Origin of the sequence: Microvirga mediterraneensis, assembly GCF_013520865.1 — a bacterium.
Lineage (GTDB): Bacteria > Pseudomonadota > Alphaproteobacteria > Rhizobiales > Beijerinckiaceae > Microvirga > Microvirga mediterraneensis.
Map to the genome: position 1 here is coordinate 113,797 of NZ_JACDXJ010000001.1, position 55,665 is coordinate 169,461.

Sequence of the window (55,665 nt, forward strand, 5' to 3'; positions counted from 1 at the left end):
AATTGTGATCGTAGTCGAAGACCGGATCGATGATCGCGGTTTTCCTGGTCGCCGGATCGGCCACGAGATAGCTCACCGTATAGGTGGGCTCGTCGAAGAACGCCCGGATGATGGGTTGGCCTGACATGATCTGAACCTCCTCGCTGGCTCGCGGCGTTGTTGGCATTGACAATATATAAGAATAATCTAAATAAGCAATATCTAATTTAACGAGCATAAACCCCTTGGAAATCGCTCCTGTCTCCGCCCCTTGGGCAAGGACAGGATGACGGCTCAGGAGAATCCATGACGCTCTCGCTCTTTCAAAGCGCCCTCGGACTGGCCTCGGGCTCTCTCGTCGGCTTCACGCTCGGCCTCGTGGGCGGAGGCGGCTCCATTCTGGCCGTGCCGCTGCTGGTCTATCTGGTGGGTGTCACGAACCCGCATGTGGCGATCGGCACCAGCGCGGTCGCCGTGGCGGCCAATGCGGCCATCAATCTCGGCACCCATGCCCGCGCGAGAAATGTGAAATGGCCCTGCGCCCTGGTGTTCACCATGGCCGGCATTGTCGGCGCCTTCGGCGGATCGACCTTGGGCAAGATGGTCGACGGCCAGAAGCTTCTCGCCCTGTTCGCCGTGCTGATGATGGTCGTCGGCGCCCTGATGCTGCGGAAGCGCTCCGGTGAGGGCGACGAGAGTGTCCGGCTCGGTCGGGAGAACTTTTTCAAGCTGGCAGGCATCGGCCTGGCGACGGGTGCCTTGTCGGGTTTCTTCGGCATCGGCGGCGGCTTCCTGATCGTGCCGGGGCTGATCCTGGCGACCGGCATGCCGATCCTCTACGCGGTCGGTTCCTCGCTGCTGGCGGTGACCGGCTTCGGCCTGACCACCGCGGCGAATTATGCCTTCTCGGGTCTGGTCGACTGGTCTCTGGCCGCCCTGTTCATCGGCGGAGGCATCCTCGGCGGGCTGCTCGGCGCGCGTTTGGCGTCGAAGCTCGCGGTCAGGAAAGGTGCGCTCAACATTGTTTTCGCCGGGCTGATCTTCGCCGTCGCCATCTACATGCTGGTCCGAAGCCTCAATCTGCTGTGAGATTGAAGATGCATCACCGGCTTTCCTCAAACCCAAAGGAGACGATCCATGCCATTCACCACGCTCACCGACAACCTCTCGGTTGCGCCCCAGCTGAGTCCCGAGGATCTGCAGCAGGCCGCCGCCGCGGGCTTCCGGTCCATCATCAACAACCGCCCGGACGGCGAGTCCCCTGACCAGCCCCTGAGCGATACCCTGGCGGCAGCCGCGCACCGCCTGGGCCTCGCCTACCGGCATATCCCGGTCGTTCCCGGCGGGATTTCGCCGGACCACGTCGATGCTTTCCGGGAGGCCCTTACGTCCACCACAGGGCCGACGCTTGCCTTCTGCCGGACCGGCACCCGCTCCACCAGCCTGTGGGCCCTCGCTTCGGCCCGTCGCCTTGCGCCTGATGAAATTCTGCGGATTGCTGCGGACGCCGGATACAATCTGGAGGCCCTGCGCCCTCAGATCGAGGCCGCCTCCCGCGAATGGCAGGCGAGCGCCGGCTAGGGAGAGGCCACGCCTTCCTTTGCATGGAGAAGACCATCTCCATGCCGTAAGAGCGGTCGTCGGCCGGAACTGCCAGGAACCCTGCGTCATGAGGGGCAGACGATCTCGCCACATGCGTCGAGCGAGGCGACGATCCGGCCGATTGTTCTCGCCCCCGGATAGCCAAGTATGCCCGCTCCGCCGGCCACGAAGGACGGTGTGGCGGCGAGACCAAGATTGGCCGCGAGGGAAGCCTGCTCACGCAGCATTCCGCCAACCTTCTCGCTGTCGGCCATGGGTTCGCTCTCGCGTCTCGGAACACCGAGCCCTTCAGCGACATCGAGCGCCCTTCGGCCATCGTTCACGCCCGGCATGGCAAACAGGCGCCGGTGAAGCTCGTAGGCGATGGCCGGCCCCCTCAGCAGGAGCAGCGCCAGCTCCACCTTGGCCGCCTGCATGGAACCGAGCGACAGGATGGCGTTGTTGACCAGCCCCAGGCGCAGTTCGGGCCTTTGCTTCAGAAGCACATGCAAGTCCTTCGCCGCCACGCGGCAATAGGGACAGTTGTAGTCATAGAACTCGTAAAGGGTGACGGCGCTGCTTTTCGAGCCGACCCAGATTACGCCAGGAAGAGCGTCGATCTCATTCGTGAGCTCGACGGGAAGCCGGGTGTTGGGGACGGGTTTGCCGTCATCGCCTTTCAATGCATGCCAACCGTCAGTGCTTTGGGCCCGGGCAATGTTGAAGGAAGGCATCGACAGAAGAGCGAGAGCGGTGCCCTGGATGATCCGGCGTCGGTCGAAGGTCATCATGTCATTCCAATCCAAGCTTGCGTGCGGAGAGATACAGGCGCGATCGTCACAGGACGACGACCTTGCTGCCCGCCGGGACACGGCTGTAGAGGTCGATCACGTCCTGGTTCATCATGCGGATGCAGCCGGACGAGATCGCCTGCCCGATGGTTTCCGGCTCGTTGGTGCCATGGATGCGGTAGAGCGTGTCCTTGCCGTCCTTGAACAGGTACAGGGCCCGCGCGCCGAGCGGATTGTCGGTGCCGCCGTCCATGCCTCCGGCCCATTTTTTGTAGCGCGCCGGCTCGCGCCTGATCATGTCGGGCGTCGGCGTCCAGCGCGGCCACTGCGCCTTATGGTTCACGGTCGCCGTGCCCTTGAACTCCAGCCCTTCCTTGCCGACGCCGACGCCGTAGCGCAGCGCCTTGCCGCCTTCCTGCACGAGGTAGATGAAGCGTGCATTCGTATCGACCACGATGGTCCCCGGCTTCTCCGTGGTCGAGTAGTCCACGAGCTGGCGCACGTTGCGCGGCTTGAGCGTGGCGGGATCGACGCCGGGCACGGGGTGCTTGTCGGTGGTCACCGCGGCATAGCGCTCGGCTGTGACGGGATCGACCGCGGGCGCCGCAGCCACGGCGGGAGGGGGCGCGCTTGCGGTGGTGTTGCAGGCTGCCAGCACGGTCGTCAGGATCAGCGGGACGAGCACTCGAAAAAGGCCGGTCGGCCGTGTGAACTTGAACATGGGATTCCTGTCAGAGAGGGAGAGGCGCAAAGGAGCAGGAGCAGCTCACTGCTTGGCCTGTGCGCGGGCGTCGGCGACCGCCTTGCGGAACTGGTCGTAGCTGAGCGCTCCCGATGCCTTGAACGGGCCGATCAGGTAAACCGGCGTCCCTGTGAGTCCGAGCGCGTCGGCTTGGTCGAGGTTGCGCTGGATCAGCGCCTGGATCTCGCCGCCGTGCTGCTTCAGGTCCGCGTTCAGGCGCTCCGTATCGACACCGGAATTCTGGACTGCCTCGGTCATCGTCTCCTTGCTGCTGCGCCTGCCCGGAAGGCCCATCAGCGCGTGATGCACCTGCTCGTACTTGCCCTGGTGCTTGGCGGCCAACGCCAGCTGCGCTCCATGGATGGAGGCTGGCGAAAGGATGGGCCAATCCTTGTAGACCAGACGGATCTTGCCATCGGCCTTGACAAGCCTCTCCAGATCCGGCGCCGATTTCTTGCAGAAGGGGCAGTTGTAGTCGAAGAATGCCACGATGGTGACGTCGCCCTTGGGGTTGCCGCCGACGGGCGCCTGAGGGTCGTTCAGGATCGCATCGACCGAGATGGCACGGTCCTGCGCTTGAGCCGGAACGGCGAGCATGACCAAAGAGAAGAACAGCGCTGTCAAAACAGCGGCGGACAAAGACGGCGTAAAGCGAGGCATGATCGGCTCCTTAGATGTCTGGTAAAGGCGAATGCGGACCCGACGGATCGCGTCAGTGAAAACCGGGCCCACTTTTCCGCACGGTGCGCTAGAGGCCTGCGAGGTTGATCGTGTCGAGGAAGAGGTTGGCGTCGACGACTCCGGTCAGGCGGGTCCTGGGAATCTCCCGGCCCGTCTTCGGATCGATGACGAACATCGTGGGCGGGCCCGGTACCCGGAGGTGTTCCATGAGCGCCCGGCTGCCCGCATCGGCGGCAGTCACGTCCGCGCGCACCAGGGCGATGCGCTCAAGTCGGCGTTTAATTACAGGATCCGAAAACACGCGGCTGTCGATCCTCTTGCAGATCGGGCACCATTCGGCCGTGACATACGCCAGCACCGGCTTCTTCTGGACTCGGGCACGCCCGACCGCCGCGTCGAACGCCTCCCGTGTGGTGACATGGGCGAAGGCCTGTTCCGCGGCCTGCACCCTCGCCGTCGGCTGCAGGAGTGCCAGCCCCATGGAGGACGCTGCGAAATTCAGGAATGTCCGGCGCGACCATGTGTCGGATCGTGTGGAAGCACGGGAACGAGAAAGGATGACGGCCATCACGCGCCCGCCGCCGTGAGCTTCCGGAGGAAACCGTCTGCGTCGATCGTACCGATGGTTCGGACCGGAGTGAGTTCCTGGCCCGTCTTCGGATCGAGGAACAGGATGGTCGGAGGCCCGACCACGTCGAAGCGTCGCATGAGATCACGGCTGGCATCGTTGTAATCCGTCACGTCGGCGCGGATGAAGGGGATGTCCTTGAGCCTTGCCTGTACGTTGGGATCGGCAAAGACGGTGCGGTCGATCTCCTTGCAGGTCACGCACCACTCGGCGGTGAAGTCGACGAGGATCGGATTGCCCTGCGCCTGGGCCGTCTCGAGCGCGGCATCGAACTCCGCCGGCGTGGTGACGCGGGTAGAGGCGAGCGCGGGCGCCGTATCAGGCGTGGAGCCACGTGCCAGGGTAGCCAGCGGCTGCAGTGGGTCGCTCGCCCCGGACGCAGCACCCACCATCAGAGTTCCGCCGTAGACGACCGCCGCAATCCCTGCTGCCTTAGCAACCCGGCGGACCGCGCAGCCGGACGCCGGATCAAAGGCACCGAGGAATACGCCGGTTCCGATGACCAGCATGGCCCACAGGGCAAGCGACACCTGCGGCGGCACAATACGGGAGACCATCGCGATGGCGACACCAAGGAAAACGACCCCGAAGGCCTGCTTGACGCGCACCAGCCAGAGACCGGATTTCGGCAGGGCCTTGGCCCCGACGGTGCCATACACTATCAGCGGCAAACCCATGCCGAGCCCCAACATGAACAGAGCGGCCGCGCCACGCATCGTGTCACCCGTTTGCGAGACGTAGAGCAGGGCCCCGGCCAGCGGCGGCGTCACGCAGGGGCCGACGATCAGGGCCGAGGTGAAGCCGAGGGCCGCCGCGCCGGGAAGCGAGCCGCCCATTGCGGAAGTCCGGCCCGAGATGAAGCTGGTCCAGGAGCTGGGGAGCTGGAGCTCGAACAGGCCGAACATCGACAGCGCGAGGACCGCGAAAAGCACGCTCATGGCGCCCAATGCCCACGGCGTCTGCAGGGCTGCCTGCAGGTTCTGCCCGGACCAGGCTGCGACAATTCCGAGCAGGCCGTAGGCTGCCGCCATGGCCAGCACGTAGGTGGCCGAGAGCGCGAAGCCCCGGCCCGCCGAAAGTCGGCTCCCGCTGCGGGCGAGCATGCCCGACAGGATCGGGATCATCGGCAGTACGCAGGGGGTGAAGGTCAGCAGCAATCCAAAGCCAAGGAAAGTCGCAAGCACCGACGCCAGACTGCCGCTCATCCAGGCATTGTCCTGGGACGCCGTCTGCGGCGTCCCAGGCGCGGCCGTGGCGCCATCAACCGGCTGAGAGGCGCCGGTCGGCACGGTGCTCCGGGATGAGCCGCCCTTCGAAGCCGGCACAGCTTGGTTCGTCGCCGGAAGCGTTGCGACCTCGATGGCCTTCGTGGTGGGCGGATAGCAGATGCCGAGCTTTTCGGCGCAGCCCTGATAGGCGACGTGGATCGTCTGCGGAGAGCCGGCGGCGGCCAGGGCGCCGGACGACACGGTCGCGCGGGTCGCATCGTGGTAGACCTCGGTCTCGCCGAAGGTGGGATCATCCTTCTTCTGGCCGGGGCTGGTTTCGACCGGAATAGGCCTGCCCCCGTCGGGTGAGGCCGAGACGATCACTTTTTCGCGATACAGATACATATCCGGGGCAATGGCCCAATCGAGGATGATACCTCCATCGGGACTCTTCGCTGCGCTGAGCCTGAACGCCTCATCGGCGCTGGGGATAGCGAACTGCGCCCCTGCCCCGGCGGAGCCGAGAGCCAGTGCGGCAAGCGCGAACACAAATCGGATAAGATTGTGGGACAAGCGAATCCTCGCGACCAGGTCAATGTTCCCCCAAACTCCCGGCCAACCTTAAGGCAGCCTTAAGGGTAGCAGGTCACAGAGCCTGCGGAGGTGCTCGATGCGTATTCTCGTGGTTGAAGACGATGCGGTGCTGCTCGACGGCCTGAAGGTTGGCCTTGGCCTTCACGGCTTCACGGCCGATGCGGTGGCGTCGTGCGGCGATGCCCGGGCGGCTCTCGCCACGACCGAATTCGATGCGGTCATCCTCGACCTGATGCTGCCGGACGGCTCCGGACTCGAGATCCTCCGCGAGCTGCGCCGGCGCCAGGACGTGACGCCTGTTCTGCTGCTGACCGCAAAGGACACCGTGGCCGACCGGATCGGCGGCCTCGACACCGGAGCGGACGATTATCTCGGGAAACCTTTCGATCTCGACGAGGTCGCGGCGCGGCTGCGTGCCATCTCGCGCCGGGCTTCCGGGCGCGCGTCGCCCACCTTGACATGGAACGGCGTCGAACTCGATCCCGGCCGTCGGACCGTCGAGATCGACGGCAAATCAATCGGTCTCTCGCGCCGCGAGTTCTCGATCCTGGAGACGCTCATGAGACACCCTGGCACGGTGCTGTCGAAGGACCAGCTCGCGGACCGGCTCTACGGCTGGGATGAGGACGTCGAGAGCAACGCCGTGGAGGTCCACGTCCATCACCTGCGCGTCAAGATCGGGCGCGACGCCATAGAGACCGTGCGCGGCCTCGGCTATCGTCTCCGGAGCCCCTGACGTGACTTCGCTCCGCACCCGCCTCTTCATCATCCTCATCGCCGCCACGACCCTGATCTGGCTGTTCGCGACGGCCTGGATCTATCTCGACACCAAGCGCCAGCTGCAGCATGTGCTCGACACCCGGATCATGGAGGCTGCCCGCATGGTGGGCTCCCTCGTCACGAGCGGCGAGATCGGGCTGTCGGTCCGCGCCGACGAGGCCCCATCCTCCATCCCCCTGCCCGAGCTGATCCCTGTGGGTTACGAGCGTCAGCTCTCCTGCCAGATCTGGTCGTTCGACGGTCGATTGATCGGTCGCTCCAGCGGCGCGCCCAAGGCCGCCCTGTCGAACGGGACCAGTGGTTTCTCGGAACAGGAGGTCGGCGGCGAGCCGTGGCGAGTCTATGCTTTCGCCGACCAGGAACGCGGCATCCGCGTGCTGGTCGGCGACCGGCTCGGATTGCGCGACCGCCTCGTGGCGGACCTCGTGCGTGGGCTCCTGCTGCCAGCCATCGTCGTGGTCCCGCTCCTCGCCTTCCTGATCTGGGCCAGCGTCGGGCGCGGTCTGCAGCCTCTGCGCCGCCTGACGCAAGGGCTCAAGGCAAGGGGCCCCGAGGACCTGAGCCCGGTCGACGTCGGCACACCACCCTCGGAGATCCGCCCCGTGGTCGAGGCCCTGAACGGCCTGTTCGGCAAGGTAGCGGCGGCCCGCGAGCACGAGCGCAGCTTCACGGCCTTTGCCGCGCATGAGCTGCGCACTCCGCTGGCCGGCCTGCGCACCCAAGTCCAGGTGGCCCTGGCGGCGAAGGATCCGAGCATCCGCGAAGGGGCCCTGAGGCAAACGCTAGTGGCGGTCGATCGCACCAGTCGGCTCGTACGCCAGCTGCTCGCCATGTCCGAGCTCGATGCGACAGTGGACGAGGGCGAGGTGCAGGACATCCTCGTCGGATCGGCCTTGGCGGAAGTCATCGCCAGCCTTGGCACGGGCGCTGTCCAGGTTGAGATCGACCCCGCGCTCCACCACACGACGATCCGGATGAACCGGGAGCTCTTCCATCTTGCTATTCGCAACCTGCACGAGAACGCGGTTCAGCACTCGCCGGAGGGCGGTGTCGTCCGATGGGTGCTCGATGTCCAGACGAGTTCGCCGATGATCGCCGTGGAGGACGAGGGCCCCGGCATCCCCGAGGACGAGATCGGCCAAGTGACCGACCGGTTCTTCCGCGGCCGCCATCGCAGCACCGTCGGCAGCGGTCTCGGCCTCGCCATCGTCGAAGCGGCCCTCAAGCGCGCCAGGGCTTCTTTCATGCTCCGGAACCGGCAGGACCGGTCCGGCCTGCGGGCCGGGTTCGCCTTAGGCCAAATCGGGAGCATCGAGAGAGAGGCTCAGCCACGATAGCCGCATCCGCCCAACACCTGACGATGTTTGACCCACTGTCGCTCCGCCCAAGGAACGCCCACGGGAAGTATCCAGTACCCGCCGATCCTTGACTTACGTCAATGTATGTCCGATATTTCAGTAAATTCTGAAATTTCAGGACACGCCGTGAATCTCCCCCCCCTTGTCCAAACTTTCGTGCTGCATTTCGGCGAGATGGGCTCCCGCTGGGGCATCAACCGCACGGTCGGCCAGATTTACGCCCTGCTGTATCTCTCCAAGGAGCCGCTGAACGCCGAGGACATCGTCGAGCGGCTCGGCGTCTCCCGCTCCAATGTCAGCATGGGGCTGAAGGAATTGCAGGCCTGGAACCTCGTGCGGCTCCAGCACAAGCCCGGCGACCGGCGCGACTATTTCGCCACGCCCGACGACATCTGGCAGATCGTCCGCACGCTGGTCGAAGAACGCAAGAAACGAGAGATCGACCCGACCATGACGCTCCTGCGCGAGGTGCTCATGCAGGAGCCCGCCAGCGCCGAGGAGCGTCATGCCCAGGAGCGCATGCGCGAGATGCACGATCTCTTCGAGCTTCTGACCGGCTGGTACGCCGATGTGCAGCGCCTCGATACGGAGCGCCTCGTCCAGCTCCTGACGCTCGGCTCGAAGGTGCAGAAGATCCTGGAAATGAAGGACCGTCTCTTCGTCGTGCCCGGATCGAGGAAGAGCCGCCGAGACGACCCTAAGGAAAAATAAAAATGTTCGACCAGTTCGACGCGCTTCTCCTGGCGCGGTTTCAATTCGCGTTCACGGTCTCCTTCCATTTCATCTTTCCCGCCTTCTCGATCGGGCTGGCGAGCTATCTCGCCGTGCTGGAGGGGCTGTGGCTCTGGACCGGGCGCGAGGTCTATCTCAACCTGTTCAAGTACTGGCTCAAGATCTTCGCCCTCGCCTTCGCCATGGGCGTGGTGTCGGGCATCGTCATGTCCTACCAATTCGGCACCAACTGGGCCGTGTTCTCCGACAAGGCCGGGCCGGTCATCGGTCCGCTGATGGCCTACGAGGTCATGACTGCGTTCTTCCTGGAGGCGGGCTTCCTCGGCATCATGCTGTTCGGCATGGGACGCGTCGGCCGCAAGCTGCATTTCGCCGCCACGCTCGCGGTCGCAATCGGCACCTTCATCTCGGCCTTCTGGATTCTGTCGGCCAACTCGTGGATGCAGACGCCGGTCGGCTACGGGATCAACGAGGCCGGACAATTCGTGCCGCAGGATTGGTGGGCGATCATCTTCAACCCCTCCTTCCCCTATCGCCTCGTCCACACGGTCTTCGCCGCCTATCTGACCACGGCCCTGGTGGTCGGCGGCGTCGGCGCCTGGCACCTCCTGCGCGAGCGCACCAACAAGGGCGCCCGGGTGATGTTCTCGATGGCCATGGGCATGGTCGCGCTGGTCGCCCCGCTCCAGATCCTGGCCGGGGATATGCACGGCCTCAACACGCTCGAGCACCAGCCCGCCAAGGTCATGGCCATGGAGGGGCATTTCCAGAGCCATCCCGAGGGCGCGCCTCTGATCCTGTTCGGCATTCCCGACCAGGAGGCTGGAACCGTGCGCCATGCCATCGAGATCCCGAAAGCCTCGTCGCTCATCCTCAAGCATGATCCGAACGCACCCTTGAACGGGCTCGACACCATCGACCGTGCCGACTGGCCCTACGTACCGATGGTGTTCTGGTCGTTCCGCATCATGGTGGCCTTGGGGTTCGCGATGCTCGGCCTCGGAGCGCTCAGCCTCTTCGCCCGCTGGCGCGGCTGGCTCTACGAATGGCGGCCTCTGCACCGGCTGGCGCTGGTGATGGGACCTTCAGGCTTCGTGGCCGTCATCGCCGGCTGGGTGACGACCGAGGTCGGCCGCCAACCCTTCACTGTCTATGGTCTGCTCAGAACGGCCCAATCGGCATCGCCGCTCGAGGCCCCGGCCGTGGCCGCCTCGCTGCTCACCTTCATCGTGGTCTACTTCATCGTGTTCGGCGCCGGTACCGGCTACATCCTCAAGCTCATGGCCAAGCCCCCGCATCCGGGCGAGACGGGTCCCGAGGCCGGGCGCGATCCGATCCGGACCGCCGGCATTACCCCGGCTCCGGCGGTCAACCCGGCCCGGACCCTCGGCGCAAAGGCATAAACCATGGCACCCCTTCTCGATCTCCCCACGCTCTGGGCCTTCATCATCGCGTTCGCGGTCTTCGCCTATGTGGTGATGGACGGCTTCGACCTCGGCATCGGCATCCTGTTCCCGTTCTTCAGCCCTGGACCGGAGCGCGACAGCGCCATGAACTCGGTCGCGCCGGTCTGGGACGGCAACGAGACCTGGCTCGTGCTCGGCGGCGGCGGCCTGATGGCAGCCTTCCCGCTGGCCTACGCCATCATCCTGCCGGCCCTCTACGCACCGATCATCGCCATGGTGCTGGCGCTGATCTTCCGCGGCGTCGCCTTCGAGTTCCGCTGGCGCGATCCTGGCCATCGCCGCTACTGGGACTTCGCCTTCACGACAGGTTCGGTGGTGGCGACACTGGCGCAGGGCATCACCCTCGGGGCGCTCCTCCAGGGCATTGCGGTGGAGGGGCGGTCCTATGCCGGCGGCTGGTGGGACTGGCTCACGCCGTTCAGCCTGCTGGTCGGATTCAGCCTCGTGATCGGCTACGCCCTGCTCGGCGCGACTTGGCTCGTCATGAAGACAGAGGGCGCCGTCCAGGGCCACAGCTTCCGTCTTGCCGGCAAGCTCGCGGTCGGCCTGATCGTCTGCATCGGACTCGTGAGCGCGGCGACGCCGTTCCTGAGCGGCGCCTATTACGAGCGCTGGTTCGCCTGGCCGCAGGTCCTGTTCACCGCCCAGGTACCACTGCTCGTCGGCCTCTGCTCCGGAGCGCTGTTGGTAAGCCTGGTGCGACGCTGGGAGTACTGGCCGTTCCTGTTGACGCTGGGGCTGTTCGCCCTCGGCCTCCTGGGCTTGGGCGTCAGCATGTTCCCGCACGTGGTGCCGAATGCCGTCACCATCCACGAGGCGGCGGCGCCGCATGCCAGCCTTCAGTTCATGCTGGTCGGCGCGAGCGTGCTGATCCCGATCATCCTCGCCTATACCGGGTATGCGTATTGGGTGTTCCGCGGTAAGACCGGACACGAGGGATATCACTGATGGGCAACGTTCCCGAACAGGGCTCCGCTCTCAGGCAATGGCTGTGGTTCGCCGGTCTCTGGGCTGCCGGCGTCGGCACGACCGGAGCGGTCAGCCTGATCCTTAGGGCCTGGCTGACCTGATCGTCGGTTGGGATATGCCGGTCGCGAAGGCTCAGCCGTCCACCTGCGAGGCTTCACGACGGAAGGAGACCTGCGGCCAATCGGTGGGCGCGAGGCGGAAGAGCGCCATGCCGACGATCATGGCGGCGACGAAAACGAAGACCTGCCATGGTCCGAAGGTGAGCCCGACCAGGGCCGGACCGGGGCAGAAGCCGACGAGGCCCCAGCCGACGCCGAACAGGGCCGCTCCGCCGATCAGCCGAGGATCGAGGTCGCGGCGGGTCGGGATCTCGAGGCGTGGCGCCAGCACAGGCACATTGCGGCGCCTGGCGACCAGAGTGCCCAGCGCCGACACCGCGACGGCGCCGCCCATGACCAAGGCGAGGCTCGGGTCCCATTGACCGAAGATGTCGAGGAAGCCGAGCACCTTGGCAGGGTTGACCATCTGCGAAACGATCAGTCCAAGGCCGAACAGCAGGCCGGACGCAAAGGCGGACAGGATCAGGGGCATGGCTTACATTCCAATGACGTGACGGGCGAGGAAGACCGTGGCGACGGCAGTGCCCATGAAGACGAGCGTCGCCACGATGGAGCGCGGCGAGCCGCGGCCGATGCCGCAGACGCCGTGGCCGCTGGTGCAGCCTGCCCCCAGGCGTGTGCCGAACCCGACGAGCAACCCAGCCACGATCAGCAGAGGCAGGGATGCGCCGACCTTGACGGGCGGCAGCGTGCCGCCGGCCATGACGTAGACCGGAGCTGAGACGAGCATCCCGGCCAGGAAGGCGAGTCGCCAGCCGACGTGACCGCGCTCGGGAGGGATCAAGCCGCCGAGGATGCCGCTGATGCCCGCGACGCGCCCGTTCAGCACCAGGAACAGGGCGGCCGATGCGCCGATCAGAAGGCCGCCGATCAGAGCCGACAAGGGTGTGAAATTATCCATGACTGTCTCCGATCAGGCCGGCTTACCCGGCTTGGTTTGCTTGCAATACAGCTCGTAGAGCAGGCCGAAGAGCTGCTCGATGCGCGGATCAGCGATGCGATACCAGATCGTCTGGCTCTCGCGCCGCGTGGCGACGATGCCCTCGTCCCGCATCTTGGCCAGATGTTGCGACAGGGCCGACTGCGACAGCCCCACGGCCTCGACCAGCGAGGTGACGTTGGCCTCACCCCATTCCACAAGCTTGCACAGGATCATCAGCCGGCGCTCGTTGGCGAGCGCCCGCAAAATGTCCGCGACCTCGGTGGCCTTCTGTTCGAACGTCTCGAGATCGAGTTCCAATTTGGGCATCCGCTTACCTGGATTAATGAGATTAATCTAATTTAGCATCTCCTTATTAATAAGCAAGGCCCATTCGGATTTGGTTCTTCGCTGGAAGAGATGCGCCATGAAGGTCGCAGTCCAGGCGGAAAGTGGGTTGACGGCAAAGACTGGCGCGCCCAAACCGCCTGCACCCCGCGGACAGGCCGCTCCTCACCCGAACCGCATGATGCTGCTTCGCCCTCGCCTTCCGGCGCTTCCGAATATTCGAAAGCCGAATGGCTCGTTCCGTCTGGTCGGGCTCGCCATCGTGATCGGCATCCTGACCGGCCTGATGGTGGCGGTCGTGCAGCAATTCGTCGTCTTCGCGCAGCGCGCCATGCTGGGCTTCGCCGCCGAGCGGAGGATCGCCCTGCCGGACCACGCCTCCTTCCTGAGGATCGCCCTGGCCCTGGCCTGCAGCGCCTTCCTGGTCACCCTGCTGTCGCATCTGATCGCGCGCTGGAAGACCAAGGACCCCATCGACGCGGTCGAGGCGAATGCCCTCAATGGGGGCAGGATGGGCTGGTCCGACGCCACCGGGGTCGTCATCCCCATCCTCGCGTCGGTCTGCTTCGGCGCCTCGGTCGGCATCGAGGCCGCCGTCACCCAGCTCGGGGCCGTGCTCGCCAGCCGCCTGGGACGCCGGTTGGGCCGGCCGCGCTCCGATCTGCGCCTGCTGGTGGCGGTCGGCGCCGCGGCCGCCATCGCGGCCGCCTACCGGGCGCCGATCGCCGGCATGCTCTATGCCTATGAACTGCTGCTGGGGACCTTCTCCCGGCGGACCCTCGCTCCGATAGGGCTCGGCGCCATCGCGGCCGTGATGACCATCTGGCTGCTCCTGGGACAGGCGCGACCCTTCAGCCTTGAGACGGGGCCCGGCACGTCCTGGTCCGACTATCCGCTGGCCGTCCTGATCGGGGTCGTTGCGGCCTTCGCTGGCATCGCGGTGATGCTGCTGGTCTCGGCCATCGAGCGCCTGCTCAAGCGCTTCATGAAGAACGAGGTCCTGCGCCGGCTTTCGGCCGCTCTTCTCCTCACGGCGCTCGCAACCCGCTTCCCGGCCGTACTGGGAAGCGGTCATGCGGCCATCGAGCATGCGGTGTCCGGCGACATCGCAGGCCGCCACGCCCTCGGCCTGCTCGCCGCGAAGGGACTGGCCTCCGCGGCCAGCCTCGGAGCCGGTTTCCGCGGTGGCCTGTTCGGCGCCTCGCTCATGATCGGCGCCCTCCTTGGGCAGGTGATGGCCTGGATCCTGGCCTTCATCCCGGGCGCTCCGGAATGGAGCCCGGCCCTGTGCGCGGTGATCGGAATGGCCTCGGTCGGAGCGAGCGTGATCGGCAGCCCGCTCGCAATGATCTTTCTGGTTCTCGAGACCACAGGAGACTTCGATGCCACCATCGTGGTGGCGATCGGGGCGCTGACCGCCTCTTTCCTCACGGACCGCCTGTTCGGCTACTCGTTCGCAACCTGGCGCTTCCAGCAGCGCGGGCTCGCCATCGAGGGCGGTCACGATGTTTCGCGACTGGAGGCCACCGCTATCAGCGAAATCATCAAGCCGCCGAAGCGGGCCGTGATGGCCAACGGCAGCCTGGAGGAGGTTCGTCGGGCCCTGTCGACGGCAGGCGCACGGGGCACGGCCGTCTATGCGGTGGACGGAACTTTCCTGGGCCTGATCGACCCGCGCCTGGTCGAAGCGATCGAGGCCGAGAGTGCCGACCTGCCGGTAGTGGCTGCGGAACTGGTCTACGAGTCGGGCCCGATCGTGACGCCCGCCGCATCTCTCGCGGAGGTGCTCGATATCTTTCGCAGCGACGACCGAGCCACACTGGCCGTGGTCGGGTTCGAGGACCGCAACAAGATCGTCGGCTGCATCCGCGCCCGGGATGCCTTTGCGCTGGCATCCTCGCTTCTGGACGCCCAGCGCCGGGAGGATCTCGGCGGCGGAAGCTGGAAGTGACCTGGACCAGGGTACGGTGCCATGAAGAGGCGGGCGCTATGAACGCAGCCATCGGCAGAGGTCGAACGGTCCCTCGAGAGTTGCTGTGCGTCGGCGAGAAGGCGTCATGAGGCGCTGAAGCCGACATGCTCGTCTTCTCGTCATCCAGCCTGAAGTCAATTCCACACCTCTTCGAGTCCCTCAGGCGAGACGGGTTTGAGCAAGGTCAAAGACGAAGGCCGGGACTTCCGTAAAGTTCCGGGGCTTACGGAACATCCTCGCCATGAACACCACATCCAATGCTTCGCCATCGGCACCGACAAGCTCGCGGACGGTTTCGGTTGGCGCCACTGTTGGGTGGGCACTTACGCTCGCACCAGCCGCGCTTGGCGTCTATCTTTTCCTGAATCACGCGGGTCACGGCATCACTGCCCTGTCCTCTTTACTGCTTTTGACCCGTCCACTGAAACACGTGTTCGTGCATGAGAGTTTCGATCACAGGCAAGGCACGTGAGCATCGCTAAGCCGCGCTGCCCTGACATCGGAGCCGGCACGATACCCCTCCAGACCATTGCGCCGGGCTCATAAGGAGAAGCCGCCATGAAGACCTCCATTCTCACCGCCACTCTGATCACCCTCGCGGGCCCTGCCCTGGCCCAGGCTACGGCTCCCGCGCCCCATCAGACGCCCCCAGCGCAGGCCGTAGAGCAATCGCCCATGAATCGGATGCCGATGAGGAAGATGGGCCAGGACATGATGCAAGGTCAGGGGATGATGCCAGGCGGGATGATGGGCGGCCCCGGCCATGGCATGATGGGCCGGTTCTCGGCGGAGGACATGAGCGCCTTCATCGACGCCCACATCGCCGCGATGCATGCCGGACTGAAATTGTCGGCCGACCAGGAAAAGCTGTGGCCTCCTGTCGAAACCGCGCTCCGGAACCTTGCCACCCTCCACGTCAGCCATATGCAGGCCATGCGCCAAGCCCGGGGAATGATGGCAAGCGACCCGGTCGGGCTGCTCCGCGCGATGGCTGACCGGATGAGCCAGGGAGCGGACGCAATGCGAAAGCTCACGGACGCGGCATCGCCGCTCTACGCCACCCTCGACGAGGCCCAGAAGCGGCGACTGCAAGTCCTCATGCACATGGGCGGGCGTGGCATGATGGGACCGGGGATGATGGGCCGGGAAATGATGGGTCCCGGCGGCGCCATGATGCCCGGCGGATCCGACGATGACGATGACTAGGACGGCGACGCCCAGGACAATCGCTGACGTCCGGAGCCGTCTGGCGTCGTTGTGAAGAAAGCAGGCGGACGTTGCCCCGTCCGCCCTACAACGTGACGTCAGAAGGGATTTGGAACACGCGCGATGGTCATTCAGAGAAGCGTGAATCGGCCTTTGCGCCGGGACGATCGAGATGGGCCTGCCGGGCACGCGTGTCGAGCCAAGCCCGCATCAGGCTTGCATCGGCCCGCGGCAGCACCGATCTGAGTTCTATCAAGGCCCTCGCGACCGAGGCCAGCTACACCCGAACCGCAATCTGACGGAGATCCCGATGCTCGACCGCCGCCGCTTCCTGACCGTCCTCGGCACCGTAGGGGCGCTACAAGCCATGGGACCAGCTCTTGCAGAAGCGGGTCTGCCGAAGATCATAGTGACCAAGGATCCGTCGTGTGGATGCTGCTCCGCCTGGGCTGACCACATGAAGTCCGCCGGCTTTCCCGTCGAGGTCCGCGAGACCCCGGAGATCAACCGGGTGAAGGTGCGGCTCGGGGTGCCCGATGATCTCGCCTCCTGTCACACGGCGGAGGTCGGCGGCTATGTCATCGAAGGGCACGTGCCCGCAGACGCCGTGAAGCGATTGCTGGCCGAGAAGCCTCAAGCGAGGGGATTGGCCGTTCCCGGCATGCCTGTCGGCTCGCCCGGAATGGAGGTCAAGGGCGCAGCACCCGACAAGTACGATGTTGTCCTGTTCGGTTCTTCTGGCAGAGCCACCTTTGCCCGCTACGAGGGCGCACGCCTGCTCTGAGCATCCCCGACTTAACCTCTGCGGAGCACCAAGCACGCAGACCCACCTTGGGCCTGCGGCAAACTCTACCTCGATATATATAGGGTAACCCCCTATATATCTTTCGCTGTTAGCCTGGAGGCCGCATGTCGCACACGGTCAAGGAAAAGACGAAGCTTCTCGCGCGAGTCAGACGGATCAAGGGGCAGGTCGAGGCCGTCGAGCGGGCGCTCGAATCCGAGCTCTGTTGCGCCGATGTGCTCATGCTCGTCGCCTCCGTGCGGGGAGCCGTGAATGGCCTGACTGTCGAGTTGTTGGAGGACCACATCCGCAACCACGTGGTCGACCCGGCGCATGAACCTGATCCGGAGCGTGCCAAGGGCGCAGCCGAACTCATCGATGTGGTCCGCACGTATCTAAAGTGACCCGATCCCTCGCGGCTGGGAGAATTGTTGCAGCCGCGAGACATTCCTGGAATACCGATGCCTGATATTGCTCAACTCCTTCAATCTGGAGGCAACGGCTGGATTTATCTGCCGGTTGCCGTTCTGCTCGGCTCCTTGCATGGGTTGGAGCCCGGCCATTCCAAGACCATGATGGCCGCCTACATCGTGGCGATCCGCGGCACGATCGGTCAGGCGATCCTTCTCGGCGTTTGCGCCGCCCTCTCCCACTCGCTGGTCGTCTGGATCGTGGCCATGCTCGGCCTGTCGCTCGGGCGCGATATCCTGAACTCGCATTTCGAGGCCTGGCTGCTGATCGCCTCGGGCGTGATCATCCTCGGCATCGCCGCCTGGATGGTCTGGCGCACGGGCCGGAGCCTCGGCTGGTTCCGGCGGCATTATCATGCTCACGCCCATCATGACGATCATCATCACGGCGAGGCAAGGACTATCGACACCGGACACGGCATCGCGGAGCTGTCGATCTTCGAGGATGGCGTACCGCCGCGCTGGCGCCTGCGGACGCTCAGCGGCAATGCGTGGAGGGCCGAGGACGTGCTGGTCGAGACCGACCGCGGCGACGGATCGGGCGAGCGGTTCCGCTTCGTCGCGCGGGACGGTTATCTGGAATCGGCAGGGGAAATTCCCGAGCCGCACATATTCACGGCCCGGCTACGGCTGTCGCACGGCGACCACGCCCATACCTACACGGTCAGCTTCGCCGAACACGACCATGGGCTTCATCACCACGCCGCGCAGGATGAGGATGCCCATGAGCGGGAGCACGCCCAGCAGATCGCGCGCCAGCTCGCAGCCAGCGGCGGCAACGTCACCACGGCCCAGATCGCACTGTTCGGCATCACCGGCGGCCTGATTCCCTGCCCTGCTTCGATCACCGTGCTGTTGATTTGCCTGCAGCTCGGCCAATTCACGCTCGGTGCAGCCACGGTCGCCGCCTTCAGCCTGGGGCTGGCGATCACGATGGTGTCGATCGGCGTCGCGGCCGCCTGGGGCGTGCGGCACGCCTCCAAACGGATCACCGTCTCCGACCGTCTGCTTCGGCGCCTGCCCCTGGCTTCGGCCGGCCTCGTAGGCGTACTCGGCGCGGTTATGCTGGTCCAGGGATTTGTCGTTCTTGCCGCTCCTGCCACCGCATTGTCGTAAGCAGTCCCCACATCCCTAGATAGGAGCCCCTGCCTAGAGCCGCCAACGTCTCATAATTCCGGAGCGATTGCGGCAGACTTCCCCCGTTGCCTTATCTGATGGTTTCAGTGGCAAGCGCATGTTCGACGCCGCCGGCGACGTGGCGTGTCAGCACCTCGCAGGCGCGCGCCGTGTCTCTGGCGAGGGCACATTCCAGAAGGAGAGCATGCTCTTGCGCTGCGATTTCGCCGCGGTAGCTCAAGGCAATCATCTGATAGCGCAGGTATTTGTCGAAAACTGCGGCGTGGCTGTCGATCAGCATTTTCGATCCGCAGGCAGATATGAGTGCCTGATGGAATTGCCAGTCGTAGCGCTTCCACTCCTCTGTCTGGCTTCTTTCACCTTGCGCCATGCGCTCCTCCATGCGGGCGAGGCGGTGATGCGCGGCGACGACCCGCCCCTCCCATTCCATGTCGCCGGCCAGGAACGACTGCTCCAGAGCGCGACATTCGAGGAGTTGCCGGAGAGCCGCGATCTCCCTCAGGGTCGGAATTGAGACGGGCGCGACCTCGAACCCCCTCTGCCCCTCGGCAACCACAAGCCGTTCGGAGTGAAGACGATTCAGTATTTCGCGAAGTGTGCTGACACTGGCGCCGTAATCGGCCTTCAGGCGTTCGAGCTTCAACTTCTTGCCTGGGGCGAGCCGGCCGAAGATGATGTCGGATCGAATCTTCTGGTAGGCGCTCTCGCCGACCGTCGAGGGCTGGGGGACTGTTCGCACGTCACTCATCATTTGAGCGCCCCGCTCTCGAGGGTATAGGCAACGCATCCGTTCACATGCTGACTGAGCAACCTGCAGGCTTCTTCGGCATCGCGGGCAAGGGCGCAGGTCAGAAGCATTCTATGTTCCTCGGACGCAATCTCTCCACGGAAAACGACCGCTACCATCTGATACCGAAGGTACTGGTCGAAGACACCGCCATAGAGGTCAAGCAAGGTCTGAGAGCCACAGGCCTCTATCAGGCATTGATGGAACTCGCGATCATATCGTTTCCAGAGTTCCGTTCCCGCCTGGTCACCATCCATCATCCGCCGCTCCATGACGGCAAGCTTGTGATGAGCAGCCAGGACGCGGCTTTCCCACTCCAAGTCGCCGGCCGCAAAGGACAAGGGAAGAGCGTAGGTTTCCAGGAGAAGGCGCATGGCCGCGACATCCTTGAACCCTGCCGGCGAAACCGGAGCCACCCGAAACCCGCGCTGTCCCTCGGCGATCACGAGACTTTCCGAAGACAATCGGCTCAGGATTTCCCGCAGAGTGCTGACGCTTGCCCCATACACATCGGCTAGCCGATCCAGCCGGAGGCGCGTCCCGGGTTCCAGACGGCCGAAAACGATGTCTGCCCGGATCCTATTATACGCCCGGTCCGCGATGGATGCCGCCAGCAGTTCGATACTCATCTCATCATCGCTGTCATGTGCCCAGCCGTCAGCCTGCTTCGGGCAAGCTTGAACGGCTCTCGACTTTTTTAAAATTTCTGTCGATATGAAAAATATCAGATGATTCTATGACTGACTATTGATTCTACGAACGTCAAAGCAAATAGTGCCGGTAAAGACGCAGTCCAATGCGCTGAATGATAAGGAGAGGAAATCATGACACTTTGTATCAATCGGCGCCTTCTGATGGCTGCTGGTGCAGCCCTTCTGGCATGGGGCGCAAGCGCACCCGCTAATGCTCAATCAGCCACGAACCTGAGGTTCTCGGCCGTCTTCTCGGAATAGGACATCCGAGCCGAGATGATGAAGCGGTTCGGCGAGGAGATTAAGGCTCAGGGCATTGCCCTTCAGCCCTATTACGGCGGCAATCTGTTCAAGCAGGGCACCGAGCTCGTTGCCATGCAGCGGGGCAATCTGGAGATGGGCAACATAGCGCCACAGGACGTCTCCAATCAAATCCCGTCCTGGTCCATCGTCACCTCCGCCTATCTGTTCCGCGATGCCGACCACCTGAAGAAGGTGTTCGCCAGCGACGTCGGCCAGCAGCTCAAGAAGATGGCTTCAGACCAGCTCGGCATTCACATTCTCGGCCCCACCTATTTCGGCGCCCGCCAAGTCGGGTTGAAGCCGAACAAGAAGATCAACACGCCGGAGGATATGGCCGGCATCAAGCTGCGCATGCCCAGCGGCGATGCCTGGCAGTTCCTGGGCCAAGCCATCGGGGCGAACCCCACGCCGATGGCCTACGCGGAGGTTTACACGGGGCTGCAGACCGGCGCTATCGACGGACAGGACAACCCGCTGCCGAACGTGCAGAACATGAAATTCTACGAAGTGATGTCTCAGATTGCCATGACCTCACATCTCGTCGGCTTTGATCTGCTCGCGGTGCCCAACAAGGTATGGAATGCCATGTCGCCGGAGAAGCAGGCCGCCTTCCAGACGGCGGCCGACAAGGCGATCGAATGGAGCACCCAGGAACATTTGAAGAAAGAGACGGAACTCGTCAGCTTCTTCAAGGAAAAGGGTCTCAACATCTATACGCCTGATCTGAAGGCCTTCCGCGATTTTGCTCAGAAGAAATATCTCGCCTCGGATCTGGCAAAGAGCTGGGCGCCCGGCATGCTCGACAAGATCAACGCCATGTGAAGCCCGATCAGGGGCGCCGGACATCCAAATCTCGGCGCCCCTTTCGCTTCTTGAATGCTCTTCTTGAACCAAGGGACGGATCGTGATGACCGCGCGGTTAAGGACGGCTGGATCCTGGCTTGCCCGACGGGCCGAGAACATTGCGGCCGCCATGCTGGGAGCGATGTTCCTGGCCTTTCTCCTCCAGATCGTATTCCGGTATGTTCTCGGCCTGCCCATTGGCTGGACGCATGAGGCGAGCGTCATCCTCTGGATCTGGCTCGTTCTATGGGGCGCGGCCTTCGTCATCACTGAGCGGGAGGAAATCCGCTTCGACATCGTCTATGGATCGGTTGGCCCCGGCTCCCGCAGAGCAATGTGCGTGATTACTGCCGTAGCGTTGATCGCGCTTTACGCCATCTCGTTTCCTGCGGTTGTGGATTACATCACCTTCATGAAGGTGGAAAAGACCGGCTATCTCAAGATCCGCTTCGATTGGCTGTTCTCGATCTACATCATCTTCGTGGTAGCCAGCATCATCCGCTATATCTGGCTCGGCTGGCAGGCGCTGCGCGGCATAGCCCCGGACGAATTCGATCCCACCAAGGCGAGTTCCGGCGTATGAACCTAGCAAGCCCTTTCTCGCTCGCCATTCTCGCGATCACCCTTCTTGCCTTCCTTGGACTTCCTATCGGCCATGCGATGATCGCAGGCTCGATTCTTTACCTTTACATGGCCGGCCTGGACATGGGCACGGCTGCGGAGCAGCTCCTGAACGGGATGTACTCAAACTACGTCATCCTCTCAGTGCCGCTGTTCATCCTGGCGGCCGAATTCATGAACATCGGCAGCATGACCGACCGCCTTATGGCATTCTGCAACGCCTTGGTCGGCCGGTTCCGCGGGGGGCTGGCGCACGTCAACATTCTGCAGAGCATCATCTTCGCCGGAATGTCCGGTTCGGCGATTGCGGACGCGGCCGGCACCGGGCGCATGATGCAGGTGATGATGACTCGTGATGGCCGGTATACACCGAGCTACGCGGCTGCCCTGACAGCTGCATCATCCGTCATCGGGCCAATCATCCCCCCATCGATCCCGATGGTGCTCTATGCCCTCGTGTCGGATGCCTCGATCGGGTATCTCTTCCTCGGCGGCGTGATCCCCGGCCTCCTGATGGCATTGAGCCAGATGCTCATCGTCTTCATCACCGCGCGTCGTAGAAACTTCCCGGTCGAGAAGGCCATCCCCCTGCGCAAGCTGCCGCGGATCACCTGGGAAGCCGTTCCTTCATTAATGATGCCGGTCGTCCTCCTAGGCGGCATCTACAGCGGCGTGATGACGCCCACCGAGGCGGCAGCGGTGGCAGCCGCCTACGCGCTTATCATCTCAGCAGGTCTTTATCGAAGCGTCAGCTGGCGCGACTTCTACCGATCGCTCGCAGTCAGTGCGCGGACGACCGCTTCCATCGGCATGCTGATCGCTGGTGCGCTCGTGTTCAATTACGTTGTCACTGTTGAGAATATTCCGGAAGGGGTGAAGGCGCTGCTCGCAGGCTGGAACCTCTCGCCTGTCGGTTTTCTCATTCTGGTCAACATTCTTCTGCTTCTCTTGGGGTGCGTGCTGGAAGGAACGGCGATTCTGCTCATCGTCGTACCAGTCTTTGTTCCGACAGCTCAGGCTCTCGGCATCGACCTCGTACATTTTGGCGTCGTGGTGGTCGTTAACATCATGATCGGTTTGATCACCCCGCCTTACGGATTGCTTCTGTTCATCATGGCGAACATCTCGGGAGAGCCGCTGCGCGACATCGTTCGTGATACACTTCCCTTCCTGCTCGCCATGATCGTGGCGCTCGCGATCCTCACGTTCGTGCCTGAAACCGTCCTCTGGCTCCCTCGCCTGTTCGGCTACCAAGGGTGAATGGACCTATTGCAGAAAAGTGCATCCATGAAGAAATCGATCTACATCCTGAACGGCCCCAATCTCAACCGCCTCGGAACCCGCGAGCCGTCGATCTACGGACGCACCACCTTGGCTGAGGTCGAGGCTTCCTGCCGCGAGGTTGCGTCTGGCCATTCCATCGTATTCCGCCAATCCAATCGGGAGTACGAGATCATCGAGTGGGTACATGAAGCGATCGACGACGGCAGCGGCATCATCATCAATCCGGCGGCCTTCACGTTCACATCCATGGCCATCATGGATGCCTTGAAGATGTTTCCGGGTCCCATCATCGAGTTGCACATCTCGAACATTCATCAGCGCGAGCCAATCTATCACAAGTCCTATGTCTCTCCCGTCGCAACGGCTGTCGTCGCTGGCTTGGGCACCAACGGTTACCCCATAGCCGTACGCGCCATGCTCACGATGGCCGGTATGCCGCCGGCAGAGGTGTGACACGCATGACCGGAGAGCGCTTGGAGATCGGATCCCGTTCCGGCACAGCCACGGATGTCTGGGCTTACCCCTCCGTTCTCGTTGGATTGGTCGGCAGCGGCATCCAGGCCTCCCGAACACCGCGTCTCCACGAGCGCGAGGGAGCCGAGCAAGGATTGCGATATGTTTACAAGTTGATCGATCTGGATGCGTTACATATCGATGCGAAGGCCCTGCCCGATATTCTCAAGGCCGCGCAGTATTTCGGCCTTGCCGGCCTCAACATCACGCATCCCTGCAAGCAAGCCATCATCCCGCTTCTCGATGAGCTATCGCCCGAAGCTGCGGTGCTGGGGGCCGTCAACACGGTCGTTCTGAAGGATGGCCGGCGCGTTGGACACAACACTGATTGGTGGGGCTTTGCTGAAAGCTTCCGACGAGAGCTGCCTGATGTGCGTCGCGACCGTGTCGTTCAGTTCGGCGCCGGCGGAGCCGGGGCCGCCGTCGCTCACGCTCTCCTCACCCTGAATACGGGTGAAATTGTCGTCATCGATACCAATGCAGACCGCGCCGATAACCTTGTCGCTGCCCTGCGCGGCCGCTTCGGTCGAAGCTGCGCAACGACCGGCGTTCCCATTGCCGAAGCCATGGCGACGGCGGACGGAATGGTCAACACGACGCCGCTCGGAATGGCAAAATATCCTGGCATGGCTGTCCCCGTCGATCTGTTGCGCCCGGATCTCTGGGTTTCAGACATTGTCTATTTCCCGCTGGAGACGGAGCTGCTGCGCCAAGCCCGCGCACGGGGATGCCGCACGATGTCCGGCGGCGGCATGGCCGTCTTCCAGGCCGTCGGGTCCTTCCGGCTCTTCACGGGCCGCGAGCCCGACCCCGAACGAATGCTTCAACATTTCAGTGAAATGTAACACCCAATGGCCGAGACCGCATCGGGCAGTGGTTAGAGCTGCCTGATCCCTCTGAAGCCGGTCTGGCTCCGACAGAGCCCCACTCGACAGCCAAATCGAGCATGATCGGCGGGTGAGGCTTGCGATTTCCCTCTGGCCGCGGCACCCGATGGCGTCCTCTCCTCTTGCAGGCAGAGCTCACCCTGCCTATCTGAGCTCGTCACTGGGTCCGGGCCCCTCTGGCGAGCGGGTCGCCGCTCGCGATGTCGGACTCCTTCTCTTGCCCTTGCGCCGACGAGCGCGACAGCAACTGGAGGATCCGTTCGTGGATTCATCAACCCTCCCCAACCCAGCTCCAACCGTCCTGGTCGTCGGGCGTGGCAAGGCTGCCCTTTCCAGCACCAGCGAAGGAGCTCTCGACTTGGTCGAGCGACCGATTGCGAGGACCTCTATCGCGCGTGTTCACTCCCCGGCGAAGTTGATGGCTGGGAGGCTGGCACCGTCATGAGCTTCCCTTGCTCCGGCAATCGAGGCAAAAAAAATCTTTGCAACCATGCGGATTAAGCTCTCAAGCAGCTTCGTATACCCCGCATGAACGACATGAAGCGCACGGACGTTGTCGGACTGCTCGAGCCTCTGCGGCGCTATGCGAGATCGTTGACGCGCGATGAAAGCCAGGCCGAGGACCTTGTGCAGGATACTCTTGTCCGGGCCTATGAGCGGCAGGGCTCGTTCCGAGCCGGCGGGAATCTGCGTGGTTGGTTGCTGTCGATCCTGCACAACAGTTTCATCGATCATCGACGCCGCCATCTGGCGGAGTTCCGTCGCTTAGAGCAGAGTCCTGCCGCTGAAACAGCGGCTCCCCCCGAACAGGAAAGCCGAGTGCGGCTTCAACAGGTCCATGCCGCCTTCATGCGCCTGCCCGACGAGCAGCGCGCCTCCCTGCATCTGGTCGCCATAGAGGGGCTGTCCTACCAGGAGGCCGCTGCCGCCCTCGGGATTCCTGTGGGCACCCTTATGTCCCGCCTGGGCCGTGCCCGCGCTGCCTTGCGAGGTTTCGAAGCAGGAGCCCATCTGCCGCAGCCCTCTGAAGCCAAGCGCCCCAGCCTGCGTATCGTCGGAGGATCCGATGTGTGACCCTATCACCGAAGCGGACCTTCTCGCCTATGTGGACGAGCAGCTCGACCCTGCAAGACGCATCGAGGTCGAGGAACATCTCGCCCGTGACCCGGAAGCCGCTGCGCGCGTCATGGCCGACCTTAAGGATCGTGACACTCTACAACTGCTCCATGCGCCCCCCCTTCCCCGCCCGGCAGAACCGATGCTTGCGGCAGCGACCCGGCTCGAACGTGCTCTTGGGTGGCGGGAGTTGGGGCTCAAGCTCCGCCGGATTGCCGCGGTCGTGGCCCTCATCAGCTTCGGCTGGTTTGCCCACTGGCAGGTGGGCCTGGGAATTTCCGACAGCGAGGCTTCGCCCAAGCCACCGGCTTTCGTCGAGGATGCCCTGCATTCACACGAGACGGGCCTTCTCCGGGCCCGCATGGTCTCGCAGCCCCAGGTGGCAGCCTACGATGCTGCCGAGATTCTGTCCGAGACCGGGATCCAACTTCCGCCCTTGCCTGAAGACTGGCGTGTGCGGGATGCCCAGATCTTTCCGTCCCGGCACGGCCACAGCGTCGAACTCGCCATTGATGCCGGGGATCTCGGCCGCGTATCCCTGTTTGCTGCCCAGGCGCCGGCTTTCAATGTCATTGCGCCCTCGCTGGCCCGCTTCGACACCGCGAAGGCGGTTTACTGGCAGACCGGTCAACTCGCCTATGCACTAACCGGGAACGGCAGCGACAAAGCCCTTGAACGCGCGGCCCTGCGGCTGTCGAGCAAGCTTCAGTAATCTCAATCAGGAGGACCTCGAATGAATACACCTTATGCGTGGCAGACCACCACAGCGCACACCGGCTCTGCCCTCTTCGACGAGGGCCTGCGCCAGCACATGCTGCGGGTCTACAACACAATGGGCATCGGCCTTGTGGTGACTGGCCTCGTGGCCTTCTTCGTCGCCTCGACACCGGCCCTCTACGTGCCGATTTTCCAGACGCCGCTCAAGTGGGTGGTGATGCTGGCACCCTTGGCCTTCATCTTTTTTTTCTCGTTCCGCATGGAACGGATGACCGCAGCCTCCGCGCGCACCGCCTTCTTTGCGTTCTCGGCCGTGATGGGCCTGTCGCTGGCATCCGTTTTCCTGGTGTTCACGGGTGCGAGCATCGCCCGCACCTTCTTCATCACGGCCGCCATGTTCGGCGCGACTAGCCTCTACGGCTACACGACCAAGCGCGATCTCTCGAAGTTCGGCTCTTTCCTCGTCATGGGCCTGATCGGCATCATCATCGCGTCCCTGGTGAACATCTTCCTCGCTTCGAGCGCGTTGCAATTCGCGATCTCGATCATCGGCGTGCTCGTATTCACGGGCCTGACCGCCTACGACACGCAGTCCATCAAGGAACAATACGCCGATGGCTTCGGTCACGAGACCAACAGCAAGATGGCCGTGTTCGGCGCCCTGTCGCTCTACCTGAACTTCATCAATCTGTTCCAGCTGCTCCTCAGCCTCACCGGGCAGCGGGAAGACTAATCCCCGTCCATTGCCAGAAAGGATCGATTTACATGGACCATCAGGATCGCCAGGCCATTGAGCAGCTCTTCGGCAAGATCGCCCAGGTCGAGCGCCAGACCACGCCTCCGGATGCACAGGCGGCCGAATTCATCCGCTCGCAGATGAACCAGCAGCCGAATGCACCCTACTACATGGCCCAGACCATCGTGGTGCAAGAGCAGGCGCTGAGCGCCGCCCAAGGCCGCATCCAGCAACTGGAGCAGGAGATCGCCAGCCGCCCTGCGGGTGGCGGCGGCTTCCTGTCGGGCCTCTTCGGCGGCGGACAGGCTCGTCCCCAGCCACAGCCCCCCTCTTACCAACCTCAGGCGATGCACGGCATGCCGCCTCACATGAACCCCGGCATGACTCCCCGCGGAGGCGGCGGATTCTTGGCCGGCGCGGCCCAGACCGCCATGGGCGTTGCCGGCGGCGTATTGCTGGGCAACATGATCGCGGGAGCCTTCTCCGGCGGCAGTGAGGCCAACGCGGCGGATGCCGGTCAGGCTGAGCCCCAGCAGGCCGCCGCCGAAGACTTCGGCGATGCCGGGGACGACTTCAGCTTCGAGGAAGATGTCTGATCCGGCAGCAGGAGTTGCCCTGAGCATCCTTCGCTCAGGTAGTTCCCGATAGACAACAGGCATCGGCGCGGATTGCGCCGATGCCTGTTGGTTGCGAACTTGAAGGGATACCAAGTATGGGCAGTTTCGATCCTCCGGGATGTGTTCGGAAGAACGCTCGCCCCTGATGAGGAGTTTCGCTTCAAGGCAACGGCTCGCCGCGACAAGCTGTCGGCTCAGGTTTAGGAGCGGGACGGTAGCACTCCCTGTCCAGGATAGTCCAAGCTTCGGCAATCTGAAAAACCTTACTCGACCACGCGGGACAGGATCCTGGGATCAAGGCCTATATTCAGCGGTTGGATGGCAAGGGACAGGCTGCTGCTTCCGGTGAGATTGGCCACGTGTCCTTCGAAGCAGGCGGGGTCGACCTTCCGATTTCTGGATACGGATGAATGTAATGCAGAGCCCTATAGGTCCTCGCCCTCAGGCGTGTGGATGGTAGCGGAGTGCCGGACGAACTAGCGGCCCGCCGAACTGGAGGGCCGAGCCTCACTGAACCCATGACCATAGGATTCCTGAATGGACTTCTCCTGGATTTCCGACCCAACGGCCCTCGTGGCTCTTGCGACCCTGGTGGTGATGGAGGTTGTGCTAGGCATCGACAACCTCATCTTCATCTCAATCCTGACCAACAAACTGCCGGAGCACCAGCGTTCGAAGGCACGCCGCATCGGCATCGGCCTAGCGCTGATCCTCCGCCTTGGATTGCTCGGCACCATTGCGATCATCGTCACTCTGACCGAACCGATCTTCACTGCCTTCGGCAATGACTTCTCCTGGCGCGATCTCATCCTGATCGGCGGCGGCCTCTTCCTGGTTTGGAAGGCTACAAAGGAAATCCATCACAACGTCGATCCCACCCCATCGGATGACGTGTTCAACACGGCGAAGGCCACCATGACCTTCGGGGCAGCCCTTACGCAGATCCTGCTACTCGATCTCGTATTCTCCCTCGACAGCATCATCACGGCGGTTGGCATGACTGACATCGTGATGATCATGGTGATCGCGGTCGCCACTGCCGTAACGGTCATGCTCCTCGCCGCAAATCCTCTAGCCCGGTTCATCAACAATAACCCGACTGTGGTGATGTTGGCGCTCGGTTTCCTGCTCATGATTGGCATGACATTGATCGCCGAAGGGTTCGGGGCCCATGTGCCGAAGGGCTATATCTATGCCGCCATGGCGTTCTCGGCTCTGATCGAAGGCTTGAACATGCTCTCGCGGCGAGCCGCCCGGGGCAAGGCCGCAAGATCCTCACCTAAACCAAGAACTTGATACTGAAAGGCTGCGTCTACGGCAGCCTCTGCCTTGGCTTTATCCCGTCGATAGGAGTGCTTGAATGGTTCGCCCGAAACGTCTTGCCACCGCCCTCACCTGCGCCCTTGTTCTGTCCGGAACCGCCGCCTTGGCCCAGACCAACAGCTCTCACCGGAGCGAGGATGTGGTTGTCGGCAAGGCACATCGCCTGGGGGTCTATGGCAACGTGCAGAAGGACTGCACGCCGGGGCCGCAGCCGACAATCCGCGTAGTGGCTCCTCCCAAGCACGGCGAGTTGAACGTGCGAAGCGGGAAGCTCAAGGCGGGACGGATCTCCCGCTGCCCGAAGCTGGAGGCTCCCGCTCAAGGGGTCTTCTATAAGCCCAATTCAGCTTACAAGGGGGTAGATGAGGTCAGCTATGAGGTGAAGTCGGCCAGCGGCAGAGTGGAGAGCCACACCATCAGGATCACCGTGAAAGAGGCGATGCCTGCGGATAGCAGGCCCACTCCGGATGCCGACGCTGACCTCTGAGGACAGACAGATCTGCTGCTCGTGCTGAAGCGCCGGTAACGGAAGGGCCGCCCGATGCGGCCCTTTGCGGTTCCTAATAGGCTGCTGGGCGAGCCAACTTCGAGCCGACAGCTTCCAGGATCAACCGGTGCGCTCGCTCAACGATGTCATCCAACGACTGTGTCTTCACGAACATGGTTGAGCCTCGCGCCCAAACCTCGTCCCTCGTTGGAAGATGAGGCAGATGAACCTGGGCCAGAACCTCATGGGCCTTGTGCTCGGCCGTCACGAGCTTCGCCCGCAGATCGGCGAGGCTCGGGGTGGTTTCCAGAACATGGCTCAACTTGGTGGCAATGTTCTCGATATTGAACGTCGCCATAAGATCACCGGCCGCCCTGTCGATCACCCGTGAGCCGAGCTTCTGCTCGTTCCTGCGCACCGCCTCGGGTGGGCTCTTGAGGTCCCACACCACGCCAAGCCAGGAGAGCGTCTTGATGATGTAGAAGGTCGGATCAATTTCCCACCAGCGGAAGCCCTGACGCACGCTGGCCTGATAGGCATGGTGGTTGTTGTGCCAGCCCTCGCCCATGGTGAAGAAGGCCAGCAGCCAGTTGTTGCGGGAATCGTCACCCGTCACATAGCGCTTCGAACCATGAACGTGGGCAAGCGAGTTGATGCAGAAGGTAGCATGATAGACCGCCACCGTGCTCCAGAAGAAGCCAACGATGAGGCCCGGCCAGCCCGCGATTAGGAATGCAATCACGGCAAGGATGATAGCGGGAAGCAGCTCGTATTTATGAAGCCACATCAACTCCGGATACTTGGTCAGGTCGCCGACCTTCACGAGATCGACCGTGTCATGCTTTCGGGCAAAGATCCAGCCCACATGGGCGAAGAGGAAGCCCGTGTGCCGGGGTGAATGCACGTCATGCTCGGTGTCTGAGAACAGGTGGTGGTGCCGATGCTTGGCGGCCCACCACAGCACGCTCTTCTGGGCCGAGCTCTGGGCAATGCAGGCGAGGACGAACTGGAACACGCGGCTCGTGGTGTAAGAGCGGTGTGAGAAGTAGCGATGGTAGCCGGCCGTGATCCCGAACATCCGTAGCCAGTACAGGATGATGCCGAGCACGACCGCCTCCCGGGTCACGCCGGTCCAAAGAGCTGCAAAGCACACCGCGTGGACGAGGAGAAAAGGGATGACCTGCGGGTAGATGATGTCATCGTGATCGTGATGATCGTGATGCGGCGTCTTGGAAGGTCTAGGAGAACTCATTCTATGCCCGAAATATGGTTATGGTTGTTGTGCATGCGCTGTCCCGCACGCTCATGGGACACTGTTTAGCTATAAACTGACGGGACGAGAAGATGGGTTCGGTGCGACTTAGCAGACCTGCCAACAAGGCCCCTCAAGCGAGTTGCCCTCAGACGGCAGATCGTCGCACCGGACAACTTGCCGACGTTGGGGATTCGATGGAGTCACGAGCCAATGGCCCGCACCGCCTGAAGCGCCGTCACGACGTAATCCGCGCAGAGGCTGCGGCAGGATCGCGTCGTGACGGCCCTTGATGCGCGGCACGTTGACGAAGCCGGCCAAGATAAACCGTGGCGGCTTCGCTCAAGTCCTTACTGCTTTTGAACCGCCAAGCGGATGACGTTCCATGAGGCCGGCGCGAGCTTGGCCCGCACCTGCTCTCCCCAGATCTCGACACCCTCCAGAGGAGCGGGCGTGACGGTATCCGGTGAGTCCTTGGTGTTAACGGCCATCAAATCGTCATTACGCAGCTGGTGTGCCTCCTTGACCGCAAGGCCTTCGAAGCCGCGCACAAGCGCTTCCATGGACAGGGTCGCGTCGAGGCTGCGATTGAGCGCGAAGATGGTGATGCAATTCTCGTCGTGGTTGTAAACCACCGACAGTTTGAGATAGGGCACCTCCGAGATCGGGAACCGCAGGTCGGACGTTCCGCGCGGATCGTAATATGTGGTCTCGTAGGTGGGCGAGTTCACCTTCGTCTGCAGCACCGTGCCGCGGCCGAGCGTGCTCATGTCCTTGAACGGATAGAAGATCGTCTGACGCCAGGCGGGTCCTCCGGTCTCGGTCATGATGGGCGCAATGGCGTTCACCAGCTGCGCCAGGCAGGCCGACTTCACCCGGTCCGCATGGTTGAGCAGGGAGATGCAGGCGCCACCGAAGGCGAGCGCATCCTGCATGTTGTAGATCTCCTCGAGGATCTGGGGCGCGACGGGCCAACCGAGCTTCACCCGGCCTTCGTTCTTGCGCCGGGTCCGGTACCAGACGTTCCATTCGTCGAAGCTCAGCATGATCCGCTTGGCCGATCGGCGCCGGGCGGCGACCGCGTCCGCGATGGCGACGACCTCCTCGATGAAGCTGTCCATCAGGTCCGGGCTCGCCAGGAAGGCCGGCGTATCGTCCGCGTAGTTGTTCAGGTAGGTGTGCAGGGAGATGTACTCGACGTGATCGAACGAGTGATCGAGCACCGTGTCCTCCCAGGTGCCGAAGGTCGGCATGTTGCGCGAGGAGGAGCCGCAGGCTGCGAGTTCAATGGTCGGATCGATCCACTTCATCAGCTTGGCGGCCTCGGAGGCGATGCGCCCGTACTCCCAGGCAGTCTTGGTCTCCATCTGCCATGGGCCGTCCATCTCGTTGCCCAGGCACCAGAACTTCACATTGTGCGGCTTCTCCCATCCATGAGCACGGCGCAGATCCGACAGCTCCGTCCCGCCCGGGAAGTTGCAGTATTCCAGCAGGCGGCGCGCATCGTCGGGGCCCCGAGTGCCGAGATTGACGGCCATCATGGGCTCGACGCCGGCTGCGCGGCACCAATCCATGAATTCATTCGTTCCAAACGTGTTCGGCTCGGTCGACATCCAGGCGAGATCGAGCCGGCGTGGACGGTTCTCCACGGGCCCGACACCGTCCTCCCAGTTGTATCCGGAAACGAAATTTCCGCCCGGATATCGGATGATGGTCGGCCCGAGTTCACGGACGAGTTCGAGCACGTCCTTTCGAAACCCCCGCTCGTCGGCGTTTGGATGGCCCGGCTCGTACAGACCGCCGTAGACGCACCGTCCCAAGTGTTCGACGAAGGCCCCGAAGAGACGAGGATCCGTTTCCGCGATGGAGAAATCGCGGTCAATGGTGACTTTGGCTTCTTTCATGGGGAGACTCCGATCAGTGAAGTGCGATCTCGGTTTGTGTGAACCAACGATAGGTTGAGGAATGGATCAGGTGGCGGTGGCGGTCGCGGGGATGCCGCCCGTGACGCTGTCGTCCCGCCAGGCGTCATCAACCGACAGGACTGCCTGGCGAAGCTTGATGGAATAGGGATGCTGCGGCGCGGCCAGCACCGTGCGGGCGTCGCCGCCCTCGACCACCTTGCCTTTCTGCATGATGATCAGACGATCGCTGATGTAATAGGCGGTCGCCAAGTCATGCGTGATGTAGATGATCGAGACCCCGAATTCGTCGCGAAGCTTCTTGAACAGGTTGATGACCGTCATGCGCAGCGATGCGTCGATCATCGAGACCGGTTCGTCGGCGACAATCAAGGACGGACTGGACACGAGCGCACGCGCGATCGCCACGCGCTGGAGCTGCCCGCCCGACATCTCGTGCGGATAGCGCCCCCGCACTTCCGCGAGCGACAAGCCGACCTTGTGCAGAGATTCGTCCACGCGATCCGCCGTCTCGTCGAACGTGCGGCATTCCATAAAGCGATTGGCCGCGCTGAACAGGTAGCGGTCAACGCGCTTCAGGGGATTGAACGCATCGAAGGGGTTCTGGAAGATCGCCTGCACATGGCTCATGAAGTCGATTCGCGCACGGCGGCTGCGGATATTGCGCAGATTCTCTCCCCTGAAGCGGATTTGGCCGCTCGTGGGGGCAAGACTGTTCAGGATCATGCCTGCGAGGGTCGTCTTTCCACTGCCCGACTCCCCGATGATAGTGAAGACCTCGGGCTTGTCCGCCGCGAGGGAGAAGCTGACATCGCTCACGGCATGAGTGGCTCGCCGCGAGACAAAACCGCCTCTCGTGAAGGTCTTGTTGACGTGCTCGACGTCGAGAAGGTTCGGCCTCATGCGCTCACCTCCCTACGCGTCCGGCCGGACCCGAGCGGGGTCGGCTTGAGCAACGTGACAGGCCGTCCGGTGCCCGGGCAGCAGTTCCACCATGGGCGGAGCCTCGCGGCGGCAGACGTCGATGGCGAGCGGGCAGCGGGGATGGAACCGGCAGCCCGCCGGAGGATCGGCGAGGCTTGGCGGCGAGCCTTCGAGCCCCTTCTTCGGCGCCTCGTCACCGATGCGCGGCAGGCTGGAGATCAGATGCGCCGTGTAAGGATGGAGCGGCCGCTTGAACACGTCCCTGGTCCTGCCCTCCTCAACCAGCCGACCGGCATACATGATGCCGAGGCGGTCGGTCAGGTTGGCGTGCACCGCCATGTCGTGAGTCACGAACATGACGGAGGATCCGAACTCCTGCTGGATCTCCCGGATCATCGAGAGGACGCCCTTCTGGACGATCACGTCCAGCGCCGTCGTCGGTTCGTCGGCGATGATGAATTCCGGGCTGCAGATGGTCGCGAGGGCAATGGTCACCCTCTGGCGCATGCCGCCGGACAATTCGTGCGGATAGGCCTGGAGAACCGCGGGATCGAGGTGGAGGCGCTTCAGGTGCCGCTCCACGAGGCTCGTGAAGTCGGCGCCTTTGGCGGAGACATGCGGCAACGCGAAATCCGCGAAGGCATGCTTGATCCTCCGGACCGGGTTCAGCACGCTCATGGAGCCCTGCATGATGTAGGACAGGCGACTCCAGCGGATCGCCGACAATTCCTGCGGCGACAGCCTGTAGATGTCCCGCTCCCCATTCTTGAAGGAGAAGCGCACCGAGCCTTCGACCACCCTGAGCGGAGGTCGGATAGCGCCCGCGATGGTCTTGATGAGGGAGCTCTTACCGGAACTCGATTCACCTGCGAGGCCGTAGATCTCGTTACGGTTGATCTTGAGGCTGATGTCGTCGACCGCCCTCACCTCGCGGTCGATTCCGAACAGCTTCACCTTGTAATAAGCCTTCAGCCGATCCACCGAGAGCAGCGGGACGGGTTTCGGCGCCGTAATTTCAAGGGACGAAGGGATGGAGCGAAGTTCTGCGATCATGCCTGCCCCCCGAGGCGGCTGAGGCGGCTGCGCGGATCGATGTACTCATTCATCGAGATGGCGAGCAGGAACAGCCCGATGAACAGCATGATCACCAGCAGGACCGGGAACGTGATCCACCACCAGATGCCCGACACGAGGGCGGTATGCTGGTTTGCCCAGTAGATCATCCCGCCGATGGTGGGCGTGTTGATGTCGGTGAAGCCGAGGACCGACAGGGTCACTTCAATGCCGATTGACCAGTTGATGTTGTTCATAGTCGTCGAGAACACGATCGGCAGGACGAACGGCAGATGCTCCTGAAGAACGATCTTACCGGTGCTCATGCCAGAGAACACCGCCTGGCGGGTGAATTCGCGGGTCCTTAGGCTCATGGCGATGGATCGGATCAGCCGTGCGTCGTAGGCCCAGCCTAACAGCGCCGTGATGACGGCGAGCATCGCCCAGGTCATCTGATTGCGCATGATGAAATAGAACAGCACCAGGATGGGAAAAAGCGGGACAACGACGAAGGTGTCGTTGATCGACATGAGGACCCGGTCGACCCAGCCGCCCTTGTAGCCGGAAATCAGCCCGACCAGGAGCGATATCACCCGGCTAAGAGCCGCCACAACGATGCCGAAAAGAAGCGTGTTCCGGATCGCAAAGGTCAGCTGCCAGAATACGTCCTGCCCGCGTGACGTGGTGCCCAGCGGATACTCCCACGACGGCGGCACATCGGGCGGCACGACGTAAACGTCCATCGGCGGATAGGGTGAGAAGAAGGAGCAGGAGGCCACGGCCAGCACGATCAGAACGAGCATCAGGCCGATGGCGAACTCTCCGTTGTACCGGAAGAGGTCGCGGAAAATCCTGAACGTGTTCATCAGCGTGCCTCCACGCGCGGGTCGATCAGCGGATAGAGCAGATCGATCAGCAGGACCGTGGCGGAGACCGCAACGATCGATACGGTAGTGATGCCAAGCACCAGGCTGTAGTCGCCAGCATGGACCGCGCTGATGAGCAGCGAACCGACACCCGGGTAGCCGAAGACCTGCTCGGTGATGATCGCGCCGTTGAAGATGGCTCCCAGCTGCAGCGCAAGGCCCGTGACCTGGGGACCGAGGGCGTTGCGCATCACGTAGGACTGCAGGATCTTGCTGCGCCTGACGCCCGCCAGCTCCGCATAGACCACGTAGTCCTCCGTCACGATGTTGGACACGAGGGCGCGCATTCCCATGAACCACCCGCCGATGCCGACAGCCATGAGCGACAGCACGGGAAGGATCGAGTGGACCACGACATCGAGAGCGAACGCGAAGGTGTCGGAGCGGTCCGAGGCCATCGTGGCTCCGCCGCTGATCGGCAGAACAGGCCAGAGAAAACCGAAGATGATGAGAAGAACAAAGGCGACGACGTAATAGGGAATCGGGTGGATTCCCATGCTCAGGACGCCGAACGCCTTGAGGATGCGGCTGTTGCGGTAGTAGCCCGCGAGGCCACCGAGCAGATTGCCGAGAAACCAGGTCAGGAGCGTCGAGACCAACAGCAATCCGACGGTCCAGGGAAGGGCTCGCAGGATGAGCTGCGAGACCGGTGTCGGAAAGGCCGACAAGGAGGGGCCGAAGTCACCGACCAGAACCCGCTTCCAGAACGCCACGTACTGTTCCCACGGCGTGCCCTCGAGACCGTAGAGCTGACGCAGCGACTTCCGCATCATCTCGATGGCTTCCGGACTGGTCGCCCCGTAGGTCGTCGCAGCCGAGATCGATTGCTCGACCGGATTGATCGGGGTCATATGCGTCACCACATAGGTGATGTTGATCCCGACGAAGACGACGACCGCGAACTGCACGAGCCGCTTGGACAGATAGGCCAGGTAAGCCTTCATGGACCTCTCCTTGTCTGATGGAAGTAAGGAGTTGTCTGCGGGCTATGGCTGCTTGGGCTTCAATTTCACCATCATCGAGCGGGAATTGCCCCAGTTCGGCACGGGATTGGCATAAGGATTGTCCGCCGTCGGATATCCTGTCCAATAGGTCTCATCCATGGCCGTGAAGACGTTGTATGCCATCAGTGGGATGATCGGCATCTCGCGCACGATGAGCTTGGCGTAATCGCGGCCGAGCTCGACGGTTCGCTTGTCGTCGAAGGAAATCCGCCGCACCTCCTCGATGATCTTGTCGAGTTCCGGATTGCTCCAGCGCTGCCAGTTCCGGGGCGACTGCGTCTTGCCCGGCGCTGCGACGAACTGGGAGTGCCAGCTGTCGAGAAAGAACGACAGGTCGGGATGGCCGCCATAGGTCTCGACGCTCCAGGAGATCAGCGTCTCGAAGTCGCCGGCGATGCGCCGATCCAGCATAGTGGTGCCCTGGGCAACCTCCGTTTTCGCATCAATGCCGAACTGACGCCATTGCTGCACGATCATGGTTCCGGCACGGGTCAGTATCGGGCGGCTGTCGCCTTCGACCATGAGCTTAATGGAGAACGGCTTGCCGTCGGGTGTGTACCAGGCGTTGCCGCGTTTAGTGTAGCCGGCCTTTTCGAGGAGTTCCGTCGCCGCCTGCAGATTGGGCTTCCACCAGCCGTAGCCGAACGCCTTCCTGATCTCCGCCGGATCTGTTGGGATCTGCTCCTTCATAGTGGGACGCAGCATGTCGGCGATCTGGTTGCCGATGGTCGGGTCGTACGGCTTGACCTTGCTCTTCCCGGTGTCGATCTCGTAGGAGGCAAGCCACTCCTGGAGCGGGATGTGATAATCGTCCGGATGTGTTCCCGTCGGCGGAATTCCGATCGGCGAGAGCGTCGCGGCCCCGCGATAGGACGCCATCGACACGGCCTTGACGTCGATCAGCAGAGCCAGCGCCCAGCGCACGTCGCGGTTCTGGAAGGCTGGATTCTGCATATTGAAGATTACCGACGGCAGGGTCGGATCGGGATGCGCGAACGGGAAGTTCGGGAACCAGGTCTTGAGGCTCGGCGACTGCTTGGTCAGAGTGAACATGCCCTCGGGGGCGATGTCGTGCACGACGTCCAGGTTGTGATTGAGCTGCGCTATCACGCGCTTGTCCGGCGGGCCCGGATCGATATAGGCCGCGAACTTAGGGCCAGGCTCGCCGTAACGCCCGAGCGTGGTGCGCTGCCAGTCGTCACGCTTCTGCCAGATGTACCACTTCCCGTCCGGGTCGTAGCTATGAATCTTGTAGGCGCCAAGGGACACGGGCGGATTGAAATCGAACCTCTGCGGATCCGCCGCCTTCTCGAAGACGTGCTTCGGCATGATCCAGATTGCGTTGAACCGAACCGTAAAGAGCGAGTGAAACCGGGAGTTCGGCTTCTTCAGCTTGAACACGACCGTCCACGGCTCCGGCGACGACACGCTCTCGACGTTCAGTGCCAGCAGGGCGCTCCAGCGCATACCTGGATTCTTGATCTGGGTCTCAACCGTGTAGATGAGATCATCAGGCGTGAACTCGCCCCCGTCACTCCAGTAGATCCCCGGACGCAACTTGACCGTCATCTCGGTGAAGTCCGCGTTGTAGATCGGCTTTTCCGCCGCAAGCGAATTTTCCCACACACCGTCGAGTCCACGCTCGGGATCGATGTACCAGAGCGTATCAAGTGCGAGCTGATGCAGGCCAGTGTACTGTCCGCCGGCATTGATGGTCCAGATATTGAACCATCCAGGGTTCTTGATCGTGCCCTCAGGGTTTTCGAGAATGATGGTCTCGTTGCGCGGTACGCCCGGGACATTGGTTTGAGACATTGCGGTGGTCGCTGCCAGAGCCAAACCGGTGGCAACGGTAAGCAGGCGTAAAATTCGCATTGGCGCTCCTCCATGGTCAATTTTTATCTTTTTTCTTAGTTAGCCCTCAATTATTGGGATTGGTCAACAGTATCATTGATACATATCGTAAGTCTCGATACATATCGTCAGCACGCAGTTTGCCTCCCGCTCTCTGTAAACTTTTAGTTGAACAGCTCATGTCGACATTCAAACGAAAATTCCTCACCCTGGTGGCGGAGGAGAGCTCCGAGACGCTCCGGGGAATCGCATCGCCTGGGCGGATCAGAATCCTGAAGCTCCTGCGAGGGCGAGGACCGCTCAACGTCAATGAGATCAGCGCCGCGCTGGACCTGCCTCAATCCACGATAGCCACCCATGTCCAGGTGCTCGAGCGCGCCGGGCTCATCGAGACGGAAACCATCAAAGCCTCGAAGGGCCAGCAGAAGATCTGCTCGATCCGCTACGACGAGATCATCATCCGGTTCGACGATGAGGATCCGATGAAGGGCAAGGACCATATCGAGGTCTCTATGCCCATTGGCCTCTATACGAGCTGCGATGTGAGCGCCCCTTGCGGGCTCTGTTCGACGGAGGGGGTTCTGGGCGTTCTCGACGTGCCCGATCTCTTCCTCGATCCTCACCGCATGAATGCGTCCCTGATCTGGTTCAGGCAGGGCTTCGTTGAGTACAAGTTTCCCAACAACGGCAAGGTCCTCGGCGCCAAGATCGACAGGCTCGAATTCGTCATGGAGCTGTCGTCCGAGGTTCCAGGAACCAGCCTTGATTGGCCGTCCGAGATCAGTCTCTGGATCAACAATGTGAAAGTAGGAAGCTGGATCTCGCCGAGTGACTTCGGTGACAAGCGCGGCCTCTACACGCCGCATTGGTGGAAGCTCGAAGGCTCACAATACGGCAAGCTGGTAACTTGGCGGATCACACGGAGCGGAACCTCGGTCAACGATGTTCAAATATCCGACATATCGCTTGATAAGCTCGAACTCGATAAGCACCACGGAATTCGCTTGAGGATTGGGATCGACGAAACGGCCCGCCACCCTGGCGGCATCAATATCTTTGGTCGCGGCTTCGGCAACTATGATCAAGATATCATCATGCGCATCCACCTGAGAGAGCAGTGAAGCGCCCGGATGCAGCTGGCGGAGACTAGGCGCTCGGAAGATCGTAATCATGTCGGCTTGGCCGGAGGTTGGGGTCCGTCCGCAACCGATCCGGTCTGCCTCGATGGGCCCAAGCCGCAGCGTCGTCAGCCGGACGATGCCGGGGTATCGATGAGTTGGCGAACGCGCTGAAGGTAGAGTTCATAATAGTCGTCGAGCCCGAATTTATTGCCCAGTTCCCGGCAGAGCAGGATCATCTCGAGCGCCTGGGACCACTCACGGCAGCGATACGCGGTCAGCATGAGGCCGTTCCGTTCGTTCAGTTCCGCGAAGTCGTGGCTTGCAGCCACATTGGCGCGTCCGAGGATTGTGAAGATTCTCTGCGGCTCGCGCTTGCCCCTGACCTGTAGATGGTCGATTTCGAGAACGGCGAACCGGGATAGGACCGCCTGTGCGGTCTTCTCGCCGATGATGATCGGAACCCCGTATTGCTTTGTCATTCCCTCGAGGCGTGAGGCCAGATTAACCGTGTCTCCCAGGACCGAATAATTGAAGTGCAGTTCGGACCCGAAATTGCCGACGGCACAGAGACCGGTATTCACGCCGATCCCAATCCTGAGGGGCGGAACCGGCTGATCATCGCTGGCTTCCCGCTGACGCTGATCGTTGAGAGCATCAAGACTGTCCAGCATGGCACACGCAGCCTCACAGGCATTCACCTCGTGGCTGGGGTCGTCGAGTGGGGCGTTCCAGAACGCCATGATGGCGTCGCCCATGTATTTATCGATCGTCCCGCGACGTTCCATGATATCCTTGGTTAGCGGGGTAAAAAGCCGATTGATTAGGGTCGTCAGGCCTTTCGGGTCGTCCTTATACAACTCGGAAATAGCCGTGAAGCCGCGGATATCCGAGAAGAGAACGGTCAATACGCGCTGCTCCCCGCCAAGGGTGAGTTTCTCAGGTGATTGCGCCAGCTGTTCGACCAGCTCGGGTGAGAGGTACTGACTGAATGCCGATCTGATCCGGTAACGGTCCGCAGAAACGGTCACATAATTCGTGCAGACGAGGACAGCGTAAACAATAAGACTCGAGATCAATGGGAAGGTGTAGTCGATCAGGAGACGAAGAGACGAAAAGCAGTACCAGGACACGGCCAGGGTTACAGCAGCGGTGGCGCCTCCGAGCACGAAAAGAGTAACGGCATTCACTCTTGGCACCAGGGTGATCAGGATCAAGCTCAGAAGCGTCGCGAGCATGATCTCGACGAAGGCCGTATAGGTCGGCCGGCTCAGTGTCTCTCCCATGAGGGCGCTCTCCAAGAGCTGGGCATGTAACTCAACTCCTGGCAATGCCGGGTGAACCGGGGTCACCTTGAGATCGAGGAGGCCAGCAGCGGAGGTCCCGATCAACACCATCTTACCCGCAAGGCGATCGACGGGCACGCTGCCCTGAAGAAGATCGATAGCGGAAACATATCTGCTCGGCTTAAGGGACGAGAAGTGGATCCAGACACGGCCTTTCCCGTCCGTCGGGATCTTGAAGTCGCCGACACCGACACTTCGAACGCCGCTGGAATCGGTCTTGATCAGAATAGCTCCCGATCCGCTGGCGACCCGCAGCATTTCGAGAGAAAGTGAAGGAACGACGATTCCATCAGCGACTGCCACGACCGGGACACGGCGGACGATGCCATCCTGTTCAGGAATGATCGAGAAAATGCCCTGCCCCTGAGCGGCTAAGTCAAGGATGGGAAGGTTGCGCAGGAGATGGGGAAAGTCGACGAGGAACGGGCGCGGGTCCGTACCGAGAATCGCAATCCCCGTTTGGATCGTCGGCCGCGGCATTGGCGCCGCTCCCGAGACACGATACCCCGACTGCCCGAGCACTACCTTCGACATCCGAATGGCGTCGGCGAAGATGGCATCATTGCCGGGCAGGCGCCGGAGTGTCTCCCGGGTTTCTTCGTCCAGCCCGCGGAATGTCTCAGCCGCAACTTCTGGCGAGCTTCGATCCGGTTCAGGAAAAAGGACATCGAAGCCAATGACCGTTCCGCCTCGCTCCACGATCTTGGAGAGTATTTCCGCCATGACTGTGCGTGGCCAAGGCCACTGTCCCAATGCCCGCAGGCTCGTCTCGTCGATATCAACGATGGTGACAAGGTCGCGGCGCACGGCGCGCGGCTGCATCAGCTGGTAGATGTCAAACGACCTCTGACGAAGAGCTTCAATGGGGCCAGGATCCCAGATCCTTAAGGCTAGCAGGGCGGCGAGGAGCAGGAGGCCGACAATCCTTCCGATTCCTACGCGGCGCATCCTGTCCGGGAGAGCGGTCACAACCATCGCTCCGCTGAGGCGTGGTCATACGCTACGATGATCCTCGCAGATTGGTTTTCTTGAATGGAATTGCACTTCCCGTTAAACCCTATGGTCAGGAACGGGATCGAACACGAAAGTCCATCGCTGCATGCCCCCCTCACAGCATTTGGTCCGTAGAGCGGGGCAAGGCCCCTGCAATTGTCAACTCCGTTGCCAAAACCTCTCCGCTCGCAAAGGTTACAACGGCAGATATCATATTACTGTCTCCCAAGAGGCGCCTTAACTCTCCAACCGACGTATCCAAGGCAAGTCCGGTGGGGGTGGAGACAAAATCTTCCGGGCCAATGCCGCCGATTTCCGTGCCGTTCACAAAGAGGTCTACGCTGGCGACCGCCCCGCTTTTAACTGGCGCTCCAAGGACAGAGATATCAATCTGGTCTGGCGACGTTAGCAGCGATGCCTCACCCGTGTTGTCGATTTCGTTCAGTTGGGAGAGATCCGCGCCCTCGCCGACGCCGAGAGCGGTGATTTTCGTGCTGTAGGCATTGTTCAATTTCGCAAGTTCGACATCGATTGCTCCCTGTCCCTTCCCGTCCGAAAGAAAGTACAGAAAATTCCGATCACTCCCCTGATCTAGGATCTGCAACCGATCGTTGGCTGCTCGCAGGGCATTGGCGAAATCCGTCAATCCGTTGGAATTGAGCCCTTTCAAATAGTTCGCAATCGTCTCCTCTCCTCCTTGCCCGAGAGTGAATGTTTCGGCATTCACGGTGTCTTCACCGATAGGCTCGGAAGGATCGGCACGGCCATTGAACGGGATGATCGTGACCGTGAGATCCGCAGGCGAGAATCCGATCCCTCGCAGGCGCTCCGTCAACGTGATAAGGCCAGCGATCTCTGCATCCAGGATGGTGTTGGCACGTCCGTCACCGTTGAGATCGCCGACTGGCACTCCCTTGAACTGTTCAGACGTGCTTCCCGAGATGTCGATGAGATATAGAATATTCATCTGCGGCTGGAGAAATGTCCCGAGATTGACGATGAGGTCGAGATCCGCACTTGCAGCCGTCGTGGCGGATGGTGCTTCGATGGAGAGGGAGACCGGCTGATGGTTGTAGTTGAGAACGCCGCTGGTCGACACTGTCTGGTGAGGAGATGAGAAGGTCCCGGTGCCGCAGACTTTCAAGGTGACGTCTGCCGTATCGACCCCGCCCTTGCCATCGGAGACCGTGTAGGCGAAGGCGACCGTCGCAGTTTCGCCCGCGCTCAGGGCATGGAAATCGTCGCCGGGGTCGAAGACCAGATCCCCAGAGGAGTTGCGGAAGACGGAGCCTTCGAGCGGACTCGTCCAGCGGATGATGTTGAGTGGATCGCCGTCGACATCACGGTCGTTCGAACGCAGCGCCAGGATGCCGGCTCCCGTCTCGCTCACCCCGTCGATGTGATCGCTCGCTGCGGCAGGAGCATCGTTTCGGCCGGTAACGGTCCATGAAATCGACGAGGGGATACGGGTGCCGTCATTGACCAGCAGGCTGAAATCCACCCTGACGCTCTCGGTCTCTCCCCTGCCAAGGTGCTGATAGGCTGGATGGGATGGGTCCAGAGAGAAACTGCGTGTTCCGTCGAGATACCGCACGCCGGGAGGCAAATGGGCCGGCAGGATCACGAAGGGCAGGTTTGCCCCGGCCGATGGACCCACATCCATGGGGGCATCGAGCCGCGCCGGAGGGCCGTCCTCGACAGCTGTACCTCGGATCAACACGGGAGCCACAGTGATGAATGGAAGAGTGCTTTCGCTTGCGACGACACGCTGCTGGACGACAGGCGCGATGCCAAACTTCGAGAGATCGGGAGGATCAATCTGCTGAGGCAGGTTCACGGGGATGATCGGTGCATCACCAAAGTCACTGCTGCCCCTGATTTGACGGATGTCCGTGGAATAGAATTGAAAGATATCTCGTGCGAAAGCGTTCTCGCCACGGATATCGTCAGCCGTCTTCGAAATCTGTGTAATGTGTGGGTCGGAGCCGGGGACCGGCGTTAAGAGGGTCGCAATGCGGGCGTCCGATAGCGACGTGATCACACGGGACGGGTTATTCTTATCCAGGAGCAAGAATGAGCCCACGGTTCCATCCGGCTCGGTCAGGAGAGAGAACTTCGTAGTTCCACTGAACGCTGCGATCTCGGTGTGGACGGCCGTACCCCTGATTGCCATGGTGGCGACGGGGGTGTCGACCTTGAGGTCGCCAGATTTGGCTATCCGCCCCGCGACGAAGCCGATAACTCCCTGAACGAGAGTGAGCAGCGCCGAGTTCGCATTCGAATCTGCGGCGTACACCATATCGTTCACCACCATGCGAGCACTGGAAGACAGACTGAAAACTGTTCCGTCGTTGAACTTGATCGTCAGTGATGAATCCGCTCCCGTCTGCAGGACGTCGCCTTTGGCTACCATATCGCCGAGACGCAATTCGACTAAAACGCCGTTCCGCAGGACGGTCGCGGAACCGGACACCTTCTCGACGCGCCCGATCTGTATCCGGGTTGGCATCGTACTTCCCGCCTGCGCGTATTGCCCCGAGGCATCGGGACCCGCTAGCGCCTCGACGGTATCACCTGTGAGGCTCGCACCTTCAGGGGTCGTGATACCCAAGCGCCGTCCGTCCCGGAAGTAGTCCAGGATAACCGCCGTTGCCTTGTGCCCTACAAGCAGGAGATCGTCACCGGACCTCCTGAAGTCGGCGGAGAAGAGGATATCCTTGTCAGGAAAAAGGATCGAGGGCTCGGTGCCAGCACGACTGCTCGCTGCCTCGGCAGCGTCAATCTTGATATCGAAGACAGTAGCGCCGTCCCCGGATTGGTGCACAGCTGAACCCCTTGGGTTCGTGCGATGATAATCCTTTAACCCATTCCCTCCTACGGGAATCAAATCTTAGGTCCGGAACTGCGTGTCATAACGACCTTTTGGGCATGTTGTGCAATGGACGCTCCCGTGATCCGGTAGGTCAAGAACGTGTTCAGAGTGAAGACATCCTCCGGGTGATGGCCCGGTTCACATAAGGCGGCCCGACGCAACTCCTCCAAGAGTTGCGCCGCGAGCGGATAGGCCTGTTCGGCGAGCTCTTGAGCCGTCCGCATCAGGCGCCGATGATCATATGGTGTCATCAGAACGGATGGCCGTCGGTTAGCCATCAAGCGTTCCTATTCAGAAAAGAAGCCGCCTTGGGACAGAAGCAGTCCTACGGGCATGGAGGGGCGCCTAAGGATGAGGACGAGCCGACAACCGGAAGAATTGCGGTGGCGGCGATCTCCACGATGGCGCCCGGTTCGACCAGCCCTGAGACTTCCACCAGCACCATGGCTGGATAATGATTTCCCATGATCTCGCTGTAGACGACGCCGAGTTCCCGCAGCTGCGCCCGGTAGTGATCGATATCAAGCACGTACCAGGTCATCTGCGCGATGTGCTCGGGGGCACCGCCTGCTTCAGCGAGAACCGTCCGCACATTCCGCAACGCTTGGCGCGCCTGCGGAATGAGCCCAATGGACGTTACCCTTCCTGCATTGTCGGCAGCGATCTGCCCGCCGACGAACACGAGGGTGCCCATGCCGGCCATCCCGTGTGAATAGCCGCGCGGGCTCGGCCATTTGGGCGGGTCAATCCTGCGCAACAGGGTCGCCGACCTCGGTGACACGATAGTCATAACATCCTCCTGTCAGGCTCCGCGACGCAGGACGGGCGGAGCTAAATTGATCCAAGACGCGGCCCGGAGGATCAAATTACTGTTTCCAGAGAATCAACAGGGCGCAGGCCCTCTCGCAGCGGGGATGGCGCAAGCGACGGAGCCAGCGTGAACGCGGCCCGGTGAACCTCGGGCGTGTAGTACCGGGTCTTTCCGTCGAGTGCCCCGAACCGCTCCCGCAAGACCTTGCATGGGGGCCGCAGTACATCGTTGGACGCCCCCGCCGCGACAAGCGCGAGCATGCCCCCGGCATAGGTCGGTACAGGAGCCAAATAAGGCCGCACCCCGGCAAAAGATGCAGCGAGGCGCCCGCACACCTGATCCAGCTCCATGGGCTGGAAGAACGGCGCACCGCTCTGGACAGCGATCACCCCACCGGGCCGCAGCCGGCTGCGACAGGCCCTGTAGAAGGCCGGTGTGAACAGCTTCTCCCCTGGCCCCAGCGGATCCGTCGAATCGATGACAATGACATCGAATTGTGTCGCCGTTTCCGCGATATAGCGCGTGCCGTCCATGACCAGAACGGTAGTGCGCGGATCATCGAACGCACCGCCCGATACGTCCGGTAGGAAACGCCGCGACAGGTCGATCACCTCACCGTCGATCTCAACGAGGGTAGCGCGATCGACTGGATGCTTCAGCACCTCCTTCAGCGTACCGCCATCGCCGCCGCCGATGATCAGTACGTCCCGCGCAGAACCATGCGCCATCAGTGGCACGTGGGCGATCATCTCGTGGTAGATGTGGTTGTCGCGCTCGGTTAGCTGCACGATACCGTCGAGCACCAACACCTTGCCGAAGACTGGATTTTCGAAGATCAGGACATCCTGGAACTCGGTCCGCCAATGGTATAGTACGGCGCTCATGGAGAGCATCTGCTTATGATGGCCGTAGAGCTTCTCCTGGAACCACTTCATAGGATCACTCCCCGTTTGTGCTCGGCGAGCGTGAGATGCCCGGGCAGGAACGCGCCTTTGAGCACCTCAATGGCCTCGTGCGGCTGCGCGGCTCCGCACATGAAGATGTCGACAGCCGCATAGGAGATCTCGGGCCATGTGTGGATGGAAATGTGGCTCTCGGCAAGGACCGCCACGCCGGAGATACCGCCGTTTGGTGTGAAGTGGTGAAGATCGATGTTCAAAAGCGTCGACCCGGATCGGTCTGCGGCATCCCGAAGGGCCTTATCGATCAATTGCAGGTCGTCCAAATTTGACGCGTGCCAGAGGTCGACAATCAGGTGCGTCCCGGCAAACAACATGCCATCGCGTTGAACGAAATGATCGAGGCGACCGTCATCTATGCATGCGGAAGCTGGCAAAGTGAAAGTATTTTTCGTCCTGTCGGCATGCCTTATAGGGCTCTCGAAGCCATGCGCTGGCGGGCGCAAGCCAGCCTTCGCGACCACGCTGAGGCGTTTGGATTCAGCCATTCATTTCTCCGTTGGCAGGAGCTCTGCCGGTTGTAGCAAAAAAGGAGGGCGCTCGGCCGGCAAAGGCCGCACGGCAAGCAATTCGTTTCGCTAAATTGACTTCGGAGTGCCTACACGGTTTGACGCTGCAGGGCAGTTGACTCGCGCACCTGGCGTACTGTCAATCGCTTGAGCTCCCCGGTGCGTGTGGTCTAATCAGTCGGGCTCTCGACAGGCCTCCCGATGAGCGCAGTGCCGATAGGCGTCAACATCGAGACCCTGCGCTTGGAAGGGCCGGATTCGTGCGGGTAAGCGAGGGAAACCGTTTGCTTCCGACCTGTCATGTCATCGTGAAGGCCAGAGATGCTCTCCTCATCCAGATAAGGAGCCGGGGGACAACCCGGCCCCAAAGGCTTAGACATGCGCCTGCATTGACATATGCCCGCGATCTGCATGAAGCATTCTGTGCTTTCTCCGGCGCAATTGCTTTTCGATCTCCCCGAGAGCCTGCTCGAAAGCATCATGACAGTCGGCAGCATATGCCTCTGCAATAAGCACCCTATAATTGCCGACCTGAACGTTGATGATGCAGCAATAGGAATGTCCCTCGCGGCTGAACCCGACGGCCGCGTGATTCAGATGCCCGAAGTACTTCCCGGCTACCTGCAGGAGCTTCTCGTGAACCTTTTGAGGCAGACCCTCACCAAGGTGGATGTTGGAGCTGTTGATCTTGACCGACGCTCCAGCGCTACTCATCTTCATGGTTATCTCTCCTTTATTGATTCATGTCATTCGAGTAGTTTCGATGAGACGTTCCTCTCACCGAGCGGCCCGCGGACACGTCACTCGCGTGTTGCGGAACGTTGGATCTGACTGGTTCGACATGTCCGTAAAAGCACCAGGGGCACCGAGCCGCAGCCCTTGGTAAACGGCGCCTGCAGATACCGCAGACAGTTCGACTTTCGCGCTTAAACATCATAGATCTCTCGTCGCGAGACTTTACTCAGCGATGATGCTGTTCTCCTCGAGTGCGGGCAGGATTGAGCAACGACATCATCCCTGTCCGCCCACGCCGGCAACGCAAGAACCGGGTCTATCGCGGGACGCCTGAGGTGCCCCAGCTGCGGACCGCAGCAACATAGGCCGCCAGGATCAGCGTAATAGACGCGCAGAGTCCTGCGACGCAGATCGATGCCGCATAGCCGAAGGCCTCGCCCAGACCTTCCCAGAACACGATTTGCACGAGGGTCGTCACGAGAAAAGCTGCGAGAATGACGATGGACATGACTTCACCCAACGGCGACTATGGTGAGAGCGCCGTTCATCAGGACTGAATTTTGATTGCAAAAATCCGTGCGCGCTGGATCACCCACGCAGTGGATGATGAGGGATATGGCGTGTCGGGCTTATGTCGTTTTCCGATCATCCCCGGACTTGTTACGTCCGGGGCTCAGGCTCCCGTCTTCAGACGGCCTGCGCGCAAAGCGGAAAGGGTATGGGTCGTGTACATGGCATCCCTAACCTCGGCCACGCCTCCTGCAATGTCAAGATGCATGGCGTATCGGAGAGGAAGGTTTGACAAAACTCCCGACGGGCCTAAGCTTGTTCCACCATGCTGACATGCCCGAGACACATCCGTGGCCTTTGCCACGCCGGTAGCCTGATCGTAGGACAGTAACCCCGTGGCCCGGCGCGTCTGCGCGGGTCCGGGGCGATCAATATTCCCGAACGCATGGACGCTTCGGAGACATCATGTTCGACACACATCGGCTCTCGATACGCGCCATGACTGCGAGGACGATACGTGCGCGCCGACTGCATCGGAGCAGAATACATGTTCCAACGATCGATTAACCTACGGCAGATGACCGAAGTGAGATGAGCACGAAGGCGAAATACAGATCCTTGGGCTACCGCGTGAGATCCCCTGAAGAGCGAGACCGGCACAAGGCTCACGTCGATAAACGGACGGAGCGTATCATGGCGTTGAAAGCACAGGGTTTGAACAACACCATTATCGCGGCCCGCATGGGCCTGAGCCCTAGCCATGTGGGCAAGATTACGCGTGAGTACAGCCAGAAAGTACCGGACTAAGAATACGTCCATCGGCGGTGGGGAGAACGTCACCGGCGAGCAGCCAAAGGCTCCTGTAAAATGAAGGAGGAGGGAGCTGGTCACTCGGATCGCTTAACGATCCTCCGCGTCGATACGTGCGATATGTCGGAGATCGATGCGCTGACACCTTCATTTCTCGCGATTCTGCCACAATGACAGCCCCGATGAAGTCATCCAACGCAAGGCGGGTGGATTTGAACGCTGGATCGGGGCCTTGCAATCTATTGCAGAGGGGTACCCTTGTCTCCCAACGGTAGAACTTGAATTCGTGGATCTTCTACTTACTTTAGAGATATCATGATTACGCTCTGTCCCATTCTCAGTCCTCATGCGGGGTGCCTGCTCGCGAGCCACTGAACCCCGAATGCCGGCTGTTCTTTCGCGGCCCGCATTCGGGGCCATGACGCTCCTGACCAACTCTGGACCTATGGCACCCCTTTTAGGGATCGGCGCGGCATGCGCCCTGTCAGGAACGTCTTTCAGGCCGCTGCATGCTGCGCCGCGTGGAGGAGAAGACATAACTGCAAACTATCGCCGCTCGACCGAGCCGCTTTCGCCTCACCTGCTGCTTTCAATGGCCCTTGGCCAATCATCCGCCCCAGACGCCGACGGACCCATCGCATTGTTGCCGTGGCGCGTGAGGCGGGACGGCTTCGGCTATTCGAGGCTGAGAAGATATCCTGGCCAGGACCGCGGACCGCAAGATCCGCCTATGGACGAGGCCACTCCTCGGCTCACCGTCGCAGATGTCATGACGCGGGACGTAGTCTCCGTCTCGGCGGCGACCCCGGTGAGCGAGATTGCCGGTGCGCTGGCCAGCAAGCGGATCAGCGCAGTCCCTGTGGTCAGTACCGACGGAGCCCTCGTCGGCATTGTCAGCGAGAGCGACCTGATGAGAAGGACGGAGATCGGAACTCAGCGCCGCCCCTCTTGGTGGAGAAAGGTGCTGGCGGACATGGAGGCGGAGGCCGCCGACTACATCCGGACCCATGGTCGCAAGGCTCGGCACGTCATGACACCAAGGGTCGTGACCGCCACCGAGGACATGGTGCTCGCGGACATTGCCGACCTGATGGAGAAGCAGCGCCTGAAGCGTCTTCCTGTCCTGCGCGGGAGCCATCTTGTCGGCATCGTCAGTCGGAGCGATCTCGTTAGGGCCTTGGCGCGCTACCGCGCGCCTCTGTTCGCGGATCCTCCTACCGACGGGACGATGCTGCGAGATCTGATGGACCGGGTGAAAGCGCTGACGCCGTCCCACTGTCTCATCAACATATCGGTGCATCGCGGGAACGCGGACATTGCCGGGGTTGTGGATACCGCGACTGAACGGGAAGCTATCCTCGTCGCCGCCGAGAACACGCCGGGGATCCGATCGATTCAGGATCGGATGATCCTGCGGTGCCGGTCCACCTCTTGAGCCAGGAGAGCATATTCGGTGACGCAGTTTCGCGCCGTCCTGAATGCCGCCATCCCGTTCGGTGGCGTGTGCCTCGTTCTCGGAGCTCTCGGCGCAATGATGATCGACGCCGAGAGTCTCCTTACGGTCTATGGTATCGCGACTCTCGGGTTCGCCACATGGGCGCCCTGGGACACGTACCAGGGATGCCGCCCACTCAAGGCCAGCGGGAAAGATTAAGGCGAAGAGATCAACGCAGTGCCATCACGAGCGATCACCCTCCCGCCTTTCATCACCATTTTGCGCGGGCGGCGGCTTACGACAGCCTCGGCTAGAGTTTCTCCATCAAGCAGTACAACATCCGCTCTGCAGCCGGGCTCCAGGCCATAGTCATCGAGGCCCATCATCCGCGCCGCGCCATACGTGCAGGTGTCGAGAGCCAGCGCAACCTCGTCGTCGCGACGCAGGTTGTTGCGCAGACCGACGAGGACGGCCCGCTCCAACATGTCTGGATTGTTGTAGGGCCCCCAGGTGTCGCGCACCCCATCGGAACCCGCTGCGACAACGATGCCCGCCTCCATCAGTCGCTTGACGGCCGGAGCCGGCCTTGAGGCTGGCGCCGTCGTCAGAATGTGAATCTGCGCTTGAGCCAATGCCTCGATCAGCGCAGCGACATAATCCTGATCGGCCATGCCGAGACAGAACGCATGGCTGATCGTAACCTTGCCCTGCATTCCCAGAGCCTTCGTGCGCTCGATGATGAGTTCCATGGAGAACGCACCCAGCTCCGCCGACTCATGGAGATGGATGTCGACCGGGACAGCATAGCGCTCTGCGAGGCCGAAGACGACGTCGAGATGCCCCTTTGGATCGCGATCAATCCCGGCCGGATCGAGCCCGCCGATCACCTGAGCTCCGAGTTGAAGAGCCTTCTCCATGAGTTCGACCGTACCGGGGCGGATGAGCATGCCGCTCTGCGGGAATGCAACCAGCTCGATATCAACTTGGTCCCTGTACCGCTCCCGGGTTTCGAGAACGCCCTCGATGCCTGCCACACCGACTTCCGTATCTACATCCACGTGGGTTCGAATATGCGTCGTGCCGAGGGATGCTGCGAGCACAGTCTGCCGGGCGGACTGACGGGCAGGATCAATGCCCAGAACACGCCGCTGCATCCGCTCGTTGTCGATCTTGTCGATGAGGCGCGGCCCCACCTCGTTGCGATACCAACCCATGCCGAGGAGCGTCTTATCCATATGCGTATGGGCCTCGATGAGACCTGGGATCAGGATGCTCCCCCCTCCATCCAGGATCTCCGCGCCTTCCTCGACATCCCCGCCATAGCCGCCGATCCGTCCCTCACGAATCGTCACCGAGGTTGCCTCTCCTCCCATCGGGCGCACATTGCGGATTACCAGATTATGCATCAGCGTTCTCGCTTCTCAGATCAATTCCAAGGCAACACGGGTGGGATGCATTGCCATTCCATCATATTTGTATACAATTGAGAATACAGAATGCCAGTAGAATTCGTCCTTCCTGAGCGGACAATTTTGTGGAACATAGTTCGCTCCCCTGAGTTCCTCCGCACGGTCCCATGAACGCTTCAGTCAGAAAGCCTAAGTCAGCAGCCGGCACTCGGAGCGATTCCGTTTACGCCGGACTTCGCCGCGCGATCATCGAGCAGGCACTGATGCCAGGGGACAAGCTGACCGAGGATGTCATCGGCGAGCGGTTCGGCGTCAGCCGCACGATCGTCCGGACCGTTCTCGCGCGCCTCCATGCCGAGGGTCTCGTCGACATGCAGCCGAACAAGGGCGCCACCATCGCGCAGCCGAGCCTTTCGGAGGCGCAGGACGTTTTCGAGACGCGAATGTGCCTGGAACGCCAAGTCCTTGTCCGGCTTGCTGAAAAGGTCACGCCAGACGACATCGAGCACCTGCAGCGACACGTGAACCTGGAGACGAAAGCCAACTCGCAGGATGGCGCCGCTGCCATTCGCCTGGCGGGGGAGTTCCATATTCTTCTGGCCTCCCTCTCTGGCAACAGGGTTCTTGCCCGGTATGTGGACGAGGTTGTCTCACGTTGCTCGCTCATCCTGGCGCTCTATAGCCGACCGCACTCCTCCGACTGCTCGATTCATGAGCATCAGCAGATCATCGACGCCCTTCGATTGCGGAACAGCCAGGCTGCCGTCGACGCCATGGACCACCATCTCAAGGCGGTTACAGACAGAGCGCTTCTGTCCTCCACATCTGACAAGCATCGCGACATCCGGTCCATCCTTGACCGCTACGCTTCCTGACAGCCGGGCCTGAAATTCCCCACCCCATCGACCAACGCCGGAATGTTCCTCTCGAACAGAGGATATTGCCTGCGATCGCGTCAGCTCTCGCGTCTGAATGATGAAAATTCAGTCGCTTGCAGAATTGACGGCCCCCTTTTTGTATGCAATTTTTTCGTCCATTGTATCCAATAAAGAATCCATTCCAGAGGATCTATGGAGGTCAATCATGAGAACCAGACTTGCGGCCAGCCTGACCGTCGCCGTCGGCGCCCTGATGGGAATGTCGGCGGAGGCCAAGACCCTGAGGTGGGCCTCGCCCACGGACATTACGACGCTTGATCCGTATGCGCATACGGAGAGCTTCACGACGAGCATGCTGCACCACGTCTTCGACCCTCTGGTGCGTCGCGGTCGCAATCTGGAGCTGGAGCCAGCGCTGGCGGTGAGCTGGAAGACGGTGAAGCCCGACACCTGGCGCTTCGAGCTGCGTCGGAACGTGAAATTCCACAATGGCAACCCATTCACCGCGGACGATGTGGTCGCCTCGATCGCCCGCATTCTCGATCCCGGAGCTCGGGCTCGCGGCAATCTTGCGACCGTGGTCAAAGCGGAGAAGGTCGACGACTTCACGGTCGACATCGTCACGCAAGGCCCCTACCCGCTCCTCCTCAACGACCTCGCCGGGATCTACATCCTCGACAAGGAATGGATGGAGGCCAACGGGGCCCTGAAGCCAGGCAACATCGCGACCGGCGTCACGACCGCGGCCTCGACCACCGCCGTCGGTACTGGCCCCTTCAAGGTGGAATCGTACAAGCCTGACGCGGGCACGACCTTCGTGGTGAACCCCGACTGGTGGGACAAGCCGCAACACAATCTCACCCGCATCGAGTTCAAGCCGGTGAAGTCGGATGCGACCCGTGTAGCCGCCCTGCTGTCGGGCGAGTTGGATCTGATCACACCCGCACCTCTCCAGGATCTCCAGAGGATCTCCTCCTCTCAAGGCTTCAAGGTCATCGAGGAGCCTTCCTTACGCCTGATCATGCTCTCGCTTAACGTTCGCCCCGAATTGAAGGCAATGCCCGGCCAGAAGAATCCTCTGCTTGACGTCAAAGAGCGTCAGGCCATGTGGCATGCCATCGACATGGAGGCGATCAAGAAGCGTGTGATGCGCGACAAGTCGCGCAATACCGGCACGCTCGTCGCACCGCCCGTTCCGGGCTACGCGAAGGAGAACGATGCGCCATTGGCCTTCGATCAGAACAAGGCCAAGCAGTTGTTGGCGGAAGCCGGCTATCCGAACGGCTTCAAGACCAAGCTGAACTGCCCGAACGATCGCTACATCAATGACGAGCAGACCTGCGTGGCCATCGCGTCCATGTGGGCGAAGGTCGGCATCCAAGCGGAACTCCAGACCGAGTCCCGCGCGACCTACTTCCCGCGCCAGGACCGTGGCGAGTTCGACGTGTCCATGGTGGGTTGGGCAACCCTCCCGCCCATGGATGGCTTCAGCGTTCTCTCGTCCCTTCTCACCGAGCAGAAGGACGGGTACGGCGGCTCCAACGCGGGCGCCTACAGCAATTCGAAGATCGAGGAATTGACTCGCAAGGCCGCCGTCGAGCTCGACGAGACGAAGCGGCGCGCCATGCTGACCGAAGCCCTCAAGGTCGCCCGTGACACCGTCGCCTACATTCCGCTCCACCAGCAGCCGCTGGCCTGGGCCGTCCGCGACGGCGTCGACGTACCGCAGTTCCCGGACGAGTACGTTCGCCTGTGGTTCGCGACCGTCAAGTAAACCCTGCAGCTGGAGACGGCGGCTCGCCTGATTGGGGCGGGCCGCAGAGGAAACACCCATGTTCAACGTCCTCATCTCCCGACTGGGCCAGGCCGTCCTCGTGATGCTCGTCGTATCGGCGGTGTCGTTCGTGATGTTCCGCTATGTCGGCGATCCCGTCGCGACCATGTCTCGGGAGAACGCCTCCGTGGAGGAGAAGGCCGAACTCCGGCGCTCGCTCGGCCTCGATCAGCCCCTGGTCGTTCAGTACGGTCGCTTTCTGAGCCGTACCCTGAGGGGCGACTTGGGCATCAGCTACCGCAATCAGCGCCCGGTGACGGAACTCATCGCCGAACGGCTTCCCGCCACGCTGGAACTCGTGATCGTTGCAACGTTCCTGTCGCTCGCCTTGGGCATCCCGCTCGGCGTGCTCTGCGCACTCAAGCCTCATGGCATCGCTGCGCGGCTGGTTCAGGCCTTCTCGCTCATAGGGATATCGACACCCACCTTCGTGACCGGTATCGTGCTCATTCTCGTCTTCGCAGTGTCTCTCGGTTGGCTTCCCTCCTTCGGCCGCGGCCAGGTCGTCGATCTCGGGTGGTGGTCGACGGGCTTTCTGACGGTCAGCGGCCTGAAATCCCTTCTCCTCCCCGGGATCACGCTTGCTCTGTACCAGCTCACCCTCATCATGCGTCTGGTTCGGGCGGAGATGATCGACGTTCTGTCCAGCGACTATATCCGGTTCGCGAAAGCCCGCGGATTGCCGGCGCGCTACATCCACTTCCGACTCGCTTTGCGAAACGCACTGATGCCGGTCATCACGGTCACGGGTCTTCAGATCGGCTCGCTCATCGCCTTCGCCATCGTGACGGAAACCGTCTTCCAATGGCCGGGAATGGGCCTTCTCTTCATCCAGGCCGTGAGCTTCGTCGACATTCCCGTCATGGCGGCGTACCTGCTCTTCGTCGGCCTGCTCTTCGTCCTCATCAACACCGTCGTCGACATTCTCTACGCGGTGGTCGATCCCCGCCTGCGCGCGAGGTCCGCATGAAAACACTCGCCTCCACTCCCGGCCTGTTCGTCCGACTAGGCGCCCCGATCTCGGTGATCGTCGCCGCCATCGTCGCGTTGTTCCTTGTGGCCTGCGCCTTGCTCGCCTCCTGGATTGCGCCCTACGATCCCACCGATCTTGCCTCGTTCGA

At 61.9% G+C, this 55,665-nt stretch carries 58 protein-coding genes and 1 pseudogene (2 of these 59 cut by a window edge); 32 read left to right on the top strand and 27 right to left on the bottom strand.

Annotated features, from left to right (window positions below):
* On the bottom strand, positions 1-127 hold the 5' portion of the coding sequence (locus H0S73_RS00490) for an MBL fold metallo-hydrolase (protein WP_181050298.1). Its footprint begins 758 nt before the window's first position; 127 of the gene's 885 nt are visible here — the first part of the coding sequence; it begins with the start codon at positions 125-127; the stop codon falls past the left edge of the window.
* A 158-nt stretch (positions 128-285) separates the two neighbouring features.
* On the opposite strand from H0S73_RS00490, the gene H0S73_RS00495 reads away from it, so the two are divergent.
* Together H0S73_RS00495 and H0S73_RS00500 are read left to right on the top strand one after the other, a co-directional pair.
* A complete protein-coding gene (locus H0S73_RS00495) occupies positions 286-1,068 on the top strand; it encodes a sulfite exporter TauE/SafE family protein (protein ID WP_181050299.1) in 783 nt (260 codons plus the stop codon).
* Positions 1,069-1,116: 48 nt separating this feature from the next.
* Positions 1,117-1,560: a protein tyrosine phosphatase family protein gene (locus H0S73_RS00500; protein WP_181050300.1), complete on the top strand. Its 444-nt coding sequence runs from the start codon at positions 1,117-1,119 to the stop codon at positions 1,558-1,560.
* 86 nt (positions 1,561-1,646) lie between these two features.
* Here the strand turns inward: H0S73_RS00500 and H0S73_RS00505 are convergent, their stop codons facing one another.
* The 5 genes and pseudogenes from H0S73_RS00505 to dsbD all read right to left on the bottom strand — a co-directional run bounded on the left by H0S73_RS00505 (position 1,647) and on the right by dsbD (position 6,183).
* Positions 1,647-2,351 carry a DsbA family protein gene (locus H0S73_RS00505; protein ID WP_181050301.1) on the bottom strand — a complete coding sequence of 235 codons (705 nt, stop codon included), beginning with the start codon at positions 2,349-2,351 and terminating at the stop codon, positions 1,647-1,649.
* 49 nt (positions 2,352-2,400) lie between these two features.
* A pseudogene (locus H0S73_RS00510) lies at positions 2,401-3,072 on the bottom strand (L,D-transpeptidase); the annotation flags it as partial.
* Positions 3,073-3,117: 45 nt separating this feature from the next.
* Positions 3,118-3,753, bottom strand: coding sequence for a DsbA family protein (locus H0S73_RS00515; protein ID WP_181050303.1), 636 nt, complete (start codon positions 3,751-3,753; stop codon positions 3,118-3,120).
* Positions 3,754-3,841: 88 nt separating this feature from the next.
* A complete protein-coding gene (locus H0S73_RS00520) occupies positions 3,842-4,255 on the bottom strand; it encodes a thioredoxin family protein (protein ID WP_181050304.1) in 414 nt (137 codons plus the stop codon).
* Between the two features lie 86 nt (positions 4,256-4,341).
* Positions 4,342-6,183 carry a protein-disulfide reductase DsbD gene (dsbD, locus tag H0S73_RS00525; RefSeq protein WP_181050305.1) on the bottom strand — a complete coding sequence of 614 codons (1,842 nt, stop codon included), beginning with the start codon at positions 6,181-6,183 and terminating at the stop codon, positions 4,342-4,344.
* A gap of 97 nt (positions 6,184-6,280) precedes the next feature.
* On the opposite strand from dsbD, the gene H0S73_RS00530 reads away from it, so the two are divergent.
* The 6 genes from H0S73_RS00530 (at position 6,281) to H0S73_RS25500 (ending at position 11,610) form a co-directional block, all read left to right on the top strand.
* Entirely contained in the window at positions 6,281-6,940 is a 660-nt protein-coding gene (locus tag H0S73_RS00530; RefSeq protein WP_181050306.1) for a response regulator, read from the top strand.
* Position 6,941: 1 nt separating this feature from the next.
* Complete coding sequence (locus H0S73_RS00535) at positions 6,942-8,321, top strand: ATP-binding protein (protein WP_181050307.1); 1,380 nt, start codon at positions 6,942-6,944, stop codon at positions 8,319-8,321.
* Positions 8,322-8,468: 147 nt separating this feature from the next.
* A complete protein-coding gene (locus tag H0S73_RS00540; protein WP_181050308.1) occupies positions 8,469-9,053 on the top strand; it encodes a MarR family transcriptional regulator in 585 nt (194 codons plus the stop codon).
* 2 nt (positions 9,054-9,055) lie between these two features.
* The gene (locus H0S73_RS00545; protein WP_181050309.1) at positions 9,056-10,477 is read left to right on the top strand and encodes a cytochrome ubiquinol oxidase subunit I; all 1,422 of its coding nucleotides are present in this window, start codon (positions 9,056-9,058) and stop codon (positions 10,475-10,477) included.
* Positions 10,478-10,480: 3 nt separating this feature from the next.
* Positions 10,481-11,488, top strand: a complete 1,008-nt coding sequence (gene cydB / locus H0S73_RS00550; RefSeq protein WP_181050310.1) for a cytochrome d ubiquinol oxidase subunit II — start codon at positions 10,481-10,483, stop codon at positions 11,486-11,488.
* Positions 11,488-11,610: a DUF2474 domain-containing protein gene (locus H0S73_RS25500; RefSeq protein WP_202049756.1), complete on the top strand. Its 123-nt coding sequence runs from the start codon at positions 11,488-11,490 to the stop codon at positions 11,608-11,610. Before cydB ends, H0S73_RS25500 begins: the two co-directional genes overlap by 1 nt.
* A gap of 31 nt (positions 11,611-11,641) precedes the next feature.
* Here the strand turns inward: H0S73_RS25500 and H0S73_RS00555 are convergent, their stop codons facing one another.
* Genes H0S73_RS00555 through H0S73_RS00565 form a run of 3 tightly spaced genes read right to left on the bottom strand, consistent with a single transcriptional unit; the run spans position 11,642 to position 12,877 of the window.
* A complete protein-coding gene (locus H0S73_RS00555) occupies positions 11,642-12,100 on the bottom strand; it encodes a YeeE/YedE family protein (protein WP_181050311.1) in 459 nt (152 codons plus the stop codon).
* Between the two features lie 3 nt (positions 12,101-12,103).
* Positions 12,104-12,529 carry a YeeE/YedE family protein gene (locus H0S73_RS00560; protein ID WP_181050312.1) on the bottom strand — a complete coding sequence of 142 codons (426 nt, stop codon included), beginning with the start codon at positions 12,527-12,529 and terminating at the stop codon, positions 12,104-12,106.
* 12 nt (positions 12,530-12,541) lie between these two features.
* Positions 12,542-12,877: an ArsR/SmtB family transcription factor gene (locus tag H0S73_RS00565; RefSeq protein WP_181050313.1), complete on the bottom strand. Its 336-nt coding sequence runs from the start codon at positions 12,875-12,877 to the stop codon at positions 12,542-12,544.
* A gap of 97 nt (positions 12,878-12,974) precedes the next feature.
* Between H0S73_RS00565 and H0S73_RS00570 the strand changes: the two genes are divergently transcribed.
* The 6 genes from H0S73_RS00570 to H0S73_RS00595 all read left to right on the top strand — a co-directional run bounded on the left by H0S73_RS00570 (position 12,975) and on the right by H0S73_RS00595 (position 18,443).
* Complete coding sequence (locus H0S73_RS00570) at positions 12,975-14,846, top strand: chloride channel protein (RefSeq protein ID WP_181050314.1); 1,872 nt, start codon at positions 12,975-12,977, stop codon at positions 14,844-14,846.
* Positions 14,847-15,108: 262 nt separating this feature from the next.
* Complete coding sequence (locus tag H0S73_RS26310; RefSeq protein ID WP_181050315.1) at positions 15,109-15,339, top strand: DUF2933 domain-containing protein; 231 nt, start codon at positions 15,109-15,111, stop codon at positions 15,337-15,339.
* Positions 15,340-15,425: 86 nt separating this feature from the next.
* A complete protein-coding gene (locus H0S73_RS00580) occupies positions 15,426-16,073 on the top strand; it encodes a Spy/CpxP family protein refolding chaperone (protein ID WP_181050316.1) in 648 nt (215 codons plus the stop codon).
* Positions 16,074-16,383: 310 nt separating this feature from the next.
* Positions 16,384-16,857, top strand: a complete 474-nt coding sequence (locus H0S73_RS00585) for a DUF411 domain-containing protein (RefSeq protein ID WP_181050317.1) — start codon at positions 16,384-16,386, stop codon at positions 16,855-16,857.
* A 125-nt stretch (positions 16,858-16,982) separates the two neighbouring features.
* Positions 16,983-17,261, top strand: coding sequence for a metal/formaldehyde-sensitive transcriptional repressor (locus tag H0S73_RS00590; protein WP_181050318.1), 279 nt, complete (start codon positions 16,983-16,985; stop codon positions 17,259-17,261).
* Positions 17,262-17,318: 57 nt separating this feature from the next.
* Entirely contained in the window at positions 17,319-18,443 is a 1,125-nt protein-coding gene (locus H0S73_RS00595) for a HoxN/HupN/NixA family nickel/cobalt transporter (RefSeq protein ID WP_181050319.1), read from the top strand.
* Between the two features lie 91 nt (positions 18,444-18,534).
* Here the strand turns inward: H0S73_RS00595 and H0S73_RS00600 are convergent, their stop codons facing one another.
* Both H0S73_RS00600 and H0S73_RS00605 read right to left on the bottom strand, forming a co-directional pair.
* Positions 18,535-19,215: a GntR family transcriptional regulator gene (locus H0S73_RS00600; protein ID WP_181050320.1), complete on the bottom strand. Its 681-nt coding sequence runs from the start codon at positions 19,213-19,215 to the stop codon at positions 18,535-18,537.
* On the bottom strand, positions 19,212-19,880 hold the full coding sequence (locus tag H0S73_RS00605) for a GntR family transcriptional regulator (RefSeq protein WP_181050321.1): 669 nt from the start codon (positions 19,878-19,880) through the stop codon (positions 19,212-19,214). The genes H0S73_RS00600 and H0S73_RS00605 overlap by 4 nt, the downstream gene beginning before the upstream one ends.
* A gap of 339 nt (positions 19,881-20,219) precedes the next feature.
* Between H0S73_RS00605 and dctP the strand changes: the two genes are divergently transcribed.
* From dctP to H0S73_RS00660, 11 genes are all read left to right on the top strand, one after another.
* The gene (gene dctP / locus H0S73_RS00610; RefSeq protein WP_425488166.1) at positions 20,220-21,068 is read left to right on the top strand and encodes a TRAP transporter substrate-binding protein DctP; all 849 of its coding nucleotides are present in this window, start codon (positions 20,220-20,222) and stop codon (positions 21,066-21,068) included.
* A gap of 85 nt (positions 21,069-21,153) precedes the next feature.
* On the top strand, positions 21,154-21,672 hold the full coding sequence (locus tag H0S73_RS00615) for a TRAP transporter small permease (RefSeq protein WP_181050322.1): 519 nt from the start codon (positions 21,154-21,156) through the stop codon (positions 21,670-21,672).
* On the top strand, positions 21,669-22,970 hold the full coding sequence (locus tag H0S73_RS00620; protein ID WP_181054191.1) for a TRAP transporter large permease: 1,302 nt from the start codon (positions 21,669-21,671) through the stop codon (positions 22,968-22,970). The genes H0S73_RS00615 and H0S73_RS00620 overlap by 4 nt, the downstream gene beginning before the upstream one ends.
* A 27-nt stretch (positions 22,971-22,997) precedes the next feature.
* The gene (locus H0S73_RS00625; protein WP_181050323.1) at positions 22,998-23,447 is read left to right on the top strand and encodes a type II 3-dehydroquinate dehydratase; all 450 of its coding nucleotides are present in this window, start codon (positions 22,998-23,000) and stop codon (positions 23,445-23,447) included.
* Between the two features lie 5 nt (positions 23,448-23,452).
* Positions 23,453-24,352: a shikimate dehydrogenase gene (locus H0S73_RS00630; protein WP_181050324.1), complete on the top strand. Its 900-nt coding sequence runs from the start codon at positions 23,453-23,455 to the stop codon at positions 24,350-24,352.
* 570 nt (positions 24,353-24,922) lie between these two features.
* A complete protein-coding gene (locus H0S73_RS00635) occupies positions 24,923-25,468 on the top strand; it encodes a sigma-70 family RNA polymerase sigma factor (RefSeq protein ID WP_202049757.1) in 546 nt (181 codons plus the stop codon).
* Positions 25,461-26,222 carry an anti-sigma factor family protein gene (locus tag H0S73_RS00640; protein WP_181050325.1) on the top strand — a complete coding sequence of 254 codons (762 nt, stop codon included), beginning with the start codon at positions 25,461-25,463 and terminating at the stop codon, positions 26,220-26,222. Before H0S73_RS00635 ends, H0S73_RS00640 begins: the two co-directional genes overlap by 8 nt.
* Before the next feature lie 21 nt (positions 26,223-26,243).
* Positions 26,244-26,960, top strand: a complete 717-nt coding sequence (locus tag H0S73_RS00645; protein ID WP_181050326.1) for a Bax inhibitor-1/YccA family protein — start codon at positions 26,244-26,246, stop codon at positions 26,958-26,960.
* Positions 26,961-26,992: 32 nt separating this feature from the next.
* Positions 26,993-27,559: a DUF2076 domain-containing protein gene (locus H0S73_RS00650; protein WP_181050327.1), complete on the top strand. Its 567-nt coding sequence runs from the start codon at positions 26,993-26,995 to the stop codon at positions 27,557-27,559.
* Between the two features lie 558 nt (positions 27,560-28,117).
* Positions 28,118-28,876, top strand: coding sequence for a TerC family protein (locus H0S73_RS00655; protein WP_181050328.1), 759 nt, complete (start codon positions 28,118-28,120; stop codon positions 28,874-28,876).
* A gap of 64 nt (positions 28,877-28,940) precedes the next feature.
* Positions 28,941-29,390 carry a 4-aminobutyrate aminotransferase gene (locus tag H0S73_RS00660; RefSeq protein WP_181050329.1) on the top strand — a complete coding sequence of 150 codons (450 nt, stop codon included), beginning with the start codon at positions 28,941-28,943 and terminating at the stop codon, positions 29,388-29,390.
* 73 nt (positions 29,391-29,463) lie between these two features.
* Here H0S73_RS00660 and H0S73_RS00665 read toward each other — a convergent pair whose 3' ends face one another.
* The 7 genes from H0S73_RS00665 to H0S73_RS00695 form a co-directional block, all read right to left on the bottom strand.
* Positions 29,464-30,642: an acyl-CoA desaturase gene (locus H0S73_RS00665; protein ID WP_181050330.1), complete on the bottom strand. Its 1,179-nt coding sequence runs from the start codon at positions 30,640-30,642 to the stop codon at positions 29,464-29,466.
* 350 nt (positions 30,643-30,992) lie between these two features.
* Positions 30,993-32,546, bottom strand: coding sequence for an arabinosylfuranosidase ArfA (gene arfA, locus H0S73_RS00670; RefSeq protein ID WP_181050331.1), 1,554 nt, complete (start codon positions 32,544-32,546; stop codon positions 30,993-30,995).
* A gap of 66 nt (positions 32,547-32,612) precedes the next feature.
* Positions 32,613-33,467: an ABC transporter ATP-binding protein gene (locus tag H0S73_RS00675; RefSeq protein WP_181050332.1), complete on the bottom strand. Its 855-nt coding sequence runs from the start codon at positions 33,465-33,467 to the stop codon at positions 32,613-32,615.
* 12 nt (positions 33,468-33,479) lie between these two features.
* Complete coding sequence (locus tag H0S73_RS00680) at positions 33,480-34,541, bottom strand: ABC transporter ATP-binding protein (protein WP_181050333.1); 1,062 nt, start codon at positions 34,539-34,541, stop codon at positions 33,480-33,482.
* Entirely contained in the window at positions 34,538-35,407 is an 870-nt protein-coding gene (locus H0S73_RS00685; protein ID WP_181050334.1) for an ABC transporter permease, read from the bottom strand. The genes H0S73_RS00680 and H0S73_RS00685 overlap by 4 nt, the downstream gene beginning before the upstream one ends.
* The gene (locus H0S73_RS00690; RefSeq protein ID WP_181050335.1) at positions 35,407-36,411 is read right to left on the bottom strand and encodes an ABC transporter permease; all 1,005 of its coding nucleotides are present in this window, start codon (positions 36,409-36,411) and stop codon (positions 35,407-35,409) included. The genes H0S73_RS00685 and H0S73_RS00690 overlap by 1 nt, the downstream gene beginning before the upstream one ends.
* Before the next feature lie 42 nt (positions 36,412-36,453).
* Positions 36,454-38,346: an ABC transporter substrate-binding protein gene (locus H0S73_RS00695; RefSeq protein ID WP_181050336.1), complete on the bottom strand. Its 1,893-nt coding sequence runs from the start codon at positions 38,344-38,346 to the stop codon at positions 36,454-36,456.
* A 158-nt stretch (positions 38,347-38,504) separates the two neighbouring features.
* Here H0S73_RS00695 and H0S73_RS00700 point away from each other — a divergent pair, with 158 nt between their 5' ends.
* Positions 38,505-39,446, top strand: a complete 942-nt coding sequence (locus H0S73_RS00700) for an ArsR/SmtB family transcription factor (protein ID WP_181050337.1) — start codon at positions 38,505-38,507, stop codon at positions 39,444-39,446.
* 125 nt (positions 39,447-39,571) lie between these two features.
* On the opposite strand, the gene H0S73_RS00705 is transcribed toward H0S73_RS00700, so the two are convergent.
* The 8 genes from H0S73_RS00705 to H0S73_RS00735 all read right to left on the bottom strand — a co-directional run bounded on the left by H0S73_RS00705 (position 39,572) and on the right by H0S73_RS00735 (position 48,176).
* Positions 39,572-41,758 carry a CHASE2 domain-containing protein gene (locus H0S73_RS00705; RefSeq protein WP_181050338.1) on the bottom strand — a complete coding sequence of 729 codons (2,187 nt, stop codon included), beginning with the start codon at positions 41,756-41,758 and terminating at the stop codon, positions 39,572-39,574.
* A 139-nt stretch (positions 41,759-41,897) separates the two neighbouring features.
* On the bottom strand, positions 41,898-44,606 hold the full coding sequence (locus tag H0S73_RS00710) for an Ig-like domain-containing protein (RefSeq protein WP_181050339.1): 2,709 nt from the start codon (positions 44,604-44,606) through the stop codon (positions 41,898-41,900).
* A 373-nt stretch (positions 44,607-44,979) separates the two neighbouring features.
* Positions 44,980-45,444, bottom strand: a complete 465-nt coding sequence (locus H0S73_RS00715; RefSeq protein WP_181050340.1) for a RidA family protein — start codon at positions 45,442-45,444, stop codon at positions 44,980-44,982.
* A 71-nt stretch (positions 45,445-45,515) separates the two neighbouring features.
* The gene (speE, locus tag H0S73_RS00720) at positions 45,516-46,400 is read right to left on the bottom strand and encodes a polyamine aminopropyltransferase (RefSeq protein ID WP_181050341.1); all 885 of its coding nucleotides are present in this window, start codon (positions 46,398-46,400) and stop codon (positions 45,516-45,518) included.
* A complete protein-coding gene (speD, locus tag H0S73_RS00725) occupies positions 46,397-46,912 on the bottom strand; it encodes an adenosylmethionine decarboxylase (protein WP_181050343.1) in 516 nt (171 codons plus the stop codon). Before speD ends, speE begins: the two co-directional genes overlap by 4 nt.
* A gap of 191 nt (positions 46,913-47,103) precedes the next feature.
* On the bottom strand, positions 47,104-47,415 hold the full coding sequence (locus H0S73_RS26215; protein WP_343058172.1) for a GreA/GreB family elongation factor: 312 nt from the start codon (positions 47,413-47,415) through the stop codon (positions 47,104-47,106).
* On the bottom strand, positions 47,306-47,653 hold the full coding sequence (gene hpf / locus H0S73_RS25590; protein WP_246388681.1) for a ribosome hibernation-promoting factor, HPF/YfiA family: 348 nt from the start codon (positions 47,651-47,653) through the stop codon (positions 47,306-47,308). Before hpf ends, H0S73_RS26215 begins: the two co-directional genes overlap by 110 nt.
* Before the next feature lie 331 nt (positions 47,654-47,984).
* Positions 47,985-48,176, bottom strand: coding sequence for a hypothetical protein (locus H0S73_RS00735; protein ID WP_181050346.1), 192 nt, complete (start codon positions 48,174-48,176; stop codon positions 47,985-47,987).
* Positions 48,177-49,757: 1,581 nt separating this feature from the next.
* Between H0S73_RS00735 and H0S73_RS00740 the strand changes: the two genes are divergently transcribed.
* Positions 49,758-50,423, top strand: coding sequence for a CBS domain-containing protein (locus H0S73_RS00740; protein ID WP_246388683.1), 666 nt, complete (start codon positions 49,758-49,760; stop codon positions 50,421-50,423).
* Between the two features lie 18 nt (positions 50,424-50,441).
* Positions 50,442-50,642 carry a hypothetical protein gene (locus H0S73_RS00745; RefSeq protein ID WP_181050347.1) on the top strand — a complete coding sequence of 67 codons (201 nt, stop codon included), beginning with the start codon at positions 50,442-50,444 and terminating at the stop codon, positions 50,640-50,642.
* Here the strand turns inward: H0S73_RS00745 and H0S73_RS00750 are convergent.
* The gene (locus tag H0S73_RS00750; RefSeq protein ID WP_181050349.1) at positions 50,639-51,829 is read right to left on the bottom strand and encodes an amidohydrolase family protein; all 1,191 of its coding nucleotides are present in this window, start codon (positions 51,827-51,829) and stop codon (positions 50,639-50,641) included. The genes H0S73_RS00745 and H0S73_RS00750 overlap by 4 nt on opposite strands.
* Before the next feature lie 170 nt (positions 51,830-51,999).
* On the opposite strand from H0S73_RS00750, the gene H0S73_RS00755 reads away from it, so the two are divergent.
* The 4 genes from H0S73_RS00755 to H0S73_RS00770 form a co-directional block, all read left to right on the top strand.
* Positions 52,000-52,707 (top strand): GntR family transcriptional regulator, encoded by a 708-nt coding sequence (locus H0S73_RS00755; protein WP_181050350.1) that lies wholly within the window; start codon positions 52,000-52,002, stop codon positions 52,705-52,707.
* A 208-nt stretch (positions 52,708-52,915) separates the two neighbouring features.
* Entirely contained in the window at positions 52,916-54,484 is a 1,569-nt protein-coding gene (locus H0S73_RS00760; RefSeq protein ID WP_181050352.1) for an ABC transporter substrate-binding protein, read from the top strand.
* Between the two features lie 58 nt (positions 54,485-54,542).
* Positions 54,543-55,514 (top strand): ABC transporter permease, encoded by a 972-nt coding sequence (locus H0S73_RS00765; protein ID WP_181050353.1) that lies wholly within the window; start codon positions 54,543-54,545, stop codon positions 55,512-55,514.
* A protein-coding gene (locus tag H0S73_RS00770) for an ABC transporter permease (protein ID WP_181050355.1) crosses the window boundary here: on the top strand, positions 55,511-55,665 show its beginning. The gene runs 760 nt beyond the window's last position; only the first 155 of its 915 coding nucleotides appear in the window; it begins with the start codon at positions 55,511-55,513; the stop codon falls past the right edge of the window. The genes H0S73_RS00765 and H0S73_RS00770 overlap by 4 nt, the downstream gene beginning before the upstream one ends.

What these genes read in the sequence shown, in the direction of transcription:
- H0S73_RS00715 (WP_181050340.1), bottom strand. Translation starts at nt 45,444, where the DNA reads ATGACTATCGTGTCACCGAGGTCGGCGACCCTGTTGCGCAGGATTGAC.
- H0S73_RS00505 (WP_181050301.1), bottom strand. Translation starts at nt 2,351, where the DNA reads ATGATGACCTTCGACCGACGCCGGATCATCCAGGGCACCGCTCTCGCT.
- H0S73_RS00515 (WP_181050303.1), bottom strand. Translation starts at nt 3,753, where the DNA reads ATGCCTCGCTTTACGCCGTCTTTGTCCGCCGCTGTTTTGACAGCGCTG.
- H0S73_RS00760 (WP_181050352.1), top strand. Translation starts at nt 52,916, where the DNA reads ATGAGAACCAGACTTGCGGCCAGCCTGACCGTCGCCGTCGGCGCCCTG.
- H0S73_RS00580 (WP_181050316.1), top strand. Translation starts at nt 15,426, where the DNA reads ATGAAGACCTCCATTCTCACCGCCACTCTGATCACCCTCGCGGGCCCT.
- H0S73_RS00625 (WP_181050323.1), top strand. Translation starts at nt 22,998, where the DNA reads ATGAAGAAATCGATCTACATCCTGAACGGCCCCAATCTCAACCGCCTC.
- H0S73_RS00500 (WP_181050300.1), top strand. Translation starts at nt 1,117, where the DNA reads ATGCCATTCACCACGCTCACCGACAACCTCTCGGTTGCGCCCCAGCTG.
- H0S73_RS00585 (WP_181050317.1), top strand. Translation starts at nt 16,384, where the DNA reads ATGCTCGACCGCCGCCGCTTCCTGACCGTCCTCGGCACCGTAGGGGCG.
- H0S73_RS25500 (WP_202049756.1), top strand. Translation starts at nt 11,488, where the DNA reads ATGGGCAACGTTCCCGAACAGGGCTCCGCTCTCAGGCAATGGCTGTGG.
- H0S73_RS00590 (WP_181050318.1), top strand. Translation starts at nt 16,983, where the DNA reads ATGTCGCACACGGTCAAGGAAAAGACGAAGCTTCTCGCGCGAGTCAGA.
- H0S73_RS00680 (WP_181050333.1), bottom strand. Translation starts at nt 34,541, where the DNA reads ATGATCGCAGAACTTCGCTCCATCCCTTCGTCCCTTGAAATTACGGCG.
- H0S73_RS00565 (WP_181050313.1), bottom strand. Translation starts at nt 12,877, where the DNA reads ATGCCCAAATTGGAACTCGATCTCGAGACGTTCGAACAGAAGGCCACC.
- H0S73_RS00650 (WP_181050327.1), top strand. Translation starts at nt 26,993, where the DNA reads ATGGACCATCAGGATCGCCAGGCCATTGAGCAGCTCTTCGGCAAGATC.
- H0S73_RS26310 (WP_181050315.1), top strand. Translation starts at nt 15,109, where the DNA reads ATGAACACCACATCCAATGCTTCGCCATCGGCACCGACAAGCTCGCGG.
- H0S73_RS00660 (WP_181050329.1), top strand. Translation starts at nt 28,941, where the DNA reads ATGGTTCGCCCGAAACGTCTTGCCACCGCCCTCACCTGCGCCCTTGTT.
- H0S73_RS00685 (WP_181050334.1), bottom strand. Translation starts at nt 35,407, where the DNA reads ATGAACACGTTCAGGATTTTCCGCGACCTCTTCCGGTACAACGGAGAG.
- H0S73_RS00700 (WP_181050337.1), top strand. Translation starts at nt 38,505, where the DNA reads ATGTCGACATTCAAACGAAAATTCCTCACCCTGGTGGCGGAGGAGAGC.
- H0S73_RS00560 (WP_181050312.1), bottom strand. Translation starts at nt 12,529, where the DNA reads ATGGATAATTTCACACCCTTGTCGGCTCTGATCGGCGGCCTTCTGATC.
- H0S73_RS00595 (WP_181050319.1), top strand. Translation starts at nt 17,319, where the DNA reads ATGCCTGATATTGCTCAACTCCTTCAATCTGGAGGCAACGGCTGGATT.
- H0S73_RS00645 (WP_181050326.1), top strand. Translation starts at nt 26,244, where the DNA reads ATGAATACACCTTATGCGTGGCAGACCACCACAGCGCACACCGGCTCT.
- H0S73_RS00600 (WP_181050320.1), bottom strand. Translation starts at nt 19,215, where the DNA reads ATGATGAGTGACGTGCGAACAGTCCCCCAGCCCTCGACGGTCGGCGAG.
- H0S73_RS00495 (WP_181050299.1), top strand. Translation starts at nt 286, where the DNA reads ATGACGCTCTCGCTCTTTCAAAGCGCCCTCGGACTGGCCTCGGGCTCT.
- cydB (WP_181050310.1), top strand. Translation starts at nt 10,481, where the DNA reads ATGGCACCCCTTCTCGATCTCCCCACGCTCTGGGCCTTCATCATCGCG.
- speD (WP_181050343.1), bottom strand. Translation starts at nt 46,912, where the DNA reads ATGGCTGAATCCAAACGCCTCAGCGTGGTCGCGAAGGCTGGCTTGCGC.
- arfA (WP_181050331.1), bottom strand. Translation starts at nt 32,546, where the DNA reads ATGAAAGAAGCCAAAGTCACCATTGACCGCGATTTCTCCATCGCGGAA.
- hpf (WP_246388681.1), bottom strand. Translation starts at nt 47,653, where the DNA reads ATGAAGATGAGTAGCGCTGGAGCGTCGGTCAAGATCAACAGCTCCAAC.
- H0S73_RS00690 (WP_181050335.1), bottom strand. Translation starts at nt 36,411, where the DNA reads ATGAAGGCTTACCTGGCCTATCTGTCCAAGCGGCTCGTGCAGTTCGCG.
- H0S73_RS00740 (WP_246388683.1), top strand. Translation starts at nt 49,758, where the DNA reads ATGACGCGGGACGTAGTCTCCGTCTCGGCGGCGACCCCGGTGAGCGAG.
- H0S73_RS00630 (WP_181050324.1), top strand. Translation starts at nt 23,453, where the DNA reads ATGACCGGAGAGCGCTTGGAGATCGGATCCCGTTCCGGCACAGCCACG.
- H0S73_RS00635 (WP_202049757.1), top strand. Translation starts at nt 24,923, where the DNA reads ATGAACGACATGAAGCGCACGGACGTTGTCGGACTGCTCGAGCCTCTG.
- H0S73_RS00605 (WP_181050321.1), bottom strand. Translation starts at nt 19,880, where the DNA reads ATGAGTATCGAACTGCTGGCGGCATCCATCGCGGACCGGGCGTATAAT.
- H0S73_RS00570 (WP_181050314.1), top strand. Translation starts at nt 12,975, where the DNA reads ATGAAGGTCGCAGTCCAGGCGGAAAGTGGGTTGACGGCAAAGACTGGC.
- H0S73_RS00620 (WP_181054191.1), top strand. Translation starts at nt 21,669, where the DNA reads ATGAACCTAGCAAGCCCTTTCTCGCTCGCCATTCTCGCGATCACCCTT.
- H0S73_RS00735 (WP_181050346.1), bottom strand. Translation starts at nt 48,176, where the DNA reads ATGTCCATCGTCATTCTCGCAGCTTTTCTCGTGACGACCCTCGTGCAA.
- speE (WP_181050341.1), bottom strand. Translation starts at nt 46,400, where the DNA reads ATGAAGTGGTTCCAGGAGAAGCTCTACGGCCATCATAAGCAGATGCTC.
- H0S73_RS00530 (WP_181050306.1), top strand. Translation starts at nt 6,281, where the DNA reads ATGCGTATTCTCGTGGTTGAAGACGATGCGGTGCTGCTCGACGGCCTG.
- H0S73_RS00755 (WP_181050350.1), top strand. Translation starts at nt 52,000, where the DNA reads ATGAACGCTTCAGTCAGAAAGCCTAAGTCAGCAGCCGGCACTCGGAGC.
- H0S73_RS00640 (WP_181050325.1), top strand. Translation starts at nt 25,461, where the DNA reads ATGTGTGACCCTATCACCGAAGCGGACCTTCTCGCCTATGTGGACGAG.
- H0S73_RS00520 (WP_181050304.1), bottom strand. Translation starts at nt 4,255, where the DNA reads ATGGGGCTGGCACTCCTGCAGCCGACGGCGAGGGTGCAGGCCGCGGAA.
- H0S73_RS00765 (WP_181050353.1), top strand. Translation starts at nt 54,543, where the DNA reads ATGTTCAACGTCCTCATCTCCCGACTGGGCCAGGCCGTCCTCGTGATG.
- H0S73_RS00695 (WP_181050336.1), bottom strand. Translation starts at nt 38,346, where the DNA reads ATGCGAATTTTACGCCTGCTTACCGTTGCCACCGGTTTGGCTCTGGCA.
- H0S73_RS00555 (WP_181050311.1), bottom strand. Translation starts at nt 12,100, where the DNA reads ATGCCCCTGATCCTGTCCGCCTTTGCGTCCGGCCTGCTGTTCGGCCTT.
- H0S73_RS00615 (WP_181050322.1), top strand. Translation starts at nt 21,154, where the DNA reads ATGACCGCGCGGTTAAGGACGGCTGGATCCTGGCTTGCCCGACGGGCC.
- H0S73_RS26215 (WP_343058172.1), bottom strand. Translation starts at nt 47,415, where the DNA reads ATGATGCTTTCGAGCAGGCTCTCGGGGAGATCGAAAAGCAATTGCGCC.
- H0S73_RS00545 (WP_181050309.1), top strand. Translation starts at nt 9,056, where the DNA reads ATGTTCGACCAGTTCGACGCGCTTCTCCTGGCGCGGTTTCAATTCGCG.
- dctP (WP_425488166.1), top strand. Translation starts at nt 20,220, where the DNA reads ATGATGAAGCGGTTCGGCGAGGAGATTAAGGCTCAGGGCATTGCCCTT.
- H0S73_RS00675 (WP_181050332.1), bottom strand. Translation starts at nt 33,467, where the DNA reads ATGAGGCCGAACCTTCTCGACGTCGAGCACGTCAACAAGACCTTCACG.
- H0S73_RS00665 (WP_181050330.1), bottom strand. Translation starts at nt 30,642, where the DNA reads ATGAGTTCTCCTAGACCTTCCAAGACGCCGCATCACGATCATCACGAT.
- H0S73_RS00655 (WP_181050328.1), top strand. Translation starts at nt 28,118, where the DNA reads ATGGACTTCTCCTGGATTTCCGACCCAACGGCCCTCGTGGCTCTTGCG.
- H0S73_RS00750 (WP_181050349.1), bottom strand. Translation starts at nt 51,829, where the DNA reads ATGCATAATCTGGTAATCCGCAATGTGCGCCCGATGGGAGGAGAGGCA.